Annotated in this window: 48 protein-coding genes (2 of these 48 running past the window's edge); 23 read left to right on the plus strand and 25 right to left on the minus strand. The window is 61.0% G+C overall.

Annotation, left to right across the window (positions count from 1 at the left end):
- Positions 1–1,027, plus strand: the 3' portion of a protein-coding gene (locus tag ACIQUB_RS24800; RefSeq protein ID WP_402933205.1) for a hydantoinase B/oxoprolinase family protein. 746 nt of this gene lie to the left of the window's left edge; 1,027 of the gene's 1,773 nt are visible here — the last part of the coding sequence; the start codon falls outside the window, past its left edge; it ends in the stop codon at positions 1,025–1,027.
- Positions 1,028–1,093: 66 nt separating this feature from the next.
- Here the strand turns inward: ACIQUB_RS24800 and ACIQUB_RS24805 are convergent, their stop codons facing one another.
- The gene (locus ACIQUB_RS24805; protein ID WP_402933208.1) at positions 1,094–2,128 is read right to left on the minus strand and encodes a LacI family DNA-binding transcriptional regulator; all 1,035 of its coding nucleotides are present in this window, start codon (positions 2,126–2,128) and stop codon (positions 1,094–1,096) included.
- Between the two features lie 208 nt (positions 2,129–2,336).
- On the opposite strand from ACIQUB_RS24805, the gene hisD reads away from it, so the two are divergent.
- Positions 2,337–3,647, plus strand: coding sequence for a histidinol dehydrogenase (gene hisD / locus ACIQUB_RS24810; protein ID WP_402933211.1), 1,311 nt, complete (start codon positions 2,337–2,339; stop codon positions 3,645–3,647).
- 171 nt (positions 3,648–3,818) lie between these two features.
- Here hisD and ACIQUB_RS24815 read toward each other — a convergent pair whose 3' ends face one another.
- Genes ACIQUB_RS24815 through ACIQUB_RS24835 form a run of 5 tightly spaced genes read right to left on the minus strand, consistent with a single transcriptional unit; the run spans position 3,819 to position 9,188 of the window.
- Positions 3,819–4,553, minus strand: a complete 735-nt coding sequence (locus tag ACIQUB_RS24815) for an SDR family NAD(P)-dependent oxidoreductase (protein WP_402933214.1) — start codon at positions 4,551–4,553, stop codon at positions 3,819–3,821.
- Positions 4,554–4,561: 8 nt separating this feature from the next.
- Positions 4,562–5,482 (minus strand): NAD-dependent epimerase/dehydratase family protein, encoded by a 921-nt coding sequence (locus ACIQUB_RS24820; RefSeq protein ID WP_402933217.1) that lies wholly within the window; start codon positions 5,480–5,482, stop codon positions 4,562–4,564.
- 11 nt (positions 5,483–5,493) lie between these two features.
- Positions 5,494–6,501 (minus strand): ABC transporter permease, encoded by a 1,008-nt coding sequence (locus tag ACIQUB_RS24825; protein ID WP_402933220.1) that lies wholly within the window; start codon positions 6,499–6,501, stop codon positions 5,494–5,496.
- Positions 6,473–8,059 (minus strand): sugar ABC transporter ATP-binding protein, encoded by a 1,587-nt coding sequence (locus ACIQUB_RS24830; protein ID WP_402933223.1) that lies wholly within the window; start codon positions 8,057–8,059, stop codon positions 6,473–6,475. Before ACIQUB_RS24830 ends, ACIQUB_RS24825 begins: the two co-directional genes overlap by 29 nt.
- Before the next feature lie 4 nt (positions 8,060–8,063).
- Positions 8,064–9,188, minus strand: coding sequence for a sugar ABC transporter substrate-binding protein (locus ACIQUB_RS24835; RefSeq protein ID WP_402933226.1), 1,125 nt, complete (start codon positions 9,186–9,188; stop codon positions 8,064–8,066).
- A 297-nt stretch (positions 9,189–9,485) separates the two neighbouring features.
- On the opposite strand from ACIQUB_RS24835, the gene ACIQUB_RS24840 reads away from it, so the two are divergent.
- The 4 genes from ACIQUB_RS24840 to ACIQUB_RS24855 all read left to right on the plus strand — a co-directional run bounded on the left by ACIQUB_RS24840 (position 9,486) and on the right by ACIQUB_RS24855 (position 13,883).
- Positions 9,486–10,562 carry an LLM class flavin-dependent oxidoreductase gene (locus ACIQUB_RS24840; RefSeq protein ID WP_402933229.1) on the plus strand — a complete coding sequence of 359 codons (1,077 nt, stop codon included), beginning with the start codon at positions 9,486–9,488 and terminating at the stop codon, positions 10,560–10,562.
- A 10-nt stretch (positions 10,563–10,572) separates the two neighbouring features.
- On the plus strand, positions 10,573–11,337 hold the full coding sequence (locus ACIQUB_RS24845) for an SDR family NAD(P)-dependent oxidoreductase (RefSeq protein WP_402933232.1): 765 nt from the start codon (positions 10,573–10,575) through the stop codon (positions 11,335–11,337).
- A 166-nt stretch (positions 11,338–11,503) separates the two neighbouring features.
- Positions 11,504–12,268, plus strand: a complete 765-nt coding sequence (locus ACIQUB_RS24850) for an SDR family NAD(P)-dependent oxidoreductase (protein WP_402933235.1) — start codon at positions 11,504–11,506, stop codon at positions 12,266–12,268.
- A 13-nt stretch (positions 12,269–12,281) separates the two neighbouring features.
- Positions 12,282–13,883, plus strand: coding sequence for a GMC family oxidoreductase (locus ACIQUB_RS24855; protein WP_402933238.1), 1,602 nt, complete (start codon positions 12,282–12,284; stop codon positions 13,881–13,883).
- 188 nt (positions 13,884–14,071) lie between these two features.
- On the opposite strand, the gene ACIQUB_RS24860 is transcribed toward ACIQUB_RS24855, so the two are convergent.
- From ACIQUB_RS24860 to ACIQUB_RS24875, 4 genes are read right to left on the minus strand one after another with little or no spacing between them, the layout of a single operon-like run.
- Positions 14,072–15,457: an MmgE/PrpD family protein gene (locus ACIQUB_RS24860; protein ID WP_402933241.1), complete on the minus strand. Its 1,386-nt coding sequence runs from the start codon at positions 15,455–15,457 to the stop codon at positions 14,072–14,074.
- Complete coding sequence (locus ACIQUB_RS24865) at positions 15,454–15,903, minus strand: hypothetical protein (protein ID WP_402933244.1); 450 nt, start codon at positions 15,901–15,903, stop codon at positions 15,454–15,456. The genes ACIQUB_RS24860 and ACIQUB_RS24865 overlap by 4 nt, the downstream gene beginning before the upstream one ends.
- 15 nt (positions 15,904–15,918) lie before the next feature.
- Positions 15,919–17,589 carry a GMC family oxidoreductase gene (locus ACIQUB_RS24870; RefSeq protein WP_402933246.1) on the minus strand — a complete coding sequence of 557 codons (1,671 nt, stop codon included), beginning with the start codon at positions 17,587–17,589 and terminating at the stop codon, positions 15,919–15,921.
- A 24-nt stretch (positions 17,590–17,613) separates the two neighbouring features.
- Entirely contained in the window at positions 17,614–19,410 is a 1,797-nt protein-coding gene (locus ACIQUB_RS24875; protein ID WP_402933248.1) for an oligopeptide/dipeptide ABC transporter ATP-binding protein, read from the minus strand.
- Between the two features lie 267 nt (positions 19,411–19,677).
- On the opposite strand from ACIQUB_RS24875, the gene ACIQUB_RS24880 reads away from it, so the two are divergent.
- The 8 genes from ACIQUB_RS24880 (at position 19,678) to ACIQUB_RS24915 (ending at position 28,838) form a co-directional block, all read left to right on the plus strand.
- On the plus strand, positions 19,678–21,417 hold the full coding sequence (locus ACIQUB_RS24880) for an ABC transporter substrate-binding protein (RefSeq protein WP_402933249.1): 1,740 nt from the start codon (positions 19,678–19,680) through the stop codon (positions 21,415–21,417).
- 53 nt (positions 21,418–21,470) lie between these two features.
- The gene (locus ACIQUB_RS24885) at positions 21,471–22,496 is read left to right on the plus strand and encodes an ABC transporter permease (RefSeq protein ID WP_402933251.1); all 1,026 of its coding nucleotides are present in this window, start codon (positions 21,471–21,473) and stop codon (positions 22,494–22,496) included.
- On the plus strand, positions 22,493–23,404 hold the full coding sequence (locus tag ACIQUB_RS24890) for an ABC transporter permease (RefSeq protein ID WP_402933254.1): 912 nt from the start codon (positions 22,493–22,495) through the stop codon (positions 23,402–23,404). Before ACIQUB_RS24885 ends, ACIQUB_RS24890 begins: the two co-directional genes overlap by 4 nt.
- Positions 23,405–23,476: 72 nt before the next feature.
- Positions 23,477–23,788: a hypothetical protein gene (locus ACIQUB_RS24895; RefSeq protein ID WP_402933257.1), complete on the plus strand. Its 312-nt coding sequence runs from the start codon at positions 23,477–23,479 to the stop codon at positions 23,786–23,788.
- Between the two features lie 3 nt (positions 23,789–23,791).
- Positions 23,792–24,631, plus strand: a complete 840-nt coding sequence (locus ACIQUB_RS24900; protein WP_402933260.1) for an SDR family NAD(P)-dependent oxidoreductase — start codon at positions 23,792–23,794, stop codon at positions 24,629–24,631.
- 98 nt (positions 24,632–24,729) lie between these two features.
- A complete protein-coding gene (locus tag ACIQUB_RS24905; protein WP_402933263.1) occupies positions 24,730–26,139 on the plus strand; it encodes an FAD-dependent oxidoreductase in 1,410 nt (469 codons plus the stop codon).
- A gap of 64 nt (positions 26,140–26,203) precedes the next feature.
- Positions 26,204–27,388, plus strand: a complete 1,185-nt coding sequence (locus ACIQUB_RS24910) for an iron-containing alcohol dehydrogenase (RefSeq protein ID WP_402933266.1) — start codon at positions 26,204–26,206, stop codon at positions 27,386–27,388.
- Positions 27,389–28,214: 826 nt separating this feature from the next.
- On the plus strand, positions 28,215–28,838 hold the full coding sequence (locus tag ACIQUB_RS24915) for a plasmid pRiA4b ORF-3 family protein (RefSeq protein ID WP_402933470.1): 624 nt from the start codon (positions 28,215–28,217) through the stop codon (positions 28,836–28,838).
- Between the two features lie 447 nt (positions 28,839–29,285).
- Here the strand turns inward: ACIQUB_RS24915 and ACIQUB_RS24920 are convergent, their stop codons facing one another.
- The 7 genes from ACIQUB_RS24920 to ACIQUB_RS24950 all read right to left on the minus strand — a co-directional run bounded on the left by ACIQUB_RS24920 (position 29,286) and on the right by ACIQUB_RS24950 (position 37,750).
- Entirely contained in the window at positions 29,286–31,352 is a 2,067-nt protein-coding gene (locus ACIQUB_RS24920) for an SUMF1/EgtB/PvdO family nonheme iron enzyme (protein ID WP_402933269.1), read from the minus strand.
- Complete coding sequence (locus ACIQUB_RS24925; protein WP_402933272.1) at positions 31,349–31,732, minus strand: VOC family protein; 384 nt, start codon at positions 31,730–31,732, stop codon at positions 31,349–31,351. The genes ACIQUB_RS24920 and ACIQUB_RS24925 overlap by 4 nt, the downstream gene beginning before the upstream one ends.
- 17 nt (positions 31,733–31,749) lie before the next feature.
- On the minus strand, positions 31,750–33,135 hold the full coding sequence (locus tag ACIQUB_RS24930; RefSeq protein WP_402933275.1) for an ABC transporter substrate-binding protein: 1,386 nt from the start codon (positions 33,133–33,135) through the stop codon (positions 31,750–31,752).
- A gap of 8 nt (positions 33,136–33,143) precedes the next feature.
- Positions 33,144–33,983, minus strand: coding sequence for an ABC transporter permease (locus ACIQUB_RS24935; protein WP_113238840.1), 840 nt, complete (start codon positions 33,981–33,983; stop codon positions 33,144–33,146).
- 5 nt (positions 33,984–33,988) lie between these two features.
- Positions 33,989–34,999, minus strand: coding sequence for an ABC transporter permease (locus ACIQUB_RS24940; RefSeq protein ID WP_402933279.1), 1,011 nt, complete (start codon positions 34,997–34,999; stop codon positions 33,989–33,991).
- Between the two features lie 86 nt (positions 35,000–35,085).
- A complete protein-coding gene (locus tag ACIQUB_RS24945; RefSeq protein ID WP_402933282.1) occupies positions 35,086–36,651 on the minus strand; it encodes an ABC transporter substrate-binding protein in 1,566 nt (521 codons plus the stop codon).
- A gap of 241 nt (positions 36,652–36,892) precedes the next feature.
- Positions 36,893–37,750: a sulfurtransferase gene (locus ACIQUB_RS24950; protein WP_162737579.1), complete on the minus strand. Its 858-nt coding sequence runs from the start codon at positions 37,748–37,750 to the stop codon at positions 36,893–36,895.
- Between the two features lie 190 nt (positions 37,751–37,940).
- Here ACIQUB_RS24950 and ACIQUB_RS24955 point away from each other — a divergent pair, with 190 nt between their 5' ends.
- Positions 37,941–39,743 carry an ABC transporter ATP-binding protein gene (locus ACIQUB_RS24955; protein WP_402933285.1) on the plus strand — a complete coding sequence of 601 codons (1,803 nt, stop codon included), beginning with the start codon at positions 37,941–37,943 and terminating at the stop codon, positions 39,741–39,743.
- A gap of 14 nt (positions 39,744–39,757) precedes the next feature.
- Here ACIQUB_RS24955 and ACIQUB_RS24960 read toward each other — a convergent pair whose 3' ends face one another.
- Positions 39,758–40,450, minus strand: coding sequence for a GntR family transcriptional regulator (locus ACIQUB_RS24960; RefSeq protein ID WP_402933287.1), 693 nt, complete (start codon positions 40,448–40,450; stop codon positions 39,758–39,760).
- A 193-nt stretch (positions 40,451–40,643) separates the two neighbouring features.
- Here ACIQUB_RS24960 and ACIQUB_RS24965 point away from each other — a divergent pair, with 193 nt between their 5' ends.
- The 5 genes from ACIQUB_RS24965 to ACIQUB_RS24985 are packed head-to-tail and all read left to right on the plus strand — an operon-like array spanning position 40,644 to position 45,516.
- Positions 40,644–41,306 (plus strand): aspartate/glutamate racemase family protein, encoded by a 663-nt coding sequence (locus ACIQUB_RS24965; RefSeq protein WP_113238835.1) that lies wholly within the window; start codon positions 40,644–40,646, stop codon positions 41,304–41,306.
- Positions 41,303–42,664: a dihydroorotase family protein gene (locus ACIQUB_RS24970; RefSeq protein WP_402933291.1), complete on the plus strand. Its 1,362-nt coding sequence runs from the start codon at positions 41,303–41,305 to the stop codon at positions 42,662–42,664. The genes ACIQUB_RS24965 and ACIQUB_RS24970 overlap by 4 nt, the downstream gene beginning before the upstream one ends.
- A gap of 18 nt (positions 42,665–42,682) precedes the next feature.
- Entirely contained in the window at positions 42,683–43,609 is a 927-nt protein-coding gene (locus ACIQUB_RS24975) for a dihydrodipicolinate synthase family protein (protein WP_402933294.1), read from the plus strand.
- A complete protein-coding gene (locus ACIQUB_RS24980) occupies positions 43,609–44,367 on the plus strand; it encodes an SDR family oxidoreductase (protein WP_402933297.1) in 759 nt (252 codons plus the stop codon). The genes ACIQUB_RS24975 and ACIQUB_RS24980 overlap by 1 nt, the downstream gene beginning before the upstream one ends.
- Positions 44,368–44,370: 3 nt before the next feature.
- A complete protein-coding gene (locus tag ACIQUB_RS24985) occupies positions 44,371–45,516 on the plus strand; it encodes a MalY/PatB family protein (protein ID WP_402933300.1) in 1,146 nt (381 codons plus the stop codon).
- A gap of 274 nt (positions 45,517–45,790) precedes the next feature.
- Here ACIQUB_RS24985 and ACIQUB_RS24990 read toward each other — a convergent pair whose 3' ends face one another.
- The 5 genes from ACIQUB_RS24990 to ACIQUB_RS25010 are packed head-to-tail and all read right to left on the minus strand — an operon-like array spanning position 45,791 to position 50,769.
- On the minus strand, positions 45,791–46,864 hold the full coding sequence (locus ACIQUB_RS24990; protein WP_402933473.1) for a DUF2218 domain-containing protein: 1,074 nt from the start codon (positions 46,862–46,864) through the stop codon (positions 45,791–45,793).
- On the minus strand, positions 46,861–47,685 hold the full coding sequence (locus tag ACIQUB_RS24995; RefSeq protein WP_113238830.1) for an ABC transporter ATP-binding protein: 825 nt from the start codon (positions 47,683–47,685) through the stop codon (positions 46,861–46,863). The genes ACIQUB_RS24990 and ACIQUB_RS24995 overlap by 4 nt, the downstream gene beginning before the upstream one ends.
- Positions 47,682–48,713, minus strand: coding sequence for a FecCD family ABC transporter permease (locus ACIQUB_RS25000; protein ID WP_402933304.1), 1,032 nt, complete (start codon positions 48,711–48,713; stop codon positions 47,682–47,684). Before ACIQUB_RS25000 ends, ACIQUB_RS24995 begins: the two co-directional genes overlap by 4 nt.
- Before the next feature lie 5 nt (positions 48,714–48,718).
- A complete protein-coding gene (locus ACIQUB_RS25005) occupies positions 48,719–49,765 on the minus strand; it encodes a FecCD family ABC transporter permease (protein ID WP_402933307.1) in 1,047 nt (348 codons plus the stop codon).
- On the minus strand, positions 49,762–50,769 hold the full coding sequence (locus ACIQUB_RS25010) for an iron-siderophore ABC transporter substrate-binding protein (protein WP_402933310.1): 1,008 nt from the start codon (positions 50,767–50,769) through the stop codon (positions 49,762–49,764). Before ACIQUB_RS25010 ends, ACIQUB_RS25005 begins: the two co-directional genes overlap by 4 nt.
- Before the next feature lie 284 nt (positions 50,770–51,053).
- On the opposite strand from ACIQUB_RS25010, the gene ACIQUB_RS25015 reads away from it, so the two are divergent.
- A complete protein-coding gene (locus tag ACIQUB_RS25015) occupies positions 51,054–53,204 on the plus strand; it encodes a TonB-dependent siderophore receptor (RefSeq protein ID WP_402933312.1) in 2,151 nt (716 codons plus the stop codon).
- A gap of 132 nt (positions 53,205–53,336) precedes the next feature.
- On the opposite strand, the gene ACIQUB_RS25020 is transcribed toward ACIQUB_RS25015, so the two are convergent.
- Positions 53,337–54,230 carry a helix-turn-helix domain-containing protein gene (locus ACIQUB_RS25020; protein ID WP_402933315.1) on the minus strand — a complete coding sequence of 298 codons (894 nt, stop codon included), beginning with the start codon at positions 54,228–54,230 and terminating at the stop codon, positions 53,337–53,339.
- A gap of 362 nt (positions 54,231–54,592) precedes the next feature.
- Between ACIQUB_RS25020 and ACIQUB_RS25025 the strand changes: the two genes are divergently transcribed.
- Positions 54,593–55,666 (plus strand): GSU2403 family nucleotidyltransferase fold protein, encoded by a 1,074-nt coding sequence (locus ACIQUB_RS25025; protein WP_402933318.1) that lies wholly within the window; start codon positions 54,593–54,595, stop codon positions 55,664–55,666.
- A gap of 383 nt (positions 55,667–56,049) precedes the next feature.
- A complete protein-coding gene (locus ACIQUB_RS25030; RefSeq protein WP_402933321.1) occupies positions 56,050–57,153 on the plus strand; it encodes a hypothetical protein in 1,104 nt (367 codons plus the stop codon).
- 3 nt (positions 57,154–57,156) lie between these two features.
- On the opposite strand, the gene ACIQUB_RS25035 is transcribed toward ACIQUB_RS25030, so the two are convergent.
- Positions 57,157–57,671, minus strand: the 3' portion of a protein-coding gene (locus ACIQUB_RS25035) for a hypothetical protein (protein WP_402933323.1). 58 nt of this gene lie beyond the right edge of the window; the window shows 515 of its 573 coding nt (coding positions 59–573); the start codon falls outside the window, past its right edge; it ends in the stop codon at positions 57,157–57,159.

Here is a 57,671-nt window from a genome sequence, read left to right on the forward strand (position 1 = left end):
GACCCTGTCGATCTACAAGCGCGGCGACAAGGCGGTATTCGACTGGACAGGAACAGACGATCAGGCCGAAGGGCCGATCAATTTTCACATCCATGAAGGGCTCTGCAAACTGTTCTTCGGCGTCTACATGATCATGGCCTTCGATCCGTCGATCCTGTTCAACGAGGGCTTTTACGATCTCTTCGAGGTCGTGCTTCCGGAGGGCAGCCTCCTCAACCCGCGCTTCCCCGCGGCGCTCTCGAACCGCCTGAACACCCATACGCGCTTCTTCGACTGCCAGGCCGGCGCACTCGGCCAGCGCGCGCCGCATCTGTCGATGGCGGCCGGCTACGGCACCAGCCCGCACTTCATCTTCACGGGCCACGACAAGGACAACAAGTATTTCCAGCTGATGGAACTTCTGTTCGGCGGCGTACCGGGTCGCCCGCGCGGCGACGGTCTGGACGGCCACGCCTGGTGGCCGCTCTTCTCAGCTACCCCAATCGAATATATAGAGAACTATTATCCCGTCCTGGTCGAAAGCTATCGTCCGATCCGTGATTCCGGCGGAGCCGGCCTCAATCGCGGCGGTGCGGGCATCGAGAAGGTCTATCGCCTGCTCGAGCCCGGCAAGGTCTCGATCCACGACGACCGAGAAGTGGTGCCCCCCTGGGGCATCAATGGCGGTGAGTTCGGTGGCACCTCGAGCAAGTGGCTGGTTCGCAACGGATCCGGGAACCGTGAGCGCATTCCCTCGAAGATCGACAACCTAACGGTCAACGCAGGTGATGTCGTGGTCTTCAACACTGCCGGCTCCGGCGGTTGGGGCGACCCGCTGGACCGGCCGGCGGAATCCGTGGCCCGTGATGTCCAGTATGACCTGGTCTCGCGTGAGAAGGCCAAGACTGCCTACGGCGTGGTGCTGACTGGCGACGATAAGGTCGACGAAGCGGCCACGGTCGCGTTGCGGTTGGAAATGAAGACGGTTCGCGGTGCGCCCGAACCCTTCAACTTCGGCTATTTCCCACCGGCCGAGGCCGCGGAATAAATGCAACACGAAGACCCTGCCGGATGACGGCAGGGTCGATCGTACCAATGCGAAATACAAGAAGATTCAATTGTCGTCGGGAACCGGGATCGTCGATCGCCAGATCATCGTACCAGCGATCGGTCGGTCGCGGGTCAGATCGAATTCCTTGATGGGGTCATCGAGATGCAACAGTTCCAGCGTCTCGCTGACCATGGCATCGATCGGCTGGCAGACGGTTGTCAGCTGGTAAGGCGCCCTGGCGCCTTCGGGAATGCCGTCAAAACCGGCAATCATTACGTCGTCGGGAATGCGCTTGCGATAGCGCGAACGCAGCGTATCGATCGCGCCCATCGCCATGATGTCGGCAATGCCGAAAATGGCGTCGGGCAGCGGCAGCCCTTTTGATACATGCATATCCACGGCCGCGCCGCCGCCCTCATAAGACGAGCGACCGGGATATTCGATGATGGCGTCGCGCGATATTCCCGCTTGCAGCAGCCGATCGACGAAACCGCGAACGCGATCCTGGCTAGTGGTACCGTTCGGATCGCCTGTTATCATCATGAAGGACTTGGCCTTGGCCGCCAGGAAAGCATCGGCAATCATCTGGCCGCCGCGGACGTTGTCGCAACGTACGCCATAGGCCCCGCTGTGCGGGATATAGCGATTGAACAGGACCACGGGTATGCCGCGATCGTGGCACATGTTGATCATCCGTGTCGACAACTGCGCTGATGTCAGGATGACCGCCTCGATCTGGTACTGCAGAACCTTCAGAATTGCTTCGTCGGTCCCCATGGCCTCTGACAGAGTGAAGGTCAGAATCTGCCGACCCCGCGCCTGCAACTCCTGACTGAAAGCTTTAAGCGTATGGACATAGAAAGGATTGTCCAGCGTGCCGACGATCAGCGCCACGATGTTGGAGCGATTTTTGGTCAGGCTGCTGGCAATGGAATTCGGGACATAGTTCAGCTTGCGCGCCGCATCGACGATTTTCTGACGCGTCGTCTCCTTGATGCTTGATCCAGGCGTAAAGGCGCGCGATACGGCCGATTGCGAAACACCCGCCAGCGCAGCCACGTCAAACGATGTTGCCCTGACGTGTCTTCCCTCAGCCATTCAATTCCCTCGCATTCGCATGCAAAAAACCAACCACACTATGTCACGTTTCTCTCTATCAGGCCTCGAGCCTGTGGAAAAGCCTTCCAAGTGCCGTGTCCATGCAATTTGTTCAACTCTCTGTCAAAATTCGCCGTCCCATCCACAGATGATTGACAGGTGGCATGAACGAGCATTAATGAATACGCATGCAAAACGGGAGATGCCTATGCCTGAGATCATAAAAACTGCTGCCAAACAGGATAGCATGGAAGAAGCCGACGCCAACGTGCGCCATACTGTCGAGACCATTCTCGCCGATATCGCCAAGCGCGGCGATACAGCTGTGCGCGAGCTCTCCCAAAAGTTCGACAGTTGGTCGCCCGAGAGCTTCGCTCTGACGCCGACGCAGATCGCTTCAGCCATGGATCAGGTCTCGCCCGACGATATCGACGACATCAAGTTTGCACAGCAGCAGGTCCGCAATTTCGCCCAGCATCAAAAGGCCGCCCTTCGCGACATCGAGGTAGAAACGTTGCCAGGCGTGATTCTCGGCCATAAGAACATCCCCGTCAACTCGGTCGGTTGCTATGTTCCTGGCGGAAAGTACCCCATGGTTGCGTCGGCGCATATGAGCGTTCTCACCGCCAAGGTGGCCGGCGTCAAGCGGGTCGTCGCAGCCGCCCCGCCCTTCCGCGGCGGCGCGCATCCGGCAATTGTCGCCGCCATGCACATGGCGGGCGCAGATGAGATCCTCGTGCTTGGCGGCGTCCAGGCGATCGGCGCCATGGCGCTTGGAACCGAGAGTATCGGCGCAGTCGACATGCTGGTCGGCCCGGGCAACGCCTTCGTGGCCGAGGCCAAGCGACAGCTTTACGGCCGCGTCGGCATCGACCTTTTCGCCGGCCCGACGGAAACCTTGGTCATTGCCGACGAAAGTGTCGATGCCGAAATGTGCGCCACCGATCTACTCGGCCAGGGCGAGCACGGGCCGACCTCACCATCGATCCTGCTTACGACATCGCGCAAGCTGGCGACCGAGACGATTACTGAGATTGAGCGACTGCTTGCCATCCTGCCGACGGCGGATATCGCCCGCCGGTCCTGGGACGATTTCGGCCAGGTGATCCTTTGCCAGGACGATGCCGAGATGCTCGCCGTTGCCGACGAGATCGCCTCCGAGCATGTGCAGGTGATGACCCGCGACCCCGATTATTTTCTGGCCAACATGACGAACTATGGCGCCCTGTTTCTCGGGCCGCGCACCAATGTCGCCTATGGCGACAAGGTCATCGGCACCAACCATACGCTGCCCACGAAGAAGGCAGGCCGCTACACCGGTGGTCTCTGGGTAGGCAAGTTCATGAAGACCTGCAGCTATCAGAAGGTGCTGACCGACCAGGCGAGCGCTCTGGTCGGCGCCCGTTGCTCGCGCCTGTCGATGCTTGAAGGCTTCGTCGGCCATGCCGAGCAGGCCAATGTCCGCGTCCGCCGCTACGGCGGCCAGAACGTGCCATACGGCACCGCCGCCTCGCGCTGAGATCGATGCCACGGCCCGCCCAAGGCGGGCCGCTTGCCTTGGCTAAGGAAGCGTCTTCTGTTTGTAAAACTGCCCGACCTATTGGAAAAGCCATTTGGAGGCGCGCTGTTTCCTAAGTCAGGCGACCACAGACCTTGCTCATCCTGATCACACCGGCTTCGATGCCTTGGGTCAGGCGGCCGTCCAGCCGCCGTCGACCGGCAGCACCACGCCGGTGATGAAGCTCGAACGCGGACTCAGCAGGAAGGCGGCGGCCTGTGCCGTTTCGCTGGCCTTGCCGAAGCGACCGAGTGCGTGGCGCATCCGCGCGGCATTCTGCGCCTCCAGCGACACGCCAGTGAAAGCCCGATCCATCATCGGCGTTTGCGTCGCCCCCGGTGCCACGGCGTTGACGCGCAAGCCGCTTGCGGCGTGATCGACGGCAAGGCTTCGTGTCATGGCATTGATCGCGCCCTTTGAGGCGGCATAGGAGACGCAGTCGCGGCCGCCGGAAAGGGAGAGCTGCGATGAGCACAGCACGACCGAAGCACATTTTCCGGCATTCGAAAGGTCCGGCAGGAGCGCTGCCACTGCATTGGCGGAGCCGATGACGTTGATGTCAAACACGCGCCGCCACTGGTCGATGGAAATCTCGTCAAGCCGCCCCGGCATCTCGATGCCGGCGAAGGCGGCAAGCCCCTCGATCGGGCCGAAGCGTGCCGCAGCACCCGCGGCGATCTCCGCCAGAGCCGCGCGGTCGCAGACATCGGCGGTATGGGTGCAGACGCTATCGGATAGCTCGTCGGAAAAGTGCAAGTCAACGCCAATGACGACAGCGCCCTCGTTCGAAAGTAAATTGGCTGTTGCCAATCCGAGGCCGCTGCCAGCGCCCGTGACCATGATCCTGCGTCCGGAAAACTCGCCCATGGAGAACCTCAATAGGGGTTTGACTGCAACCATTCGACATAGGCATGCAGCCCATCTGAGAATGAGATCTGCGGTGCCCAGCCGAGCTCCGCTGCGGCGGCGTCGAGCAGCATGCGGCCCTGTATGTCAGCTCCGGGCAAGGAACCGCCGCCGATCCGGGCGCGCACCGTCGGCATCTGTGCGGCGATCGTCGCCAGCATCTCTTCAACGCGGACCGTTTCCGCGCCGTTGATGTTAAAGGCAACCCGTCGCGGTACCGCAGCCTCTAGGGAGCAGATAATCGCGGCAACCACATCATCGACATGGACGAACTGCAGCCGATGATCGGCGCCCGCATCGAGCCGATAGGGACCTTCCGCCGCCGAGCGTACGATCGGCTGGATCAGCGCGTCGGTCATGCGGCCCGGGCCGTAGACCCAGCCGATCCTGAGCGCAACGGCGCTCAACCCGCACTTCTCGGCATAGGTCTGCAGGATAAGGTCGGCCGCCGCTTTGCTCGAGCCATAGAAGGTCGAAGCGGTCAGCGGCGCCGTCTCGTCGACAAGATCGAGGCCCGGCGTGTGTCCATAGGCGGAGACCGACGAAAGCCCGACGAAGCGGGCGATGCTGGACGCCGCTGCAACTGATAGAAGCTGGCTGGTGCCGCGGATGTTGATGTCGAGCACTTCTCCAGGGTTGTCGCCCAACAGCATCGGCCCCGAAATGCCGCCGCAATGGACGATGGCCTTGCAGCGGGTCGCGATAACCGGCGCATGTCGGGTGATGTCGCGGACATCCGCGACGTAGAACTCCGTCTCAGGCGCCTGGCGCGGTGGCGCGACATCAGTCGCGATCACCTTGTCGCCTCTCTCCAAGAGGGCTTTGGTAAGCTTCGAGCCAATGAAGCCGGCGGCGCCGGTCACCAGGATTGCCTCTCTCTCGTCTGACACGATGCCGTATCCTAGCCGATGTCGGTTTCTTCGCGACCGCGGGCAAACTGCGACACGGTGACGGCCAGGATCAGCGCTGCACCGTTGAAGGCGCTGGTGACCCAAAGCGGAATGCCAAGCATCGTCAGCCCGGTGATCCCGGTTGCCAGGAAGTAGACGGCAATGACGGCCCCCCACGGATTGAAGCGGCCAGGCATGATCGCCGTGGCGCCCAAATAGGCGGCGGCAAAGGCAGGCAGCAGGTAGTTCAGGCCCGAAAATGGGTCGGCGGCTCCGAGCAGGCCGGCATAGACGATGCCGCCGATTGATGCGAGCACGGCGGAGGTGATCAGGCAGCCGATCCTTACGCGATCGACGTCGATCCCGGACAGGCGGGCTACCTCGCGACTGCGGCCGACGAACAGGATGCGCCGGCCGAGCGGTGTATATTCGAACACCAGCCAGATGATGATGGCGATGAGGATGACGTAATAGAAGGCATAGGAAATGCCGAAGAGGCGCCAGCGTGAGATCATGTTGATCAGCACCGGCGAAATCCCGCCTATCGTCGAGGAATTGGTCATCCACTGGACGACACCGGTTATGACCGAGGTCGTGCCGAGTGTGACAACCAGCGACGGAATGCGCACATAGACGATAAAGAAGGAATTAACGATGCCGGTGACGAGCCCGGCAAGAATGGCGATAGGCAATACGGCGCCGATCGGTAGCCCATAGACGGCGTTGAGCACGCCGACCGTCACCGCCGAAAGCGTCAGCGTCGCGCCGACGGATAGGTCGTAGTCGCCGGCCGTCAGCGGAATGATCAACGCCAGCGCCAGCACCGCGCCGGGCGCCTGTGTGGCGAAGAGGATCGAGAAATTGGTCCAGGTCAGGAAAATGCCAGGAAGCGCGATGCTGAAAGCCGCAATGATGATTGCCCAGACGGCCACCAGCGCAAAGCGCTCGATCTGGCGTCCGATCTTATAGCGCGATGCGCCCTTTGGAGCGTCAAGCGACGTCGAGACTTGAGTGACCATAGCAGGCCTCCGCGATATTGTCTTTGGTGATCCGGCTGCCAGTTAGTTCGTCGACCACACGCCCGCGGGCGAAGACGAGAACACGGGTGCACAGATCGGCGAGTTGTTCGAAATCGGAACTGGCGCAGATGACGGCCGCGCCGTTGTCGGCAGCCTTGCGGATGACGTCGAAGACCTGCTGCCGGGTCCCGACATCGACGCCCTGCGTCGGCTCATCGAGCATCAGAAGCTTGGGGTCGCGGATCAGCCACTTGGCGAGGAGCACCTTCTGCGCATTCCCGCCGCTAAGCTGCCCCAGGCGGAGGCTCGGATTGTTAGGCCGAACCTCATATTCAGTTGATATCGCGCTCGCCCTTCTGGCGATCACGCCCCGCTTCAGCCCGAATTTGCCCATGTAGCGTTTGAGGTCGAGGATCAGCATGTTCTCCGCGATGCTGAGGCTGGCAATACCGCTCGCCTTCGGCCGGTCTGCCGGTAGTAGCGCCATCCCGCGTGCCACGGCGTTCTTGGGGGCCATCGACGTCAGCGACAACTCCTTGCCGTCGAGGACAAGCGTGCCGCCGGATGCTCTGTCGGCGCCGAAGACGAGATAGGGTATGCGCTCGTAGCCGGAGCCAATCAGGCCGGAAAGCCCGAGAATTTCGCCTTCCGCAACCTCGATCTTCGATATATCCAGGCCCGGTTCGCGGACGTCGCGGATGACCGCCCTGACCGGTCGGCTCGCCCGCTCGTCCACCTTTGTGACGCTGCGCACGATGCGGCGGCCGATAATGCCCTCGACGAAATCGTCATGGTTGGCCTGCTTGGTGATCAGCGTGCCGCTGACGGCGCCGTCGCGCAGGATGGTGGCGCGGTCGGTGATCTCGCGCACCTCGTCGATGTCGTGCGAGATGAAGATGACGCTGTCACCATGCAAGGCGACCTGTCGGACCAGCGCGAAGAGCCGGTCGACACCTTCGCGCGGCAGGAACGGCGTCGGCTCATCGAGGATCAGGATGCCGCGCCGGCCGCTGGCGGCCTGCGCCGCACGCAGGTCGTCCGAGGCGCGCACGATGGCAAGCAGCGCCCTGTCGATCTGCGAGATCGAGCCGGTGCGTGCGTCGAGGTCGAGAGCGATGCCGAAGCGATCGAGCGCTGCCTGGGCTGCTGCGCGCTCGATCCGCCAGTCGATCAGCCCCTTTGGAGCCGTGATCGACGCAACGCGCATGTTTTCGAGGACAGAAAGCGACGGCACCAATCCGAGATTCTGATGGACAAAGGCCATCTGATAGTCGCGGAAGGCGCCGGCCCGCATGGGCAGGTCAAGCGGCCGGCCGAATATCGAGATGGAGCCGCCCGCATCGGGCGCGTGAAAACCCGAGAGGATTTTCACGAATGTCGATTTTCCCGAACCGTTCTGCCCGAGAAGACCGTGGACCTCGCCGGGCTCGACGAAGAAATCGATTCCCTTGAGGGCCCTCGAGCCCCCAAAGGTCTTGGCGATCTTGGAAACGAGCAGGGCCGGCGTCTTAGCCGCTTCGCCCTCAACACTCGCCCTGGTCTCCTCTTTGACGGTCATAAGCCTACTGGATCTTCCAGGTTTCGTTGAAGCCCTTCACATAGTCGTCGCCGTAGCCCTTGTTCGGGACGGCAGGCACGCCGGCTGACTGAACGTTCGAGGCATCGAAGATGTAGTAAGGAACCCCGATGTCCCTCGGCATCGGCAGGCCAGCCAGCTTGCGCATGTAACCGTCGATTGTGGCGCGAGCGATCCAATCCAGGCTTTCGCCGATATCCATTTCTACTTTGCCGTCACGGATGAAATCCAGCACGAAGGGCGTGCCATTCGAGGTGGCAACCTTGACGGTGTCGCTCTTGCCGGTCAGGTCGAGCGCCGGAACGACGAACTGGCTCATGCTGTCATAGATCGGGATGACGTAGTTGGCGGTCGGGTTGGAGATCAGCGCCGACTGGACCGAAGGCTGGATCTTTGTTCCCCATTCGGTGATGCCAACATTGATTTCCTGCAAGATCGTGCACTTCGGGCAGTTTTTGGCGAAGGCGTCGTGGATGCCCTGGACCAGCGGCGCCGTCGGCGGCACTTCGTCGGATTTGACGACGATTGCATGTGCGTCGCCCTTGGTCTTGTAGATCATCCAATTTCCGAGCAACCAACCTTGGCCGTAGAAGCTGACCGGCAGGTCGCCTGCCAGAAGCGGGCTTGCTGGCTGGGAAGGATCATAGAAATGCGATGTAAAGACGCTGACACCGGCATCCTTGGCCGACTGCAGTTGCGGCTGAACTACCGCTGGATTGACGCCCGAGATCAGGTCGACAATGTCGATCTTGTTCTGGATGGCATATTCTATCCCCTGGACCCATTGGCTTGGCTGCCCCTGGTTCTCCCATTCACGGACGTCAAGGCCGATTTCCTTGCCGACGGCTATCTCGCGGGTGATGATGCCCTTCAGGAACTGGTTCGAACTGGTGTTGGGAATAGAGATCATCTTCTTGCCCTTCGCAACCGCTCGGATGTCGAAAGCTTCGCCGGCCGGCTTATAGACCGGGGGCTGGCGATGATCCTCGATGATCTTCGTTGCGCGAGCGACGCCATCGGAGGCATCGTCTGCTTTGGCTGAGCCGCCCACGACTGCTGTTGAAAGACCAATCAATCCAAACGCGATCTGGCAAGCCTTGTTCAAATGCATGTGTGTTCCCCTTTTTTGAGCGATTTGCGAGCCATACCCTGGCCCAAAATCGCATGCGTATTCATTTAATCTTCTTTTTACTGCGGAAATTGTCAACCGCATTTTTCCTCCACGGCACAGCTGCACGGTTTTTGCCTAAAATTTGGGAGATATGACAAATAATGGGCAGTAATCTGCCTTCAACACGGTAGGTGGATTTCTGACTTATTCGGGCGAGACCCTCACTACGATCTTGACATATGAGCCCCGCATAGAAATTCTGCATGCGTATGCGAAAAGGGATCAAAGGATGTTTCCATGAATGGATACCTCGAACTCGGGCTGTTTTTGCCAAGCACCAAGGGAGGACTGGTGATGGCCAGGAACCTGCCCTCCGAACGGGAAGCGACCTGGGGGCTTAACAAGGAGGTGGTATTAGCGGCCGAGGCCTCCGGCATGGAGTTCGCACTTTCGCAGGTAAAATGGCGTGGCTATGGCGGTGAATCTGGCCATTGGGACGGTGCGCAGGAATCCTTCACACTGATGGCGGGTCTTGCGGCGGTCACCTCGAAGATCAAGCTCATTGCTTCAGTGGCGGTGCGCACCATCAACCCGGCAGTTGCCGCAAAGATGGCGGCCACGATCGACGATATCGCGGATGGCCGCTTCGCGCTCAACATCGTCGCCGGCTGGAACAAGTTCGAATACGCCCAGATGGGACTGTGGAGCGACGACGACTATTATCTCAACCGCTACGACTACGCGGACGAATACCTGACGATCCTTAGACGGCTGTGGACCGAGGACGGTGTCACGTTTGACGGCAAATATTTCAAGCTCGAGGATTGCAGGTCAAACCCGAAACCGAAGGCACCGCTGAAGATCGTCAGCGCCGGCCAGTCGGAAGGCGCCCTCGCCTTCGTCGCCCGCCATTCCGATTATTCCTTCATCGGCCGGATGAACGACAGCGCCAAGCAACTAGGCGAGCTCGCCCGGAAGATCGCTGGTCTTGCTGCGGACCAAGGCCGAAGCGTCACCTCCTACACGCTGCTTAACGTCGTCGCCGGCCGGACGCACGAAGAGGCCGAGGCGCGCAAGGCAAAATACATGGCCGATCGCGACGAAGTGGCGATCGAGGAGTGGCTGCGCGTTTCCGGTTTCGACAAGAACCGCGCCGATTACCAGACGCTGCCGCCGGAAACGACGACATTCATGTCTGTCCCCTATATCGTCGGCTCGCACGAGAAGATCGCGGCTCATCTGGATTCGCTAGCACAATACGGCGTCGGCGGTGTCGCGCTCTGCTTTCCCGATTTCGAGAAGGACGTACCGGATTTCATCGCCAACGTCTTGCCGCGGATGGCGTCCCGACAGAACGCCATGATCAGGACCTGAGGAGATAGCTGTGCTTGAGTTGAAAGCCCCTTCGTTCCGGCTGGACGGACGCCGCGCTTTGGTCACCGGAGCCGGCCGCGGCATCGGCCTTGCCGCCGCATCGGCGCTGGCCGAGGCCGGCGCGCATGTGACCCTTGCTGCCCGCACGGCCGGCGAGATCGAGGCAGCGGCGCGCGAGATCCAGGCCGCCGGACGATCGGCCGAGGCGATGGTGCTTGACGTCACCGATTGCGAAGGCGCGGCGACGCGAATCGGTGCCAGCAAGCCCTTCGACATCCTCGTCAACAATGCCGGCACCAATCGCCCCACTCCCTTCGTCGATGTTCGCCCCGACGATTTCGATGCCGTTATCGACCTCAACGTCCGCGCCGCCTTCTTCACCGCACAGAGCGTCGCCCGTCGTCTGATCGACGCCGGAAAGGCCGGCTCGATCATTAATGTCTCCTCGCAGATGGGGCATGTCGGAGGGGCCAACCGCAGCGTCTACTGCGCGTCGAAATGGGCGATGGAAGGGTTTACCCGCGCCATGGCTGTGGAACTCGGTCCGCATGCGATCCGCTGCAACACGATCTGCCCGACCTTCATCGAGACACCGATGACCAGACCCTTCCTGGACGACCCCGCCTTCCGATCGAGCGTGCTGTCGAAGATCAAGCTCGGACGCCTCGGGACACCGCAAGACCTGATGGGCGCCATTGTCTTCCTGGCAAGCGATGCTGCCGCTTTGATGACCGGCGCCTCGCTGCTCCTCGACGGCGGCTGGACCGCCGACTGACGCTGTCGCTGCTGACCGGGATCGCCCTGATAGAGGCGTCCATCGATTTACGATTGTCTATTGCATACGTATGCGTATATTGAATTCGAGCCTTGTTCGACATCCTCACAGTGACGGACAGCTATGATGACTACAGGCAGCAGCTGATGACGAGGAAATGGTAGAGATGGTTGAAAAACACGGCGGAAAATCCGTTCTTATTACCGGCGGCGCCAGCGGCATTGGTCTCGGCATTGTCAAGCGGCTGCTTGCGGATGGCGCATCAGTTGCGTCTTTCGACTTGCACCCGACGGAAATGAATACGAATTCATCGAAGTTTCTATCACTGACCGGCGATGCCGTCGATGAGGCGGCGGTCGACAAGGCGGTGCAAGATACGGTAGCGGCCTTCGGCGGTCTCGACATCATGGTCTGCAATGCCGGCGTTATCGCGATCAGCCCGGTGATCGACATGGATTTTGCCGAATGGCGCCGCGTCACCGAAATCAATCTCCACAGCGTGTTTTTGGGCTCGCGCGCATCGGCCCGGCAGATGATCGCGCAGGGGCGCGGCGGTGTTATCATCAATGCTTCATCCGGCGGCGGCCGCAAAGGCGCGCCCAATCTCTCGCATTACTGCGCATCGAAGGCAGCGATCATCTCGCTAACGCAGTCGCTGGCAATCGAACTCGCCCCTCACAAGATCCGCGTCAACTCCTACACGCCCGGCCATATCGAAACGCCGTTTTGGAAGGGCATCGCCGAAGGGTTCGCTGCCATATCGGGCAAGTCGCCGGACGAGGTGGTCGAGGACTTCCGCAAGACGGTGCCCTGGGGCCGCTTCGGCACCCCGGCCGATGTCGCCGCTACCGTTTCGTGGCTCGCCAGTCCAGACGCCGAATATATCAGCGGCCAGGCGATCGCCATGAACGGCGCCGAATTCCCCTACTGAGGCGCGCGACCAGATGGAGGAGTTCGATTTTATCGTCGTCGGGGCCGGCTCCGCCGGCTGCGTATTGGCAAATCGCCTTTCGGAGGATGGACGAAATACGGTGCTACTGATCGAGGCCGGCGGCTCCGATCGCAATCCGGTCTTCTCCATTCCACTGCTGGCGGGTGCTGCCTATTTCTGGCGTCCTAGCAACTGGCATTATTCGACCGAGCCGCAGGTCAATCTCGACGGCCGCCGGATCAAATGGCCACGCGGAAAGGTGCTCGGCGGCTCATCCACCATCAACGGAATGATGTATATGCGCGGCACACGTGCCGACTACCAGACCTGGCGGCAAATGGGCCTGCATGGCTGGGGCTATGACGAGGTGCTGCCCTATTTTCGGCGAGCCGAAAACAATCCCGAGCGGCCGGACGATCCGTTCCATGGCCAGACCGGCCCGCTGCACGTCGAAAGGGCCAAGGCCGACAATCCGCTCTACCGCGCTTTCCTCGCCGCCGGTCTCGACGAGGGGTTCGCGGCCAACGACGACTTCAACGGTGAGCACCAGGAGGGGCTCGGACGTTACGACTTCAACGTGCTGAACGGCCGGCGAGTGAGCAGCTCGACCGCCTATCTGCGCCCGATCTTGAGCCGCACCAATCTTGCCGTCTGGACCAAGACGCTGGTGACGAAGATCGTCGTGGCCGATGGGCGGGCAACGGCGCTCGACGTGATGCGCTCCGGCGCAACCCAGCGGGTCAGGGCAAGACGCGAGATCATCCTCAGCGCCGGCGCGATCAACTCGCCGCAGTTGCTGCAGCTGTCGGGGGTCGGCGATCCGAAGCATCTGGCGCCGCTCGGCATCACCCCCACGGTCGTCGCGCCGGAGGTGGGCCGGAACCTCCAGGACCATCTTGGCGTCTACTTGAAATACACCGCAAGGGAGAACGTGACGCTCTATTCGCTTTTCCGTCCCGACAAGGCGGTGGCGGCGCTGACGCGGGCCTACTTCTTCGGGACCGGACCGGCGGCGGCGGTGCCGCTCGAGGCGGGCGGCTTTCTAAAGACGCGTGCGGAACTCGAGCAGCCCGACATCCACATGACCTTCGTTCCCGGGCTGAACCTCGAGACGACCCGGGCCGGCCAGGGCGGTCACGGCTATCTCATCAGCTTCTACCAGCTGCGGCCCGAAAGCCGTGGTTCAGTCATGATCACCAGCCCGGATCCGCGCGCCGCACCGGCGATGGACCCCGCCTATCTGGCCTCGCCCCTTGATCGCCAGGTGATGCGCGACGGCAGCCGGCTCGCCCGGCGGATCGGCGAGAACCGGTTGATGGCAGCCCACAGTGCCTCGCAGATTTCACCGGTCGATGCGGATTTCGCCGATGACGCATCCATCGACGCCTGGGTGCGCAGCTGCGCCAGTACGACCTTCCATCCGACGGGAAGCTGCCGCATGGGCGCTGACGACAGAGCCGTCGTCGATGCCGAGCTAAAGGTGCGCGGGGTCAAGGGGCTTCGCGTCGTCGACGCGTCGATCATGCCTGCCATCGTCAGTGGTAACACCTCGGCGCCGACGATGATGATCGCGGAGAAGGCCTCCGACATGATCCTCGGAAAGCCTGCCCTGTAGTGCCATCCCGTTTTCTCAGTCAAGAAGGATGTTTCGGCTTTGGCTTCGTCCTGATGGACGATGGCCGCTGCGACAATCACGCGATTGCCTTGACATGAAAAATTCCGGGCGCGTCTTGGACCTATGGCCCTTGAGGCGCCCGGCGAGTGCGGGTGGCGAGTGGCGGCTGTCAGCAAGGGAAAGTGCGCTTAGGCCGTTAGATACTTTGCAATCTCGGCGACATCCTGGATGTCCTCGAAGTCATCGACCACCTTGATGAGCGTTTCACCGGCGGCAAGGTCGAGCTTCCTAGTGCGCTTCCAGCAGCGGCGGAACTTGTCGAGATGTTCCTCGCGGCTGAGCGGGTTGGTGTGGTGGCCATAGGCCGCCTCAACGAAGACCTCGTGCCTGGTACCGTTCTTCAGCGTCACGGCGACTGTCTGCGGCGTCATGGCGCTTTCATTCGGATTGTTGTCCTGGATGATCTTCACCAGTGACGCAAAGGAATGCGTCCGCTTGTTCTGCAGCACCTCGGCGCCGATGAAGTGTTCGACATCGACCTTGCCGTGGTTGAGATACGTGCCGGCGACGAAGGCGAGGCACAGCTTTGCATAGTTCGGCGCCGGATCAGGAAGGTCGGCGCGCCCGACCAGCCGGTTGACCAGCGGCGGCACGGTGCAAACGATCTCGGCAATATCGTCGGGCGAGAAGCCGTGCTTGGTGATGAGCCGGTTTAGCCCGTCGACGGCGCCATGCGTCAGGCGGCCGGTCGGAAACGGCTTGTGCGACATCAGCTCGATCTGGAAATGCTCTTCCAGTTCCTTCCTGCCGTATTCGACGTCGAAGGGTCCTTCCTCCAGAAGACGGAAGTAGCCGTAGCGGCCGGTCAGCACGTCGGCCGGGCCGAGGATGCCTTCCCGGGCGAAGTCGCAAGAGGCGATCGCAGCACGCGAATTGAAGCCGACCTGCATGCCGAGCAGCGGCGAACCCTCGACATGCGATTGCAGCGTGCCGCTCGATTGGCCGTATTGGTTGCCGAGCGAGCGCGTCAGCGTCTCAACGTCAAAGCCTTCGAGCTTGCCGATCGCCGAGGCGGCGCCGAAACCGCCGGCCGTCGCCGGGCGGAAGAAGCTGATCGGGCCCTTGGCCGACTTGCCAAGAAAAACCGACATGTCGACGCCGAGGACGGCGGCGGTCAGGAAATCGCGGCCGTTGATCGGCCGACCCTGCGCCGAGCGCCGTTCAGCGTAGGCGAGCAGGGCGGAGATGATCGTCGCCATAGGGTGCAGCACGGCATCCTCGTTGACGCAGTCATATTCGAGGCTGTGGATTTGATAGGCATTGACGAAGGCGGCGGCAGGGGCCGGTAGGCGTTCGCCGCTGACCCAGACGGTCGCCTCGTCGCCGGAACCCCAGCTTTTGGCGACCCGGATGATGTTTTCGAGACCGAAGCCATAGCAGCCGGCAACCCCGACGCCAAACGTGTCGAGCAGGAAGGTTTTCGCCTTGTCCACCGCCACCGCTGGCAGCTGCTGATAGGTCGTATCGACGATGCGGGCGGTCAGCCAGGGGAGTACGTTGGTCTGTTCGGTCACTGTTTGCTTCCTTCGATGTTGGGCGACGGCGCGTCCCGCCAGCTCGGCGGATTGCGTTTCACCTTTTCCAGAATGGTCTCGTCGAATGCCGGCAAGGCATAGCCGACAGGCTGCGGCGGATGGTGGTATCCGGTCGTGGCGGAAATCACCGCCAGAACGGCGGGCGCCGTGTAATAGGCGCGATAGGCGGCGGCGAGGAAGACTTGAAACAGGTCGGCCCGTTGCGTCTCCAAAGCGACGATCGCGGAAGTCCGCTCAGAGATCGGCCAGTCGGCGAACGCTGTGGCGATTTCGCCCAGCACCTCGCAAATCAACTCAGCATCGACGCCCGCGCTGCTCAATCTGGGCCCGACGCCTGCCGCGCTGCCGGATGGAAAACCGTCGGTACCGGGAAGAAGGACGTCAAGAAGTGCTGAGAGCTTGCGCTGGTCATCGTCACCGATCATCGTTTATCCCCACGCTTATGCACGCCCATCGGCAGCGACAGTTGCTTCGCCGCCCATCCAGCCGAGTTTCGTCGCCTGCGTCGCGGCCTTTCGATCGCGCCGCAGCTCGATGATCCGGTCCGCCGCCCTGAGCGCGATGGCCTGGATGGTCGGCGTCGGGTTCAGTGCGGCGGCGGTCACGAAGACGCTGCCGTCGATGATGTAGAGATTGTCGCAATCATGGGCCCTACAGTCGATATCGACGACCGAGCGCTCGCGATCGGTTCCCATGCAGGCGGTGCCGAGCAGGTGGAAACCGGTATAGGCGACCAGCGGCGTCGTATGGATCGTCGTGGCGCCGGCCTCCTTCAGGATCGCTGTGGCGCTGACGACGCCATGATCGATCATTCGCTTCGTGTTGTCGGAAAGCCGATAGTGGAATCGCGGCGCCGGAATGCCGAAGCCATCCTTGAGGTTGGGGTCGAGCGTGATGCAGTTGCTCTCCTCCGGCAGATCCTCGGTGGTAACCGTCAGGCCGGCGGTGCGCCCGAAGCCGTTGGCAAAGGCCTGATGATGGCCTACACCCCATGGCAGGCGCGGATGGTGACCGCCGAGCGCAAAGCCGAGCGGCGCTTCAGAGCGCACGAGCTGCATCTGGTAGCCGCGGACGAAATCGTGCGCCTCGCGGGTTTCGTAGAAATGCTGGCACAGCAGGGTGCAGGCGAAGGCGCCGGCGAAATTGTCCATCGGCTCTGGGAAGATGCCCGAAACGAAACCGGTCGGGTGATGCATCAGGCGTTTGCCGACCAAGCCGGAATTGTTGGCCAGCCCGTTCGGATGCCGGCCGGATTGAGATAACAGCATCAGGCGCGGGCTGCCGGCACCGTTGGCGGCAAGGATGACTGTACCCGCCGCGATATGGCAGGTCTTGCCGCTATCGTCGTAATAGGCGGCGCCTTTGGCGCGGCCGTGCTCGTCCAAGGTAATCTCGAAGACGCGGGCGCCGGTGACAAGCTCGACGCCGGCCGCCAGTGCCGGCGGCCAGTAGGTGCTATCGGCGCTGGCCCGCGACAGCCGCGGACAGCCCATGTCGCAGGGTCCGCAATGATTGCAGGCGCCGCGGCCGCGATAGGTCTGGCTGGTGATCGCGACATCGGAGACCCACCAGTGCCAGCCGAGCCGGTCAAGCGCCTTGGCCACCTTCTCGCCGCCGGCGCCCAGCGGCAGCGGCGGCATCGGGCGCGGGCTGCGCGGCGGATTGCCGGGATCGCCCGCTAGGCCTGAAGTGCCCATCATCCAGTCGTTGATGTCGTAGTATCGTTCGAGCTCGAAATAGTCGAGCGGCCAGTCCTCGGCGACGCCGTCGAGGCTGCGGACCTTGAAATCCGAGGGGCGGAAGCGCGGAAACTGGGCGCCCCATTTCATCGTGCTGCCTCCGACGCCGTTGAACATGACGGGCTTGATCGGCGTGTCGCTGTCCTCGACCGGGTAATCTTCCGGCCGACGGCGGATGTTGGGCGACCAGTGATCCGAGCTGCCCCGGATGATTTCCCAGTCGTAGGTCGTTGTCGGCGTATCCGTCTGGTCGCGCCAGTAGCCCTGCTCGAGGCAGGTCACCTGGAAGCCGGCCGAAGCCAGCCGCCAAGCACAGGCCGCGCCACTCGCGCCGGCGCCGATAATCAGGATTCTCTCGGATGCATCGCTCATATCTGCGCTTCCTTGATGCAGCGGCTAGAGATCGGCGCTTTCCTGGGCCCGCCAGCAGCGCACCTGCCGGCCAGTCGGATCGGGGCGGAGCACCTGCGGCTGGTTACTGCATTGCTCCAGGCGGTAGGAACAGCGGCTGTAAAGATAACAGCCTTTCGGCAGGTTGATCGGGCTCGGAATCTCGCCGGCAAGCGTATCCTCGTTGACTCGGTCCACGCGCCGGTTTTGCGGATCTGGCGACAGATGCGAGGCGATCAGCGCGCGGGTGTAGGGATGGCGCGGCCGCAAGAACAGGTCTTCGGTAGCGCCCACCTCGACGATCTGGCCGAGATACATCACAGCGACGCGGTCGCAGACCTCGCTGACCGTCGTTAGGTCGTGCGAGATGAACAGGAAGGCGAGCTTCAGCTCGCTCTGCAGCCGCCGCAGCAGGCTGATGAGGCTGGCGCGGGCAGACGGCGTCAGAACCGAGGTCGGCTCGTCAAGCACGACAAATTCCGGATTGCAGGCAAGCGAGCGGGCAATGTTGACGCGCTGCAGCGCGCCGGCGCCGAGATCCCGCGGCCGCATGGACAGCATGGATTCGTCGAGCTCGACCAGCTTCATTAGCTCGCGCACCCGCGCCAGCTTTTCGGCTCGGCTGCCAATGCCGTGGACGTCGAGCGGCTCCATCAGAAGCTGCTGCACCGTCCAGCGCAGGTCAACGCTGTCATAGGGATCCTGCAGGACGATCTGCATGCGCGATCGCATCGTCTTCAGCTCGCTCTTACCGAGTTCGCGCATGTCGCGGCCGTTGAAGACCACCTTACCCTTGTCCGCTTCCAGCAGGCGGATGAGCAGGCGCCCGACCGTTGACTTGCCGGAACCGCTTTCGCCCACAAGGCCGATCGCCTCTCCCGGTTTAACCACAAGATCGACGCTACTGACGGCATGTACTTTGCTGGTCGAATTGGCGATCGGGAACGTCTTGGTAAGGTCGTTGACCTCGACAAGCGCCGTCACGGACGCGTCCGCCACGGCAACGCTCGGAATATCGGCGCGGGAAACGACATGGTGGCTCTTGCGGGTGCGTGCGAAATATTCGCGCGTCTCGCCCCCATCGACAACCCTGCCCTTTTCCAGAACAACGACGCGGTCGCAATAATTGGCGATGATGCCATCTTCCTGCGTGACCAGCAGCACCGATGACTGCGTCGTGCGCACTGTTTGCCACATCTGGTCGAGGAACTGCGCCTGGATCGTCACGTCGAGGCCGCTGGTAGGCTCGTCGGCAACAAGCAGGCGCGGCATTGAGGAGAGCGCCATGGCAATCAGCACGCGCTGCGCCATGCCGCCCGAGAGTTCGTGGGCGAAAGCATCTAGGCGGCGTTCGGGATCGTTGATGCCGACGAGCTTCAGCATTTCGATCGCCCGGCCCCGCGCCATGGCGGATCCGCCCTCATTGTGGGCCCGCCACGCCTGGCTGATCTGGCCGCCGACGCGCAGCATCGGATGGAGCGAGGCGCGCGGGTTCTGGACGATAAGCCCAATGTCAGCGCCGCGGACGTCGCGCAGCTCGTTCGGTGGCATTTTCAGGAGATCGCGACCCTCAAGCGAAACCGAACCGGCAACGATCTTACCCGGCGGCTTGGCAAGGCCGAGCATGGCATAGGCCGCCGTCGACTTACCGCTGCCGCTCTCGCCTAGCAGGCCCACAATCTCGCCGCGCCTTACATCGATATCGAACCCGTCGAGTGCCCGAGTGCGGCCGAACTCGACCGTTAGTCCGCGCACTTCCAGCAGCATCTCGCCCTCCACGGGCGAGCTTGGCCGATCCAGCATTTCATTCCCCTTTTGAACTTTCACCGACACGCCAAGGGTAGTCGATGCATTCATTTTGAATTCGTATTCAAAATCCCAACCGGAAAGATGTCAATTGTAAAAATTCTTATCGAACGGAGAAAAACGATTGTTATCGCGTCATTTCGGGGCTTTTTTTGATCAAATGGAAAAAATCCCGATGAAATTTTTCTTAATGACCTGCTTGACTATTCTCGAGGCGCTGCAATTATGAATTCGCATGCAACAATCCAAACAGGGGAACAAGCCGTGCAAATCAACTCCAAGTCCATCCGTGGCCGCGCATTGCGCGGAGCCGTCGCGGCGCTTGCCGCGGGCAGCATCCTTTCATCGCCCTTCGCTTCAAAGACTGCGCAGGCAGCAGACAAGGATACAGTGCTCTTTCTAGCGGAAGACGTTCCGTCGGGCCTCGACATCGATGGCCCGTCGATCGCAATTCCGACCTCGCAGCTCGGCATGGCGCAGCTTCTCGAGCCGCTCGTCGCCTATAAGAACAAACCGGCTGACAAGGACGGCATGGTACTGCCGGACGTGACCCAGTTCGAGGGTAGGCTCTTGACCAGCTGGGACTATGATCCGGCGTCATTCACCTGGACGCTTCACCTGCGCAAGGGCGTGAAGAGCTGCGCTGGCAACGAATTCACCGCCGACGATTTGATCTACACTTATGGTCGCGCGCTGAACGCCGGCGGAGCGGTGCCGAACGCCTGGTTCCTCCTCAACATGTCCGACGTCAAAGGCTTCACCAAGGATGTCTTCAGCAAGGATCCGGCCGTGGCCACCAAGGCCAAGACGATGAGCGACGCTGTCGGCATCAAGAAGATCGACGACTACACGGTCCAGGTCACGCAGACCCAGGAAAACCCGCTCTTCCTCGTCAACATGGCCGTGACGAACTCGCAGGGTGTCTTCGATTCCAAGGAGATGAAGAAGCACGCGACGGACAAGGATCCGTGGAGCTACGACTACACGAACAACGTCAACCTGCCATCATTCGGTCCGTACTGCCTCGATTCTTGGACGAAAAATGCCGAAATCCGCTTCAAGGCCAACCCGGACTACTATCGCGGCAAGGCGCCGATCGAGAAGGCCATCATCAAGAAGGTGCCCCAGGCCGGCAACCGCATCAGCATCCTGCGCAGCGGCCAGGCACAGATTGCCCAGGGCCTGACGCCAAACCAGTATGAAAGCGTGATGAAAATGCCGGGCTTGAAGGTCAACGGCGTGAACGGCAACGAAGGCCTGTTCATCGTCATGAACTTCAAGACCCCCCCTTTCGACAACATCAAGCTTCGCCAGGCGATTGCCTACGCGATGCCTTACCAGCGCATCATCGACGTCGGCTACAGCGGCCAAGCCAAGCAGTGGCGGAGCATCGTGCCGTCGAGCTACCCAAGCTTCAGGCCGCACCAGCCCCCATACTCCTATGATGTCGACAAGGCTAAGCAGCTGCTCGCCGATGCCGGCTTCCCAGGCGGGAAAGGTCTGGAAAAATACGCGGCTCAGTTCAAGCTGACCTATGTGGCAGAGAAGGAAACGACGCTCGGTCCGATCGTCAACCAGGTCCGCACGGCATTGAGCGCCATCGGCATCCCGGTCACGCTCGACCCGATCCCGGAAACCCAGTACGGCGACCGCCAGATCGTCAAGAAAGACCTCGCCTTCGCCATCAACGACCAGGAAAAACCCATCGGCGTCGATAGCGGTTACGCCATGCAACTGTTCTTCGTCTCTACGGAAGCCGGCGCAATCAACAACATGATGAACTACGCCAATCCTGAAATCGACTCGATGTGGCAGAAGGCCAAGGTCGAGCCGGACAAGGCAAAGCGCGACCAGCAACTCGGTGACATGCAGGACATCTTGATGCGTGACCTCGCTTGGCTGCCTGTCGTCGAGTTCAAGACAGAATGGGCCCATTCCGACAAGCTGAAGGGTATTACCTGGCAGCCGTCCAATGCCCTGCCGCTCTACGAACTCCATTATTAAGGCCTCAGCCGGCATCCCGTATTGGGGTGCCGGCCTCCATTTGGAGTGACGTCATGCTCAAGCGATTTGTCTTTCGCAGACTGTTGACGGGTGCTGTGCAGATGTTGGGGTTGACGCTTGCCGTCTTCTTTCTCGTGCGCATGCTGCCTGCCGATCCCGTTGCCCGCCTCGTCGGGCTCAACGCCTCGCCCGAGGCCTATTCTCAAGCCCAGCACAGCCTTGGCCTCGACAAACCTGTTTTCGTCCAGCTGATGGATTATCTCGGATTCGGAAGCGGCCCGGGTATCCTGCAGGGTAATCTTGGCACCTCCTGGGTGACCAATTCGCCGGTGACGCAGGAAATCGCCATGGCGCTGCCAATCACGCTGGAACTCCTGACCTACAGCTTTCTCGTTACGCTGCTGATCGCTGTACCGGTCGGTGTCGCCAGCGCCAACAGCCCCGGCAAGTTCGTCGACAAGGTGGTATTCGCCTATGGCTTGTTCGGCGGCTCGCAGCCGGAATTCTGGTGGGGCCTGCTGTTCGTGATGATCTTCTTCTCGACGCTCGGCATTGCTCCGGCGCCGCTCGGCATGATCGATCCGCTCCTGAGCGCTCCTCCCAGGGTCACGGGCTTCTTCGTCATCGACGCGCTGATTTCCGGCGATTTCACCGCCCTCGTCGATATCATGCACCACCTGATGTTGCCGGTGCTGACCATGGTGTTCATTCTATCCGGTCCGGTCATCAAAATGGTGCGCCAAAGTATGATCCGCGCCCAGTCTTCCGACTTCGTCATGTATGCGAATGCCGTCGGCCTGCGCCAGAAGACTGTGACGCGCTATGCGATGCGCGCTGCCATGGCACCGACGATCACGCTAGTTGGCATTTTGTACGGCGTCATGCTCGGCGGTGCCGTGCTGGTTGAACAGGTCTTCTCGCTCGGCGGCATCGGCCAGTATGCCGTGCGTTCTGTGCTCGCCTTCGATTACCCGTCAATCCAGGGCATCGTCCTGGTCATTACCTCCATCTCGCTGGTCATCTACCTGATCCTCGATATCCTCTTTGCCTTCATCGATCCAAGGGTGGTCTATTCATGATGGAAATTGCGACGACATCCCCGATCCTGCGCAACGGCCGCAAAACCAGGCGCCCGGCCATGCCGGCGCTTTTGACCTTCGCCGTCGTCTTCGCTTCGCTCGCGGTCGTGATGGCGCTGTTCGGCGAGCATCTCGTTCCCTACAATCCGATCGACAGCTCCTTCGAGCCGAACCTGCCGCCACCGCCGATCAGCGACGTGCCGGTCCTGTTCCTGTCCTGGATCAAGGGTTCGGCTGTCGATCCGATCCATTGGTTCGGCACGGACTCGTCCGGGTTCGACGTTTTCTCTCGCGTGCTCTGCGCCCCGCGCATCGATCTATCGATCGCGCTCGCCGCGAACTGCCTGGCAATGCTGATGGGCATTCCGTTCGGCCTGGTAGCGGGCTATTTCCGCAATCCGCTGACTGAATTCATGATGCGCGCCTCCGACGTGCTGCAGTCCTTCCCGGTATTTATTTCGGCGATGATCCTGGTGGCGCTCGGCGGACAGTCGATCATCAACGTGGTGCTCGCCCTGTCGCTGCTCTATGCGCCGATCTACGTTCGGCTCACCCGCACAGAGGTGCTGACACAGAAGAGCCGCGGCATGGTCGAGGCCTCGCGCGCCATCGGCCAGAGCGAGATGATGATCGCGCTGAAGCATGTGCTGCCGAATTCGCTTGGGCCCGCGCTTGTCCAGAGCTCGGTCACGATCGGCTTCGCAATTCTTCTGACCGCCGGCCTTTCATTCGTCGGTGCCGGCGTGCGTCCGCCGAGCCCGGAATGGGGGTTGATGATCTCGACCGGCGCCAACGACATCGTGCTCGGCCAGTGGTGGACATCGGTCTTCCCCGGCATTGCAATCTCGCTGACCGTCTTCAGCTTCGCAGTCATCGGCGATGCAATGGAGCGCCGCTATAACCGCTGACACCTTATCGATCCCGCCGCGGCCGCCGTTCCGGCCACGGCACACCGGCTCTGCATTACGTGAGGAATTTCCATGCGCATCATCGTTCTCTTCAACCTCCGTCCCGATGTTACCGTCGACGATTACGAGGACTGGGCCCGCAAGACGGACATCCCTATCGTCAATGGCCTAACGTCGATCAAGAGCTTCACGGTTCACAAGTCGGTCGAAGTGCTCGGCTCGGACATGGCGCCGCCCTATCAGTATATCGAGGTGCTCGATGTCGCCAACGAGGTTCAATTCAGCGCAGATGTCTCGACCGACACGATGAAGGCCATCGCCGCAGAGTTCCAGAAACTCGCCGACAACCCGATCTTCATCAAGACAAGCAGCCTGGAGGCCTGATCGATGAGCAGCAAGGAACTGGCGGGCAAGGTCGCGCTGATCACCGGCGCCGGCCGTGAGGGCGGCCTCGGACAGGCGATTGCGCAGACGCTGGCTTCGGCCGGTGCGTCGATCATGCTCCATGATCGCGGCGCCACAGCGGGCGAGATTGCTCCGGCGCATGGTGTCGGCACCAAGAGCCAGCTGAATACCATCGCCGACCGTATCCGTGCGACCGGCGCAAAGGTCGAAACCGTGACCGGCGACCTGCTCGACGAAACAGCGATCGCGGCGATGGTCGCCAAGACGGTCGAAAAACTCGGCCGGCTCGACATCCTCGTCAACAATGCCGGTATCGGCTACCTCTTCGGCCCAGCCGTCGACATCACCGCCGAGCAGCTCGATGCCGTTCTCGGCGTCAACCTGCGCGCGCCGATGCTGGCGATCAAGCATGCCGCCCGGCAGATGATCAAACAGGGCCAGGGTGGGCGCATCATCAACATTGCCTCGCAGGCCGGCAAGTCCGGCTTCGCGCTGGCGGCAGCCTATACCGCCTCGAAACACGGTCTGATCGGGCTGACACGATCGATCGCGCTGGAGCTCGGCGATCAGGGGATCACCGTCAACGCCGTCTGCCCCAATCACGTCACGACCGGCCTCGGCAGCTGGCAGAACGACTTCATGTCGAAGGCCCGCGGCCAGACCATGGAACAGTATATGGGCGAGATGCGCGCCCGCATCCCGCTCGGTCGCACCTGCACGCCAGAGGACATCGCCGCCGCTGCGCTTTTTCTCTGCACTCCCGCTGCTGCCTACATTACCGCCGAGGCGATGAACGTTTCCGGCGGCGAGGAATATCACTGAAACAGAAGAGTCACGTCGTGGGCCTGCCAACCGGCGCGACCTCTTCGAGATGCCAAATGGCCGCCAAGCGGTGCGGATTAATTGAAAGGATTACTGTCATGCCTGGTGTAGAGAGATCGGCACAGGAATTCGAAGTGGAATTCCCCGTCATCGTCGTGGGCGCAGGTGCTGCCGGGTTCACGGCGGCGCTTGCTGCACGCGATGCCGGCGCCGATGTACTGCTGCTTGAACGCGACCTCGTGCCGCGCGGCAGCACCTCCATGTCGCAGGGCTATGTCTGCGCCGCCGCCAGCAAGGTGCAGCGGGCCGCCGGTATCGAGGACGATGCCGACGCCTTTTACCGCGACATCATGGCCCGGACCAAGGGAACCGCAGACCCGCTGATTTCCCGCACCGTAGCCGATGAGTCCGGCCCGACAATCGATTGGTTGATGGAAAAATTCGACATTCCCTTCAGTATGAACCTGCCCTGGGCCGGTGCTTTCGGGCATTCCGTCAACCGAATGCATGGCGTGCCGGAACGTCGCGGTGAACAATTGCATGGCGCACTGGCCAGCGCGGCCGACTCGATCGGTGTAGACACCGTGACAGGCGCGCACGTCGATCTCGTTTATGCCGACGAGAGCGGCAAGGTTACAGGCGTGCGGATCAAGCGCTCCGATGGCAGCGAGGAGAAGGTCGGCTGCAAGGCGTTGGTGCTTGCCACCTGCGGCTTCGGCGCCAATCATGAGATGGTCAAGACCTTCATACCATCCTTCGGTACCTCGTCCTATTACCGCTATTTTGGTCACGAGGGTAACGACGGTGAAGGAATAGAGTGGGGCATGGAGCTGGGTGCGGCAACAGGCAGCATGGATGCGTATCAAGGCTACGGCGCGCTGGCCGAGCCTTATGGCATCATCGTCAACTACGACATTGTCATGCGCGGCGGCTGGACAGTCAATATCGACGGCGAGCGCTTCTCGAACGAGAATGCCGACATCTCCGCCCAGGCTCTGCACGTGCTGCAGCAGCCAAACGGCACCGGCTGGATCATTTTCGACGATGCCCGTCGCGACATCTGCGCCGATCTGCCGGAATTTCGTGATCTGGCTGCCCTTGGCGCGGTGCGCACGGCACCTTCAGCGAAAGAACTTGCCGCGATCATCAAGGTTCCGGCTGAAGCGCTCGAAGCGACGATGGCCTCTGTCGAGCGCATGGCGAAAGGCGAGATCGAATGCCCCTTCGGTCGCGATTTCACCAAGTATCCGCCCCTCAGCGGCCAGCTCCATGCCATCCGCACGACCGGCGCCCTCTTCCACACCCAGGGCGGCCTGCAGGTCGATAGCGAAGCACAGGTGGTGCGTGCCGATGGCAGCAAGCTGCCGAACCTGTTTGCCAGTGGCGGCGCGGCACGCAGCATCTCTGGCAACGGCGTAGATGGCTACCTGCCTGCCGCAGGTCTCTGCACCGCCGTAACGCTCGGCCGACTGGCCGGCCAGGCAGCGGCAAAGCTCGCAGCTCGATAAACGACACAACAGCCCGACCGCAACTCTTGCGACCGGGACAATGAGGGAAGGCGGGAGGATCACCATGGATGCATTCAGCTTCGACACGACCCGATCGATCGTCTATGGTATCGACAGTATCGACCAGCTCGCCGAACGGTGCAAACACAGTCTCGGCAAGCGAATTTTCGTTGTCACCGACCCCGGCATCGTCAAGGCAGGCTTGATTGCCAATCCTCTCGCCCGTCTAGACGAGGCAGGCATCTCGACTTTCATCTTTGATCGGGTCACTGCCGATCCGCCTGAAGTCATCATCGAGCATGCCGTGGAAGAGGCATGCCGCTTTGGCACGACGGGCATAGTCGGTATCGGCGGAGGCTCTTCGCTGGATGTCGCCAAGCTCGTAGCTCTGATTGCGGGGAGCGGCGAAAGGCTGCAGGAAATCTACGGGATCGGTAAGGCTCAGGGGCCGCGGCTGCCGCTTGCTCTCGTGCCGACCACGGCCGGCACGGGATCGGAAGTGACGCCAATCGCAATTGTCACGACCGGCGCGCACGAAAAGCAGGGTGTCGTCTCGAACCTGCTTATTCCGGATTTCGCCATTCTCGATCCGCGACTGACGATCGGCCTACCTCCCGCAGTCACGGCTGCGACGGGGATCGACGCGATGGTTCATGCCATTGAGGCATTTACGACACGCAGCCGGAACGCCAATCCAATCTCGAAGGCTCTCGCCAAGGAGGCGTTGCGCCTTCTCGGCGGCAATATTAAGCAAGCGGTTCTCAACGGCGCCGACGTCGAGGCACGTGGGGCCATGCTGCTCGGCTCCCTTCTCGCGGGCCAGGCGTTCGCCAATTCCCCAGTCGCCGCGGTCCATGCCCTTGCGTATCCGCTCGGTGGCCATTACGGCATTCCGCACGGTCTTTCAAACGCCTTGGTCCTCACGGAGGTCATGCGCTTCAACCTCCCCTATTGCGGCAAGGAATATGCGGAATTGGCACACTGCCTCTTCGCAGACATGGCGGTGTCGTCTTCCACGGATCGCGCCGAAGAAATGATCAATCGGCTTGCAGCACTGTGTCAACAGCTTGGCCTTCCCACCAAGCTGTCAGAGGTTGGCGTTGCGGAAGATAAACTCGGCACTTTGGCCACAGACGCAATGAAGCAGCAGCGCTTGCTGGTGAACAATCCCCGAGAGGTGAGATTCGAAGATGCTTTCGCGATCTACCAAGCCGCGCATAGCATCTCTGCTGCATCCCGAAACCGCTAGGAGCGCCGGCTCGACGAGGCAATCACCTTTGACGCCTGGTCTGAGAATGTGCAAGAAACGAAAAAGCCTGCCGCGGGAGGAGGTGCGGCAGGCTTTCGAAAGAATTGAACAACGGCTGGGAGGAGGAGTGCCGCTGTTCGGTCAGGCAACCCTGGGAGGAGGAGTGGGTCGCCTGAAACACGAAGCTCTGCGGGAGGAGGTGCATTGCTTCCATGAATTAAACATACCAGAGGCTGCCCCGATCGCCAGCGTGTAGATCGCAATGCAGCCATGCAAATGTTGCAACGCAATATGGTCTTTCCACTTATATCTGGTCCGTTATGATGCAGCGCAGCTGTACACGCATTCGGCTCGAAGGAGACAATGAGCTCGATCACCTATGCGTATGAGATTTCGCATCGCTCAGTATCGAGCGCCGTCCAGCTTATCGATGGCAGTTGAACTGGCGACGTCTGTTCCGCCAAACGCCTTGCCATACAACAGATGTGCTTCTCGGCTGGAGGTCAGGCCGCTAGGCATTCGTCACAGATCGCACGGTCATCGCCATCGGTGCTCGATGCCGGGCACAATTTTTTTAACAGCAGGGCCGGGTCGTCGCGTCCGAACTTCGAATATCTTATCATTCCGGCGCAAGAATTTCGATGCAAACCTTCGACACCATATCGGCCGTGCTTTCATCCGTGCCGGTGCTCCCTTCGGGCTCATATCAGAGACAGTGAGCATGAACGGCTGCACAAGTCGACAGGCTGCTGTCTCGAGCTTGCCGATGCAAAAAACGACGAGCGGCCTTCTTGACGATCCCCTTCCGACCATGTTCATTCCTGCCATGTTCACGCCCGCAAACGCCGTGCAGATCAGAGTTTCTATCGACGGCATCCAGCCGCAAGTCTGGCGTCGGCTAATTTTGCCGATACATTGGAACCTGGAACATCTACATCTCGGAATTCAGGCTGCCTTCAATTGGTGGAACTATCATCTCTACGAGTTTCTAATTGGCGGTCTGCGCTATGGTGATGTCGAGGTCCTGACAGAGGATGCGGCCGACGACGATCCTCGCGTCTTCGATCAGACAGAGGTTCGCTTGCAGGACTTCGAACAAGGATCTGTCTTCAGCTATCACTATGATTTCGGGGATGGCTGGCGGCACACCGTCGCGGTCGAGGATTTCTTGACGCTCGCGTCTTCGCCGAAACAAGGAAGCTGCATCGCCGGCGAAAGGGCGCGACCGCCGGAAGATGTCGGTGGCGTGTCAGGTTATGACCGGTTCCTGACGCTCATCACCGATCAGGAAGACCCCGAATATGCAGAAACGATGCGCTGGTGCGGTGGGTATTTTGATCCCGAATGGTTCGACTTGTCGCTGGTGGACAGGGATCTGCGCAATGCTTTGCGCTCGAACGTCAGACGGCGTCTTTATCAACCAAAACCAAAAGCCGCGCCGAAGAGGTAAGGCGTGCGCTGCACTTTTTTGGTTTGTATGGCAATTTCCTAAGTCGATTCATTCGCACCATTTCCAGATGCACGGCAGCCTTCAACTGGGTATGAGACCTGCGGCGCGAAAACTGGCGGTCATTGCGTTGGAGAGCGACATATCAAAGCGGCTGCGGGCGAGAAGCTAGGCTCCCGCAACGGCAGCAAAGATTGCCCTCCCCTGCTTCGCTCGCGTTGTCGCCCGCCGGACCACCATCGGCAAGCCGTCGGCGATCCAGGCCAGGCTGGCGTCAGCAAAGCTGTGCACCTACTTGCGTACCGGCTCCTGCCACGGCGCGGACTTGAGCTCACCGTGGCACTTTGAGTGCTAGCGCCTTGTGGCTGCGCCCTCGAGCTCGTCCAGCGCATAAGCTGCAGCCGCACGGAGCTCGTGAGGAAGTGTTATGGGCATTCTGGCCCCTTAACCTCAGGCTCGTGCGACCACGATCCTGAAGCCATTACCCCGCCAGAAACCGTCCGGCTCCAGGCTCCCACGGTAGGTGCAGCAGGCCTTGAGCTTGCCGCTGGAGAAACAACCGCCGCGCAGCACACGGCGAATGGATGGCCCTGCATCCGGTTCCTCGCGGCCGTCGTTGGCGTAGGGATACTTGTAATGCGGCGTTGCCATGTCCTCGCCCCAGAGCGTTGTAGCCCACTCCCATACTTGGCCGGCCATGTCATAGCAGCCATATGGCGACTTGCCCTTGGGAAAAAGGCCGACGGCACAGGTGGTGTTGAACCCCGCTTCCTCGGAATTGGACGCGTCGTCCCGCCATTCGGTAGCCCAGGGATAGATGACCATGTCGGCGCCCTTATCAGGCTGGTCGCCGCGCGCCGCGCGCTCCCATTCCGGCTCCGTTGGCAGACGCACGATTTCATCTGCCGAGATGCGGCCCTGCGCACGCCAACGTCCAGTTAGCCAGTCACAATAGGCGCGCGCATCGCGCCAAGTCAGATCCGTCGCAGGTGTAGTGCGGCGATCTTCCGCGAGACCATCGGGACTGCGCCAAAGGCGGTTGGTTTCCTCCACGAAAGCTCGATAGTCGCGGTTCGTGACGGGGTAGATACCGATCTTGAACGCGCCGACTGTCACCGCATGCGGCGGCGCCGAATTCGGATGCGTATCTGATCCGAACATGAAGGTACCAGCGGGAACATCGACAAGTGCCTGCAGGTCGCGTGGGTCTCCCCAGCGCGACAGCGTGCGGGCTGCTTGCTCGCGTTGCGCGGCCGAAAGAGCGCCGCTGCTGATAATGGCGAGCAGATGCGCGGCGATGCGTTCGCGAAGCGGGCTGGTTTCGGTCACGAGGTCGGCGGCAAGCAGCGCCCCGCGCAGCATGTTGTCGCCTTCACCGCCAAGCAGCGCTTCGATAAGCCGGTCGGCTGCCTGCGTGCCGGAAAGGCGATTGGAAAGCCCTCGCAGGACCGGCGCCCAGAGAGCCGGAAACGCCCGGAACGGCAGCACCGCCTTATCGGCTGGTTCTGACGACAGATGGCGCGCCGCCAATAACTGGCGCACGCGGGTGACGGGAAACAGCGCGGGATCGTCACTCTTTCCACTGAGCGCATCGAAGGCAAGGCCGCAGAGGACACCCATCGTCTTGTCGTCGCCGGCGATCCGTGCCACCCAGCGGTCGGTGATGGCTTCGGCGGTCTCGCCGGCATCGCCTGCAGACATCGCCATGGCGAACTGCGCGGGATTGCCGGCAGCCGAACCAAGCGCCACGTTCGAGCGGGCGAGATCGAGACCCGCCAGCCGCGCAGCGGCTTCGACGCGTTGCGCCTTCAGAAGCGGCAACAGGTCATATCGGACGCAATCGGCCGGCAGTGGCCAGCTCTTGACGGTGGAGATCTCGCCGAGCGCCAACAGCCGCACCCGCGCATGCGCTTTTTGAAACGCCAGCGCCTCGGCAAGCAGATGCGGGCCTCGATCGACGGCGGCCTCGATCGCATCGAGAATGATTAGAATGGTGATATCAGCATCGGCCAGCGTCAAATCGTCGAACACCGCTCGCGCGCCGGTCTGCTCAAGTAGATCCTCGAATGTCTGTGGACCGGTGACAGTCATGTAGACAGGAGCGATATTCTCAAGGTCCCAGTGCTCCTCGTGCACCGCGCCCAGATCGTTGCGCGCCACCGCCTGCGGCAGCATGGCCGAGGCGCCCGTGGCCAACCGGGAAGCGAGGTGGCGGGCGAAACTCGTCTTGCCGCTTCCGGTCTCGCCGACCAGTATGATCGCCGGATTGTCGCGAACCATCTCCAGCGCCGTGAAATAGACAGCCGGCTCGGGTTCGGCCTGATCCTTGAGCTTGCGCAGCCCCTTGGCGGCTTTGTCTTCGAAAGTGAAATTGACCAACAGTGGGATATAGCCCGATGCGAGGTCGGCCACCGAGCCATCAGGCAAGCCGAGTAGCGGCGCTTGGGCAAACGCTTTCGCCTCCGCGAAGATAGCGTCAAACACGGGGCCGAACGGCGTTTCTTTCGAGGTGGTCATTGAAACAGCTTCGCGACTTCGAGATTATGGAAACGCTGGATTTCGATCGCATAGCCGGCGGGATCCTCGAAGAAAAAATGTTCGCAGAAGCGGCCACGCAGCATCTCGGATTGCCCGGTAACTCCTATTTTCTTGAGACGCGCATGCCATCCCTCGACATCCTGCGAGACGATCGTCAGCAGCACTGCGCTCTTTTCCTGGTGCTTCAGGTGGCCGCGATTGCCGTCGACAATACCGAAATAGCAGTTCTCGGCGATGCGATAAATGCGTGCCAGGCCCTGATCGAGGACAAGTTCGAAGCCGAGGGTCTGTTCGTAGAACGGGACAACGGCATGAATGTCGTCATAATAGAAGAAGGTGATCGAATAATCGTTTTTCATGGTCTGTCCTTACTGGCTCAGGCGATCCTCAAGGTGCCCTTGTGATCGATGAATAACCCGGCAATTTCCTTGCGCGCGGCGAAGACGTCGACCGGATGCACCAGGTAGAGCCAGGGCGGATTGGCGTTGAGATAAGTCAGGCACGCAGCATAGGCAGCTTCGCGCATCGCGGGCTCGACGGCGGCATTGGCGACCGCAATCAGGCGCTGCGCCTCGGCGTCGTCATAGCCCTGCCACCACACCGCTTTGGTGACGCTGGAGATCTTGTCGTTGAGGATGCGATAGGTGCTGTGCGGCGAGGAATCGAAGATTGCCAGATCGCCCATCTCCTTGCGGCCGATCTGGCGCGCATATTCCGGCCGGTCGATCTCGATCTCTATTTCCACCTCAAAACCGACGGCCTCAAGCGACGTCGCCACCAACCGGCTGACCTCGGGCGCGCGCTCGGGCATGAAGGTCGGCGTGCGTAGCGTGATGCGTTTGCTTTCCTCGACCTGATTGAGCAGCACCCGCGCGCGCTCAGGATCGTAGGGGATCGGCGACAGGCCGGCGCTCGCCATGCCGAGATGATAGGGACTGACGATGCTCGACGACGGCACGGCGAGGCCGTGGAAAATCTCGTCTGCGATGCGGGCGGTGTCGACCGCGAGATTGGCCGCGAGCCTTGCCTCGGGCGAGCGGAAGACGCCCTCTTGGCAATTGAGATAGAACATCACCGACAGCGTATTAACCGCCTTGCCCCACTGAAAACGATCGTCCATTACGAGATGCCCCTCGACACGCTCAAGGTTGAGCGCCGCATCGACCGCACCCGATGTCAGCAGGGCGAAGCGTTTGTCGGCGGAGGGCTCGGCGATGGCGACGATCTCCCGCGGCTCGGCATGTGCGGCGACGCGCTCAAGCACGGCTCTTGCCCTGGGCTCGAACGAGCGCACGCGGAAAGGCCCTGTCCCGAGGATCGGCTGACCATCGGTCGCCAAGCGACAGATGTAGAATTCGGAGAATATGTCGAGAATATCGGCAAAAGCGTCAGGATTGCGAACGACGACCGTAGCGTCGTTTTCGGCGGTGATCTTCGCATCGGCCAGATAGCGCGCATAGGACCACTTCATCCCAAACGTATCGACGGCCTCGAGAATGCCGTCGATGAATGCGATGACGTCCCCGGCCACGCAGAGCTTTCCATCGTGAAACGTCGCGCCCTCGCGGATTACAAACCGCCATTCGCGACCGTCTGCACTATGCGTCCAATTGGAAAACAGCGCCGGCAGCACCTGTCCATCCTGCCATTTCAATAACGGCTCGAACACCAGGTTCTTCAGTGTCAGCACGCTGGTGTCGTCGGTGACCCGCGTCGGTGGCAGGAAATCGACCTTCTCGAGGCTGATCGTCAGTGTAGACATTATAGGCCTTAGTCGAGTTCGCTGCGTCGGCGCGGATTGAACCAGTCCGCAAGGGAATCGCCGATCAGATTGAAAGATAGCACGGCAAGCAGGATCGCCATGCCCGGTGCCAACGCCACCCAGGCGGCACCACGTACGAATTGCAGGTTGGCCGAGACATCCGCGCCCCACTCCGCCATCGGCGGCTGGGCGCCGAGGCCGAGAAAGCCGAGGCTTGCGGTCTGCAGGATGGCGCTGCCAAGCGCCAGCGTCGACTGCACCAAGAGCGGTCCCAGACCGTTCACAAACACGTAGCGGAAAAGCACGCGCGGCGTCGGCAGGCCGAGCGAGATCGCGGCCTCGACATAGGGCTTCACAGAAATGCTGAGCGCCTGGCTACGGGCGACGCGGGCAAACTGCGGCGCCAGTGTAATCGCCACGGCAAGCATCGCGTTCTCAAGGCTTGGGCCGAAGGCGGCTGCGAGCGCGATTGCCAGTACCAGCGCCGGAAACGCCAGGATCGCATCGACGATGCGCATGATGACACTGTCCGTCCACCCGCCGGCGAAACCGGCGAGCATGCCGAACGAGACGCCGACGACAAAGGCGATCGCAACGACACCGACCCCGATCGCAAGCGTTGCTCGGCCGCCATGCATGATGCGGGTAAAGACGTCGCGGCCGAAGGCATCGGTGCCGAGCCAGTGGCTGAAGCTAGGAGCCGCAAGTTTGTGCAGCACGTCGAGCTTGGTCGGCGAATAGGGCGTGATCATTGGCCCGAAGACAATCACCAGCACGAGGGCGATCAGGATGAGACTGCCGGCCATCGCCAGCGTGTTCTTGCGCAGGAAGCTGGAAAACTCTGACATCGCGCTCACTTCATCTTCTTGCGGACGCGCGGATCAAGAACGCCGTAGAGGACGTCGACCACGATCGAGGTGAAAACGAAGAGCAGCGCAAAGACCAGCGTCGTGCCCTGTATGACAGGATAGTCGCGGTTCTTGATCGCCTCGAACATGTAGCGTCCGATCCCCGGCCAAGCGAAGATGGTCTCCGTCAGGATGGCGCCGCCGAGCATCTCGGCGAATTTCAGGCCGATGACGATGATTGCCGGCAAAAGCGAGTTGCGCAGCCCGTGATGGATGATCACGTCGCCGCGTCGCAGCCCCTTGGCCTTGGCCGTGCGGATGAAATCCTCGCCCATGACTTCGAGCATGGTATTGCGCACAAAACGGCCGAGCGTGGCGGCAAGGAAGGCGGCGAGAACGGCAGTGGGCAGGATCAGGTGCTGCAACGCGCTGAGCGCCGCCGCCCAGTTGCCAGTGATCACGCCATCCAAGATCGCGAAGCCGGTGATCGGTTCCGCGACGATGAAGGAGCTCATGCGACCGGAGACCGGCAGCCAGCCGAGATAGGTGCCGAAGACCAGCTGCAGGATCAGCGCCAGCAGGAAGGCGGGCATAGAAACGCCAACCAGCGAGACAACGCGCGTCACGTGGTCGAAGACGGAATTGGGGCGGGTGGCAGACAGGACGCCGATGGGGATGCCGATGATGACGGCGACGATGACGGCGAGCACCGACAGCTCGATAGTGGCCGGCAGCCGTAGCAGGATTTCATGCGCGACCGGCTGGCCCGTCTTCAGCGATATGCCGAAATCGCCCTGCAGCAACCCGCCAACGTAATTTAGGAACTGGATCGGAAACGGCTGGTCGAGATTGAGCTGCGCTCGCAGAGCATCGATCTGCGCCTGCGTGGCTCCCGGCCCAAGGAGGGTCACGGCGGGATCGCCGGGAATGAAGCGCACCAGCGAAAAGACGATAACCAGCACGATACACATGACAGGTATCAACGCGATCAAACGGCGCAAGATGAAGGTCGCCATGCCCAGTTTTACTCACATCCTCAGGAAGGTATCCGCAGCAGTGAACCGCTGCGGGTCGTTTTTTCGTTAGAGAAACGCGGTGCGCCTCACTTCTTGGACACGCCCCAATATTCGTTGAGCGGAGGCGCGCTGTTGACCACCAAGCCCTCGACATTGGCGCGGGTGAAAACGATGAGCTTCGGGCTGAACAAGTAGGCGCCCGGCACGCGCTTGACGATCTCTTCCTGCACCTGCTGATAGAGCGCCTTGCGGGCATCCATGTCGACCGTCTGCTGCGCCTTCAAGATCAGATCGTCAAGCGCCTTGTCCTCAGGCATGCGGAAGGTCATCGCGGTGTTGGCGAGCGACGACAGGTAACCGATCGTGATGTGTGCGTCCGGATCATTGTACCAGGGCTGACGGCCATCCAGCGCAGCATCGAACTGGCCGGCGGTCTGCAGCGCGCGATAGGCCGGGAATTCGGTCTGTTCGATCGTTGCCGTGATGCCGATATCGGCAAGGTTGGCCTGAACGAAGGTGGCGACGGCACCCCACAACGGACCCTGGAAGCTATAGAGCTTCAGATTGATGGTGGAGGGATCGACGCCGGCTTCGGACAGAAGCTTCTTCGCAAGCTCCGGATCGTAGGCCGGCGCCATGTCCTTGATCTTAGGATCGAAAGCCCAGCTGTTTGAGGTCAGCGGGCCATAGACGCGTTCAGCCGTGCCGCCGAACACGCCGGTCAGAAGACCGTCATAGTCGATTGCATGCGCAACCGCTTCGCGGACCTTGATATTGGCGAAGGGACCGTCCTTCTTGCTGTTGTTGAATTCCAGCTGGCGAATGATCTGGCTCGACACCTCAATGATCTTGACGTCCTTGTTCGACTTCAGTGCTTCGATGTCCTCAGCCGCGATCGCCGACAGTTGGCCCTGCTGCTGTACGACATCGACCCCGCCGCTTTCGAGCTCCAAACGCCGCGTGGAGGCGTCAGGAATGACGCGGTAGATGATGCGCGAGAGCTTCGGCGCGCCGCGGAAGTAGTCGGGATTGGCTTCAAGCACGACATTGGTGTCGGCCTGCGCGCTCTTGAAGGAGAAAGGTCCGGTGCCGACAGGATTGGCCGCGAACTTGTCGCCGTACTTTGCGACGGCAGCCGGGCTGACGATCGCCGACTGCGGCTGCGCCAAGATCGACAGGAACGCAGGATAAGGCTCGGAGAGTGTGATCTTGACTTCGGTGGGCGACACGACAGCAATGTCCTTGATCAGGTCGAAGGTCGCCTTGACGTATGAGTTGGTGGCCTTGGTGCGCTCCAGCGAGAACTTGACGGAGGCCGCATCGAATGGAGTGCCATCCTGGAACTTCACGCCATCGCGCAGCTTGAAATCGAATTCCTTGCCATCGGCCGAAACGGTCCAGCTGTTGGCGAGACGGCCTTCGAGCTGCTTGAAATCGGGCGCGGTCCAGGCGACCAGCGTGTCGAAGACGTTGAGAATGATTTCGCTGCCGATCGGCTCGGCCTTGTTGGTGCCGGGCTCGAGACTGACGGGATCGGAAGGAACGGCAACGACCAGCGTCTTCAATTGCTCGTCGCTTTGGGCATGCGCCGATCCGGAAAAGATCGGCAAGGCGACCAAGGCCACGGCGGCAAGTCCTTTGAGCAGTCTCATTCGCACAACCCTTTCACGGTCTGGCGTCGGCGCGGCTAACGTCGCCCGAGCCTATCATTGTCAGCCCATCAAGGGCTTTCCTCTTCTGATATTCCACGAAATATATCATCGCTTTTCCGGCTGTAAAGCCTTGCCTGCCAGCGTTTTGAACAAGTAGCCAATATGGCCTAATTATTGTGCATTTGCGAAAAGATTATTCTGCACAGCAGCATTCATGTGAAAAATTCGGGCGATCGACGGTTCATGCTGGGTCAGCGCCCCAGACGACCGGCCGCGTCGGATCGCTCACCCAGGCCGACCACGACCCGGGATACATCGCCGCATCGATACCGATCGACGCCAGCGCCAGCACTGTGTGCGCGGCCGACATGCCGGCACCGCAATAGACACCCACCGGTTTCAGGCCATCGGCGCCGAGCGCGCGATACATCTCCTTGAGCGTCGCCGTATCGGTGAAGTTGCCGTAATCGGTGACATTGTCGGGCGCCGGCGCGCTTAGCGCATAAGGGATATGCCCGCGCAGCGGCTGGCCGGGAAGGGACGCGCCGCCGATATAGTTCGGGCGGATGCGGGCATCGAGGAGCACGCCCTCGACGGCGAGACGCAGCGCCTCATCCGGCCCGATCTCGGCCATGTGGCCTGAGGTCAGCGTGATATCGCTCGGCGTTGGATGAGAGACCGCTTCGGTGACGGGAAGGCCGGCGGTCAGCCAGGCCGGAAAGCCGCCATCAAGCACCCGCACGTCGGGAAGACCGGCCCAGCGTAGCACCCACCAGGCCCGCGCTGCCGTCATGCTGCGATCGGCGTCATAGATGACGATCGTGCTCTCGCGACGCAGGCCCCAGGTGCGGGCCTTGGCCTGCAGCACCGCGATATCGGGCAAAGGCCGCTGCCCGCCCTCGACTGTCGCCGGCGATTGGAAATCCTCATAGGCCTGCGTATCGATCGCCCCTTCGATGCGCTGCCCCTTGAACGAGGCCTGCCCCGTATAGGGGTTGATCGAGTGGACAGCGATGACGGTCACATCGGCACCAGAGGCGCGCATCGCCTGCAGCTGAGCGGGGGTGAGCAAAACCGTCTGGCGCTGCGCGTCTGTCATGTGGGTCTCCGATCGATCCAGTGAGGCACCTGTTTGCATCTAACTCAGAGGCAGAGTTGTCGATCGAGAAAAGGATCGCAAGCTCAAAATATCTTACGTGATATTCTACTAGGTATTTTTATTGACATTTGTTCACTGACGCGTTGCAATAACCGCCTGCCAGCTTTGCCGCGATCCGGAGTATCCGCGCTTGACAGTCCTTTCAGTCGAAAACCTCACCACGTCCTTCCGCAGAAATGGCGCGTGGACGCCTGTCGTCAACGACGTGAGCTTCACCATCGCGGCGGGCGAGACGGTCGCGATCGTGGGCGAATCCGGCTCCGGAAAAAGCGTCACCGCCATGTCGATCATGCGCCTGCTGCCGGAGCGCACCTCGCGAGTATCAGGCAAGATCACGCTTGGCGGCACCGATCTCCTGTCGCTGCCGGAGCGACAGATGCAGGATGTGCGCGGCAACGACATCGCCATGATCTTCCAGGAGCCCATGACCTCGCTCAACCCGGTCCTGACGGTCGGGCGCCAGATCGCCGAGGCTATTATCCGCCATCGCGGATGCTCGAAGAAAGAGGCGCGCGCCGAGGCCGTGCGCCTGCTCGAACGCGTGAGAATTCCGGCCGCCGCCAGCCGATACGACGAATATCCGCACCAGCTCTCCGGCGGCATGCTCCAGCGCGTGATGATCGCCATGGCGCTCGCCTGCCGTCCGAAACTCCTGATCGCCGACGAGCCGACCACCGCGCTCGACGTCACCGTCCAGGCGGAGATCCTGCAGCTGATCAAGTCGCTGCAGGACGAGGAGAATATGGCGGTTCTGTTCATCACCCACGACATGGGCGTCGTCGCCGAAATCGCCGACCGGACGGTGGTGATGTTCCGCTCGCGCGCGCTGGAGATTGGTCGGACCGAACAGATCTTCAAGGCGCCCCTCAATGTCTATACCAAGGCGCTGCTCTCCGCCGTCCCGAGGCTGGGCTCGATGGAAGGCCGCGCCTTCCCGGCCACGCTGCCGCTGACGGACACGGACACCGGCATCGCCTCGCCGGAGCGCGAGATCACCGGCACCGTCGAAATCGGCAAGCGCCCCATCCTCGAGGTCCGCAACCTCGTCACCCGTTTCGATATCAAGTCGGGTCTTTTCGGACGCGTCAGCGGCCGCGTGCATGCGGTCGAGAACGTCTCCTTCGATCTCCACAAGGGAGAAACGCTCTCGCTGGTGGGCGAATCCGGCTGCGGAAAATCGACCACCGGACGCTCCGTGCTGCGCCTCATCGAGCCGGTCAGCGGCTCCATCCATATCGATGGCCAGGATATCAGGGCGCTCGACCACACGAAGCTTACGAAGCAGCGCCAGCACATGCAGATGATCTTCCAGGACCCGTTCTCCAGCCTAAATCCCCGCATGCGCGTCGGCGATGCAATCATGGAGCCGATGATCACGCACGGGTTGGCGACGGCGAAAGAGGCGCGCGAGAAGATGGCGGATCTGATGGTGCGCGTCGGCCTGCAGGCAGACATGGCGCGGCGCTTCCCGCATGAATTCTCGGGCGGCCAACGGCAGCGTATCAGCATCGCCCGCGCGCTCACCCTCAATCCCGGTCTGATCGTCGCCGACGAGGCGGTCTCAGCACTAGACGTATCGATCAAGGCGCAAGTCGTGAACCTGATGATGGAACTGCAGGAGCAGTTGAAGATCGCCTATCTCTTCATCAGCCACGACATGGCGGTCGTCGAGCGCGTCAGCCACCGTGTCGCGGTGATGTATCTCGGTGAAATCGTCGAAATCGGCACGCGCGAGCAGATCTTCAGCAATCCGCAACACGCCTATACGCGCAAGCTGTTGAGCGCGGTCCCGATCGCCGACCCGGCGCGCCGCCATATCCGCCGCGCGACACCAGGCGGCGAAATCGGCAGTGCGGTGAGGCCCGCCGACTACCAGCCCCCTGTCGCCCGCTATGACGAGCCGGCGCCCGGCCACCTCGTCAAGGTCGCCTGAGGCGGGGCCAACGATCAGAGCGTCAGCCCCACCTGCCCCCTTGCGACGAGAGCGCCTAATATTCCCTGGCGCGTATTCTCGTTGTGCTCCATCACGGCGTCACGCGCCTTGTCGGCGTCGCGCTGTCGCAGTGCGGCGACGATGCGGTGGTGATCGTCATTCGTCTCCGGATTGATGTCGCGAACACGCGCGCCCATGTAAAACAGCCGCGCGCATTCTTCCAGATGGCTCATGACCAGCGCATAAAGGCGCGGATTGCGCGAGCCGTGCGCGATCGCGGAATGAAATTCCTGATTGGAATCGACAAAGGTCTTGGTGCTGACCTCCTCGCCGATCACGTAGCTGACACCGGCAAGCTGATCGAGAAGATCGAGATCGGCGTCTGAGAGGTTCTTGGCGGCAAGTGCCGCTGCCGTCCCTTCCAGCATCCCACGGATTGCGAAGAGGTCGTTCATATCCTTCACCGTCACCGGCGTCACGCGGTAGCCGCGTCTGGGATAGGCTTCCATGAAGCCTTCGACGCAGAGCCGCGCCAATGCTTCGCGCACCGGGGTCTTGCTGACAGACAGTTGCTCGGCCAGTTCCGGTTCCGAGACCTCCACGCCGGGCGCAAGGTCGCCGGTGATGATGCGCTCGCGAAGAATGGCATAGGCCGTCTCCGTCAGCGACTTCGCGCGCTTGCCACTTGACGTGTCCGCTTTGATCAAAATCAATCTCCAGTTTCCGATTTCGGCGGTCATCCGTCGAGCCGAGCACCAACATAAGCGAGCAATCCGCCAATTTCCACGAACACTTCGCATCATCAGGTCCTGCGCCAACAGAACTTTGACAAGCGGCTTTTTCTGATATACTACGTAATATATTTAATGGACGCAATGCTGTCCCCCAGCAGGTATCGCCTTGTCAAAAATTCTCGTCATCAATCCAAATAGCTCCGTTTCGGTCACCCGATCGATGGAGACCTGCCTGGGCATCCTTCGTGACGCCACGCGCCATGACATCCGCTGCACGGAGTTGCAAAAATCCCCACCCGGCATCGAGACCGATGCTCATGTGGCCGAGGTTATACCCAACATTCTCGAAGCGGTCGCTATGTCCGACGCCGATGCCTTCGTGCTCTCTTGCTTTTCCGATCCCGGCATCGCCGCGGTCAGAAAGGCGACAACGCGTCCCGTTGTCGGCATCGCCGAGGCTGCCTATCTTGCAGCGCTGGGCCTTGGACAGAAGTTTGGCATCGTCTCGCTTGGCCAATCCTCGATCGACCGCCACCTTCGCTATCTCAAGGTGCTCGGCTTTGACGGTCGTCTTGCCGGTGATCGATCCATCGACATGACGGTCGCCCAACTCATGGCGGGAGACGTGGTCGAAACCGTCGCCCGCACGGCGCGCCTGCTGCGCGACGAGGACGCGGCCGACGTCATTATCCTCGGCTGCGCTGGCCTCGGCGGTTATCGCCAGGCGATGCAGGATGCACTTGGGATCCCCGTGATCGATCCGGTGCAGGCGGGTGCGGCACTCGCCTCCACCACACTCGACCTGCAATATGGAAGGCATGGATTATGACTTACGACATCGTCATTTGCGGCACAGCCGTCTTGCCCGAGGGACCGCTCGAGAACGCCTGGATCGCCATCCGTGACAGCAAAATCGCGGCGATTGGTGTCGGCTGCCCCCCCGATGCGACCGATCGTTTCGATGCCGGCGCCGACCTGATCATCCCAGGCGTCATTGACGGTCAAACCCATGCCTGCAGCTATGGCGGCCTGCCCGGCATCCGCTCGACCACGCGTTCGGCGGTCGCCGGCGGCATCACCACCATTGTCGACATGCCCTACGACAATCCCGCCCCCCTCAATTCGGTTGCAAGGCTCGATCACAAGGTCGCGGCGATCCGCGAGCACGCCCACACCAACGTCGCCCTATACGGGACTGTCATGCCCGGCCAGTCCACCGACGAGGTCGACGGCCTGATCGCGGGTGGCGTTGTCGCCTTCAAGATCTCGACCTTCGAAAGCAGCCCGACCCGCTTCCCGCGCATATCCTCCAACCAGACGCTGGAGATCTTCACCGCACTGGCCGAGACTGCGATCCCGCTCGGCGTGCACAATGAGGACCAGGAAATCGTTCGCGCCAACATCGCCGCCGCCAAGGCCGCTGGCCGCGATGGCATCGAGGCCCATTCCGAAAGCCGGCCGCCGGCCGCTGAAATGGCCGCAACCGCGCAGTTCCTTGAACTGGGAGCCGCCGCCGGCGCGCACGCTCATATCGTGCATCTGACAACGACGCGTGGTTTTGACCTGGTCGAGAATTATCTGATGGACGGCTATCGCGCCACCGGCGAACTCTGCATCCACTACCTCTGGCTCGACCCCGAAATCGATGGCCCGGCGCTCGGCGCCAAGATGAAGGTCAACCCGCCGATCCGCCCCGGCCAGATCGAGCTGCTCTGGGACGATGTCGTATCCGGCCGTGTCGCCTTCGTCAGCTCCGACCATTCCAGTTGGCCGATCGACAACAAGTTCACGACATCGATCTTCGACGCCGGCGCCGGCGTTCCCGGCCTTGAGACCCTGCTGCCCGCCTTTTACACGGGTGCCAAGATACGAGGCTTCGACGCCTTGACCCTGACCGTCGAGCAGTTGTGCGAACGCCCCGCCAAGTTCTTTGGCTTGTGGCCGCGAAAGGGCGCGCTCGTCGTCGGCGCGGATGCCGACATCGCTATTCTCAAGATGGAATCACAGGTCTGGGATTCGTCCAAGGCACATGACGAGCTCCGCTGGAGCCCGTTCGACGGCCGCGAATTCGGCGTCCGCGTCGCCCGCACCTATGTCGGCGGCAAGCTCGCCTATGATGGGACGGAGATCGTCAACGCCCCCGGCGACGGCCAGTATGTCGGCCGCGGCAATTCAGCCTGGTTCTGAGTTACAGGAGGATAAGACATGTCACACATCACAGCCGATACTTTGGGCGTCTTCGTCATTGCCTGCACCCCCTTCGACGAAAGCGGCGCGATCGACACACCCAGCATCGATAGCATGGTCGATTTCTACTATGAAAAGGGCGCCGACGGCCTGACGATCCTCGGCATGATGGGCGAAGCGCCAAAGCTAACCCAGGCAGAATCGATCGAAGTTACGCGCCGGACGCTCGCGCGCTCGGCCGGCAAGCCCGTTGTCGTCGGTGTCTCTGCGCCAGGGCTTGCCGCGATCGGCGAGCTGACGAAGGCGGTGATGGATATCGGCGCCGCCGGCGTCATGGTCGCGCCGCCGTCCAGCCTGCGCACCGACGACCAGATTATCACCTACTACCGCAACGTCGTCGAAACCATCGGCACCGACGTCCCCATCGTCCTCCAGGACTTTCCGCTGGCAACCGGCGTCCAGATCAGCTCGCAAACGCTCGGCGTGATTTTCGAGGCGCATCCGAGCATCGTCATGCTGAAGCACGAGGATTGGCCCGGCCTCCAGAAGATCACCGACCTGCGCTCCGCCGAGGCCAAGGGTCGCAGACGCGTCTCGATTCTTTGCGGCAATGCCGGCGTCTTCCTGCCGGAGGAAATGCAGCGCGGCGCCGATGGAGCCATGACCGGCTTTGCCTATCCAGAAATGATGGTGAATGTTTGCCGGCTCAGCAATGAAGGCCGGCATGAGGAGGCGCACGACCTCTTCGATGCCTTCCTTCCCCTCATGCGCTACGAGCAGCAGCCAGGCCTCGGCCTCGCCGTTCGCAAATATCTATTGGCCAAGCGCGGCGCGATCGCCAGCGCCGCCCAGCGCCGCCCCGGTGCCGTATTGAACGCGGCGGCAGTGGCCGAAGTCGAGCGGCTGATTGCCCGCCAGGAAAAGAAACTAGGAGATTTGAACTAATGGACCTGCACATCTCTGGTAAGAAGGCACTCGTTCTCGGCGCCAGCCGCGGCCTAGGCGCCGCGATCGCGGCCGGGCTCGCGGCCGAAGGCGTCAAGGTCTTCGCCGCTGCCCGCAGCGCCGACAAGATCCAGGCGACCGACAACATCGTTCCCGTGTCCGTCGATCTCTCCAATGCCGCTTCGGTCGCAGCGCTCATCGAGAAGCTCAACGCTGAAGGCGGCGTCGATATCGTCGTCAACAATTCAGGCGGTCCAAAGGCCGGTCCGGCGCTCGGTCAGTCCTCGGAAAGCTGGGTTTCAGCCTTCCAGTCAATGGCGACCTCGATCTTCTCGATTACCGACGCCATGCTAACAGGCATGATCGCTCGCAATTGGGGCCGCGTCATCACCATCGGCTCTTCCGGCGTCGTCCAGCCGATCGCCAATCTCGCTTTGTCGAACGGTGTGCGCGCCGCTGTCGCCGGCTGGTCGAAGACGCTCGCCTCCGAGGTCGCCCGCCACGGCATCACCGTCAACATGATCCTCCCCGGCCGCATCGCCACCGACCGCGTCCGCGAGCTGGATGGCATCAAGGCCGACAGGACCGGTGCATCGCTCGAAGCCGTACAGGAAGCATCGCGCAACGAAATCCCGGTCGGCCGTTACGGCAAGCCCGAGGAATTCGCGGCCGTCGCAGTATTCCTGGCGAGTTCTCAGGCCAGCTATGTCACGGGGTCGTCCATCCGCGTCGATGGCGGCATGATCAGGGGACTGTAAGCCATGACCGATTTCGATGCTGTGCATGAGCGCCGCGGCACTGGCAGCTCGAAATGGAGCAGATACCCGGCCGATATCCTTCCCATGTGGGTCGCCGATATGGACTTTCCCGCGGCCCCCGAGATCGTCGACGCGATCCGCAGCCGGCTCGAACATCCGATGCTCGGCTATGGCGTCGCCCGCGACGAGCTGCGCGCCCGGATCGTCGAGGATATGGCCTCTAAATACGATTGGTTGATCACAGCAGACGACATCGTGTTCCTGCCGGGCGTGGAGCCCGGCTTCAACATGGCATTGAAGGCGATGCTGGAGCCCGGCGACGGGCTGGTGGTGCAAACGCCAGTCTACCGCCCCATCCTCAATGCGGCCGGTCATTGGGGTCTTGTTCGCAACGAAGTGCCGCTCAGGGCGACCGGGCAGGGCTACGTGATGGATGTCGGCCCGCTGGCTTCTGCGCTTGCCAAATCACGCGCGCTGCTGCTCTGCAATCCGCAGAACCCGACCGGCAAAGTGTTCACAAAAGACGAGCTCGCGGAGATCACCGCGCTTTGCGAAAACAATGATGCACTGATCATCTCCGACGAGATCCATTGCGACCTGCTCTTCGACGGCCGCCGCCACATCCCGATCGCAACGCTTTCCGACGAGACCGCGAACCGCACCGTCACCCTGATGGCCGCCAGCAAGACCTACAATATCGCCGGTCTAAAGACGGCGTTCGCGATCGTTCAGAACAAGGATATCCGCGAACGCTTCGCGCAGTCGAAACTCGGAATGGTCGACAGTGTCAACATCCTTGGTCTCGAGGCGACGCTTGCGGCCTACGCGCACGCTATGTCGTGGAAAGAGAAGATGCTCGGCTATATCCAAGCCAACCGCGACTACCTTTCCCAAGAGATCGCGTCCCGTTTCCCCGCCATCAGGTTGGTGAAGGCGCAAGCCACCTTTCTTGCCTGGCTCGACTGCCGTGACATGGACCTGACGCCGGATCCGCAGGCATTCTTCCTCGAACACGGCAAGGTGGGTTTCAGCGCAGGATCTGAATTTGGGGCGGCCTATGGAGGCTATATCCGTGTCAACTTTGGTTGCCCGCGATCGCTTCTGAGCGAGGGTCTCAACCGTATGGAACATGCGCTGGCCAAGCGCTAGATTTTTGCGCGGCGCTGAGCCTCGTCGAGGACGTGGCGAGCGTCGCTCGGAACAGACCGCAGCAAGCAACGATTGCTACCCCGTTTGAAATCAAGTCGCGGTTTTTGATGAGATCTGGACCTACGAGCCAGCAAATCCGCTGGCCTGATATCCTGCCGCCGGGGCGCGCAACTGCGCAGAAGAGTGTGGGCCTTGTCACAAAAACTAAGTCTTAGGTGAATGGCGGAATATTGAGTTCAGCGATATGGTACAACGGCACCGCGACCCCTGCCAGTTAGACTGACTGCCCCGCATCCCGTTCCCAGTACCAGGCAACATACATCGACTTTTGGTCATGCTTGCGGCTCTTGAGCAAGCTACGCAATGACCGGGCCTCTTCCTTTTCACAGGCGACCCAAACGAAGGTATGGGGGCTTGAGGCGATGATTGCGGCCTTGGCCTGTTGCGCCAGAACATGCTGCGCACCCGGAGCATAAGCCTTCCGATGTAACCAGCGCACTTTCAGTGTCCCTTCGGTCGACAGCGACTGTTGCTCGCGGCTATCTTCGACTTCGATGATCGCCTCGATCTGCGTCCCAGGCGCAACTTCGGCAATGATGCGGGCAATCGCTGGCAATGCACTTTCGTCACCAACGAGCAGTATGCGAGACGATACCGGCAGGCAGCCGCTGCCCGGACCAAGCAAGCCAAGCCGATCGCCAATCTGGCAATTGGACGCGAAGTCAGCGCCTGGTGTCGTTACACCAGGCATTGGATGCTGAAAGAAGTCGATCCATAGTTCTTCACGTTCGACGTCGACAGCGCGGATCGTGTAGGCGCGCACGAGAAGCTCATCCTCGCCGTCGGGCCACGCAATACGGCCATTTTCGCGATAGCGGGGCCAGACCGGCTGCCGTCCTTTTGGCGGCACGAGGATGCGCACATGCATGTCGCCGCCGATAAAAGGGCCAACGTCAGCACAGCGGACCTTTACCCGCCGCTTATGGGGTGTGACATCTTCCACCCCGGTCACCGTGACCTCATGAAGGTTCGGCAGCAACGCTGCCGAAACGGGCTGCGACCATTCGAGGTCGAAGTCTGTCTCACCTGCGAAATAAAACAGGTGCTCAGCAAGGCTCGTGCGGAACATCTGCAGGCCGTGTTCCGACCGACAGTTCAGGTCGATAAGCAGCTTTCGGTCCTGAAGACGGATGCTGGCCGTACCAAATGAGCTTTTCAACATGGCATGGTTGGCGTTTCTTAGCAACTCGGCATGCTCCACGAAATGCTCGCATATCTCCTCGAGCATATTCGCCGGATCCTGCGGATAGGCTATCCCCGAAAGCTTGAATTCGTAAACCGCGCTCAGGTACGTAGCGCCTGACTTTTGCATCCGGCGAGCCGATGCCGTCCAATCGGTAGCATCATCGGTCGGTTGGAGACGGGATCGATGATGATCTCGCTTTCGATCCCGAAAACGTGCCGGACGGTCGCCTGCGTCAAAACCTCTTGCGGCGCACCCGTGACCACCACACGCCCGTCGCGCAAGGCGACCAGGTAATCCGCATAGCGCGCGGCGAGATTGAGATCATGGAGCACCATGATGACAGTCGTGCCGCGTTCCCAATTGAGGTCGGTCAAAAGGTCGAGAACTTCGACCTGATGGCTGATGTCGAGGAAGGTCGTCGGCTCGTCCAGAAGCAGGATATCCGTTTGCTGAGCAAGCGCCATGGCGATCCACACACGTTGACGCTGTCCGCCCGAAAGTTCGTCTACCGACCGCTCCGCGAGGTCAGCAGTTCGCGTCGAGGTAAGCGCGCTTTCCACGGCTTCGTCGTCGCTCTTCGTCCAGCGCGAGAACATGCTGTGATGCGGATGCCGACCGCGTCCGACGAGATCGGACACGGTGATCCCCTCGGGCGCGATCGGCTGCTGGGGCAACAGCCCCAGCGTGCGCGCAAGTTGACGTGGCGCGATCCGATGGATCGATTTTCCATCGAGCAGTACATGGCCCTCTCGGGGAAACAGCAGCCTGGACATGGCGCGCAGCAACGTCGACTTTCCGCAGGCATTGGCGCCGACGATTGCCGTGATCCGTCCCGGTGGCACGGCCAGGTCGAGGCCGTGAAGAACTTCGGTATCGCCGTAACCGGCTGTGATGCCGGTGGCATTGAGGGTATGGGCAGTCATAGCGAGCCTCCACTGCGGTTGACGCGTATGATCAGATAAATCAGGTAGGGGGCGCCGAGAGCGCCGGTCACGACGCCGACGGGATAGCGGCCCGGTAGCAGGAACTGGCCGACGTAGTCTCCGCCAAGCACAAGGATCGCGCCGACCAGCGCGGACGGGATTAGCAGCGACCCACTGGCACCGATGATGCGCGTTGCAATCGGACCGGACAGGAACGCGACAAAGGCTATTGGGCCGGTGACCGCGGTCGCCGATGCGATCATGCCCACAGCGCCTATGACGACAAGCATTCGGGTTGTCGAGATCCTGACGCCGAGGGCTGCGGCCATATCGTCACCCATCCGCAATGCGTCGAGATCACGCGCCCGGCTCATCAGAATGCCGCCGAAGACCACAAGCGCAAGCAACAATGGCAACGCCTGGCCGAACTGGGCTCCGTTCAGACTGCCGGTCAACCAGCGCATTGCATCCTGCAACGTCCACGATGGCGCGGCTGAAAGAATATAGGCGATGACGCTTTCCAGCATGGCCGAAATGCCGATACCGACAAGGATTAGCCGCGTTCCAGAGACGCCGTTTCGAAACGACAACGCGTAGACCAAAACGGCGACGCCGAGACCGGCGGCGACCGCCAGTACGCAGACGGCCGGCCCCTTCATCGCCAGCACGACGATGGCGAAGACCGCGGCCGCGCTCGCTCCTGATGTGATGCCGATAATATCGGGGCTCGCCAGCGGATTGCGCAGCATCGTCTGGAAGGCGACACCGCCAAGTCCAAAGCTCAGTCCCGCCAATACAGCGATTACCGCTCTCGGCAGCCGCAACTGACCCACCGTGAAGCTGGCGCCGGCAACATTTTCGCCCATCAGGACCCTGCATACATCGGAAATCGGCGTGTAAGATTGCCCGAGCACCAATGTCAGGACGAAAAGCGCAACGATGATCACAACAAGTGCCATGACCATAATGGCACGGCAACGCGAGCGGTGCCGCCGCACCGATACGATCAAATCGAGAGTTGGCAGCATGATGGTCACAATTCGCGCACCCGCTGTCGTCTGACGATCCAGATGAAGAACGGCGCCCCGATGAGCGCGGTGACGATCCCAACATCGATTTCGGACGGCCTCGCGACGATACGACCCGCGACATCGGCGAGTGTTAGCAGGCAGGCGCCGCCAACTGCCGAGAACGGTAGAAGCCAACGATGATCCGTGCCGATCAGCAGCCGGCACAGATGCGGCACAACCAGTCCGAGGAAGCCGATAGGGCCACAGACCGCAGTAACGCCACCACATAGCAGGATGGCACCCAGCGAGGCGATTGCTCGCGCCACGGCAACCCTTTCTCCAAGCCCGGCGGCCAGCTCATCGCCGAGCGCCAGTGAATTCAGCTTGCGTGCGGACAGCAGGCTGATCGCAAAACCAGCCGCGAGAAAAGGCAGCACGGGAAGGACGCGTTCGAAGGTTGCGCCGCCGACGCCGCCGATCTGCCAGGAGCGGATGCCGCCGGCAATGTCGCCACGCGGCAATACGACCGCAATCACCATGGCGGAAAATGCCACGGAGGTCGCAGCGCCGGCGAGCGCGAGCTTCAAAGGTGTTGCCCCGCCGCGACCGAGCGACCCGATCGTGTAGACAAAGGAAGCTGCACAGCCCGCGCCCAGAATTGCGGTCCATATATAAGCGTCGGCTGAATCCATGCCGAACCAAGCGACACCGATGACCACGGCAAGCGACGCGCCCATATTGACGCCGAGGATGCCGGGATCGGCAAGCGGATTGCGCGTGACGCCCTGCATGATCGCTCCGGAAAGGCCTAGGGCTGCGCCGGCCAGCACCGCGAGCAGCGTCCGTGGAATACGCAGAGCCACCGCCGATTGACCGATCGTCTGCGTTTCTCCGCGCAGGGCCATGACGATATCCGGCCAGCCCACATTGCGCGCTCCTGTCGTGACGGAAAAAAAGCACAGCACAGCAAGCAGCGAAGCCAGGCAAAGCAGCCAGAGGCCGCGTCCTGCGTTCGAACGCGCGATCACGCCCGCGCCACGATGGTCTGACTTGAAGGCTATAACGCTCATTTCGACTTGCTGGCCGGCTTCCTGGCTGCCTCGGACAGCAGTTCGACATAATCCTTCAGCACCCAGGATACCGAAAGCGGCGTCGGGTTCGCGGCGTTTCCAACAGGATTGTTTCCAAGCAAGACGAGCGAGCCGTTGGCCACAGCCGGCATGTTGGACAAGAGCGGGCTGGCATCCAGCGCATCGAGCAGCTTCTGCCCGCCATAGGTGACGAGGATATCGACATCGTCAAAACTGTCGACATGTTCGGCACTGACTGAGCCGGAGAACTTGCCGGGTTGCGAGACCTCGACGACGCTCTTGGGCGACGTAAGACCGAGATCGGCGAAATACTTCACCCGCGTATCGTTGGCCGTATAGAAGTTGACGACGCTCAGATCTGTTGCGTTGAGATGGGTGATGAACATCGCTGATTTTCCCTTGAGCTCGGGATGGCCGGCCACTGCCTGCGCGATCTCATTGTCGATCTTGGCGATCAAAGCCTCGCCTTCCGCGGTCATACCCATGCCGGCGCTATCCATCCGGATCGTTTCCCGCCAATCGGTGGAGTACGGTGCCTCCGGATAGGCCACGACAGGTGCGATCTGGCTCAACGTCTCGTAGTCGGCCTGGCTCATTCCGGAATAAGCTGCGAGAATAACATCCGGCTTTGTAGCCGCGACCGCCTCGAAATCGATGCCGTCGCCTTCGTCGAACAGGACGGGCGTCTCGGCATGCAATTCCTTCAGCCTCGCGGTGTTCCAGGGCAAAACGCCATCCTCGTCGTCGTCACCGAAATTGGCGCGCGCCATGCCGACGGGAACGATGCCGAGCGCGAGCGGAACTTCGTGGTTTGCCCATTCCACCGTTGCGATACGCTCGGGCTTCTCGTTGATAACTGTTGTGCCGAACGCATGCCTGATGGTGATCGGATAAGTCGTGGTCTCCGCCGCCCATGCCAACGCGGGCACGAGGTTCGATAGGGCAGTAAACGCCGCGGCCACGGCAAACAGGAAAAATCGCATTATCGCACTCACCCGAACAGTCAATAAGTTGACTTTAAGTTTCAGGTTATGTCACTGCCGTCAACAGGGAGAGCGGCGTTGTGGCCACACAAGAGTGATATTTCCGTAGGTTCGTACAATGCAAGGGAAAGCTACAATACTGGATAGACATACTCAAGTTAAGAGCACTACCGGACACAATGAACCAAGCCAATGCCAGGCAATCCACCAGCGACCTCGCTCAAGCGATGTCGCCAAGCTTGGGGCTGGGCCATTGTCTTGACGTCAACTTTGGAAATATGATCATGGATATCGATACTGCAGGCCGCCACGCAAGCCGAGGTTCCCTCCGCTACCAGACTGCAATCCTTCTCGGCTGCACGGCTATCACCGCTTTGGCGCCGACCTTGCTCTTAGGTCAAGACGCAAATGGCACTGGTTCCGACACTTCGTTAGCGCCGATCGTTCTCCAAGGTGGCGGTGGTCCCCAGGGTACTCTGAATACTGAAAACGATTCAAAGTCGGTTGTTGCGACGGAGACGACAGGCGTCGGCAAAATGCCGACCGACATTCTAACGGCGCCCGCCTCCGTCTCGGTCATCACGTCCAAGGAAATCCAGGAGCGCGCCGCCGAGACGGTCGAAGAGGTCGTGCAGTATAGCGCAGGCGTATCGAGCGATTTTTATGGTTCGGACGATCGTTACGACTATTTCGATATTCGAGGCTTCGTACCTTACACATATCGCGACGGCCTAGCGATCGGCCGCACATTTGCCGGCGTTCGCGAAGAGCCCTATGCGTTCGAACGCATAGAGGTGCTCAAGGGCTCCAGCTCCGCAGGCTTTGGCGTGGCCGAGCCGGGAGGCTCCGTGAACTACGTCACGAAGCTGCCAAAAAGCGAGCGGTTTGGCGAGGTCTATGGCACCGCCGGCTCTTACGCGCACAAGGAAGCCGGTTTCGATTTCGGCGACAACATTACCGAAGATGATACGCTGTCTTATCGCCTGACCGGCAAGTTCCAGAACGCGGATGCGGAATACGACTACTCCAAGGATAACGAGAAATTCCTCATGGGCGGCGTCACGTGGCGCCCGACTGACGCGACCAGCCTTTCCTTCGTTTTCGATCATCTGGACAAGGCGGGCGTTCCAGGCAGCGGCGGCCAGCCATATGGGACCAACTTTGACAGAAGCACGTTCTTTGGCGAGCCGGGCTATTATTTCAGCAATACGAACCGCAACAGCTACAGCCTGCTATTCGATCACGATTTCGGCGACGGCCTAAGCTTCAGCTCGAACGCCCGCTACAGCAAGTCTAGACTCGACTTCGGCAGCGCCTATCTCTCCAACACACGAACCGACGGCTCGTTTCTTGCAGACCGATACTACTTCGGCAGCGACACGGATAACGAGCAGTTCGTTGTCGATACACATTTGATGTACGAGGGCAATTTCGACAGCCTCGAAAGCCGCACGCTGCTTGGCCTCGATTACAACAATTTCAAGTCGAAGAACTACGGGCTCTACCTGCCCGGTGCGCCACCAATCAACTGGCTGGATCCGGTCTACTCCGGTGGCCCCAGCTCGACCGATCCCACTTACGGCACGAGCAACGATCAGAAGACGACCGGGCTTTATCTCCAGCAGGACCTGACCTTCTTCGACAGGCTGACAGTCAGCCTTGGCCTGCGCAACGACTGGCTGGATCTTGGTGAAACCGACCTGTTCACCGATGCACGAACAGCCGATACCCATAGCGAATTTTCCAAGCGTATCGGCGTGAGCTACAAGATCACCGATGAATTCGCGGCCTTCGCGAGCTACGGTGAATCGGTCGCGCCTCCTGCAATCGGCGCTGACCCGACCACCGGCAAGCAGTATGAGGTCGGCGTCAAATACCGGCCCGACGCCTTCCCCGCTCTATTCACGGCGTCGATCTTCGATCTGACCAAGGGCAACATTACGACCTATGATACCGTCACCTACATCCCGCAGACTGTCGACAAGGTCAGGCATCGCGGCCTTGAAGTGGAGGCCAAAGCCGAAGTGACCGACAATATCGATCTTATTGCGGCTTACACCTATATCTATTCCCGCATCGACGAGCCCGGCGGCGCGAATGACGGTAATCGTCTCATGCACGTTCCCAAAAACATGGCATCGGTCTGGGGAACCTTAACGCTGGAAAGCAATGGAGCGCGCGGCGACATGACGTTCGGCCTCGGCGCGCGGTATGTCGGCTCGTATTTCACGGATCTTGCCAATACCCAGTCGGCAAAGTCCGAAAGCGCGGTGCTGGTGGACGCCTCCTTCACCTATAAGATCCAGGAGAACACGACCTTCCAGCTCAACGCCAGCAACCTCTTCGACGAGAAACACCGTGTCCACCAGGACAGTGGCGGCATCTTCTACAATCCTGGCCGAACGGTCATGGCCACTCTGCGTCAGAGCTGGTGATAGCTGCGGCCCGCCGGCAGCTTTTGTTGGCGGGCTTATTTCTTTCGATGCGACAACGTCGCGAAAGCTTGCCAAGCGCGTTCAGCCAGCCATCAGTCCAGGAGTGAGGAGCACTCGTTCCTCGGCGGAAAGCTAAAGCGCAACGTGAAACCGGCGCCAGGCGGCCGGCGTATTACCTGCGATTTGCCTGAAAACGCGCGTAAAATGCGCCTGGTCGGAAAAGCCGATCTGCGCGGCAACTGCGGCGATCGTCATGTCGGTCTCGACAAGCAGGCTCTTCGCGCGATCGATCCGCTTGGCGAGTTGCCACTGCAGCGGCGTTTTTCCCGTGGTCTGCTTGAAGACGTTCGAGAACCAGCTCTCCGACAATCCCACCGCCTGCGCCATTTCGGCGACCGTCAGCCTGTCGTCGCGGAGGTCGTCGACGCGCGACGAGAGCTTGTTCAGCTGGGCTTGCGTGAGCCGGCCTGCTGCCTGCCCTTCCTTCTCCTGGTGAATATCGAGCAAGCTAGCCACAATGCTGCTTACGAGGCTTTCGGCATAAAGCGCGTGCTTCGACCAATCAGAAAGTTCGTTCACCATCAGGCCGGCCAGGACCTGAATGGCCTCTACGTCGTAAATCTCGACCGGGCGACGAATGGCGGCGAGCGCGGCAGACGAGCCAATTGAGGGCGAGAGAAATCGCAAAAGGCGATCTTTATGAAGGTGCAGGTTCAGATGCGAAAAACGGTGCGTGCCGGTGCTACCAGTCCAAACAGGAACGCCAGGCGGAACATAGATGGCGCGGGGCATTGGCCGGTACTGCCGGTCAAACTGACCGTCATGGTTCGAAATCCGGAACTGATCCGACATGTCGTTGAAGAAGACCATGATATGCGGGTGGCCGGCCAGATAATGGCCTCGAGCGCCCGATTGGCTCTCTGCCTCCCAGAACGCACTCAGTATACCATCAAACTGCCGCCACCGTACCGGGGCAATCGGCCGAATGCCTTCGGTGCGCCAAATCATCGTTTCCAAGAAATCCAATCGTCCGACCCACTTTCGTCGCCGTTATTCCAGGTACAGAACCTCGTGGCAAACGACCTCGCCAGCTGAGCTGCGGTTCATTGCCGCCACGATAAAGATGAGGACATTTATCATGTTTTCTTGGATAATCAACCGCTGGCGGGCCTTCGGCTGCCATGACGCACCTATGACCGAAATGATCGCTCAGGACGAGCACCAGCTGACACGCCGTTATAATTTATTCCCTAAAACATTATAAACAGCAACGATTGACATCTTTTACGAACGTTATAATTTTCTGGAGGGGACATTATAACGTTGGCGGTATCGTTCGAAAACGTCCGCCTGGAAACGTGACGTAACCCGCTTGGAACGATCTGCACATGAAAACAATCGACTTAATTTATCGAACAGTGTTCGCGGAACTGGCCCAGCGCTCACTCCATGGACAATTCCAAGCAGATTTCCCCCTTGAGGGCCGGTTTGTCACGGTGCCGGTCAAAGGGAAGGACTACTGGTACTTTGATCTCCCTACGCCTGATGGCGATAAAAGGCGTTACGTTGGCCCGCACAGCGATGACGCTATTACCGCGCGGGTAATGGCACACAAAGCGCTCAAAGATGATATCCGGGGGCGTCGGCGAATGGTCGGAACCCTTCGTCGAAGCGCCGGCCTTGCCGGACCGGACGCCTTCGCCGGCGACATTACCAAGGCTCTCGCCGATGCCGGCTTGTTCCGCTTGCGCGCCGTCCTCATCGGCTCCGACGCCTTCGGTGCTTACGCTGGCCACCTCGGCGTGCGTCTCCCCTCGTCGGCGATGCAAACCTGGGATGCGGACTTCGCGCAGGACTTTGCGATTTCTGCTGGAGTAGCCGACAGCCTGCCGCCTGTCCTAAACCTGCTGCAGACGATCGATCCCGGTTTCCGACCGATCCCGCACCAGGCCGATCAAGCCAAAGTCATCTCATTCCAAAACGGCAAGGGGTACCGTGTCGAATTCCTGACGAGCAACCGCGGATCCGACGACTATACGGGCAAACCATCGCCAATGCCCGCTCTCGGCGGCGCCTCAGCGGAAAACCTGAGGTTCCTCGACTACCTGATTTACGAGCCTGTACGGACCGTTTTGCTGCACAGGGAAGGCGTTAACGTGCTTGTTCCGGCGCCTGAGCGCTACGCGATCCATAAGCTCATCGTCGCTTCAAGGCGATCCACGGATGCGCTGGGTCGGGCCAAGCGAGACAAAGATCTGCAGCAAGCGGCGCTGCTTTCGGAAGCGCTCGCTTTGACACGCCAGAGCGATCTGCTGGCCGAAGCCTATCAGGAGGCCTGGGACCGCGGCGCATCATGGCGCGAAGCTATCAATGCCGGCATCGCAATGATGCCCGGAAACGGCAGGACGGCACTTGCCGCAGCACTTGGGATCGAAGCCGGCGACCTCGGCGCCTCACTTTAGACAGGCGGTGGGCCGGTCCTCTCGTCAGGCATCGCGTTGATTGTCCGCCAAAATACGGCATAGCTGAACCATGCGGACGAACGCCCGGAGATTTCAAGCCTCCACCTATGCGCACAATCCGTGCCGGGCTTGGCCGGAGATCGTCTGAATGGTATCAGCAACAGATGTCCTATTCCGCTCAGCCGACTACTTCCGACGGCGGCTTCCAGACCGCGTTGCATCACCTGCGATTGACCGTCTCCCTCATCTGGCGTTTCTGGCCCCAACTGGCGGCGCTGTGGCTGCTCGGTTTCATCGGAAATCTGCTCCTCAATGAAATCGCTGCCATGATTGGACGCTGGAACTCGCTTGCAGGTCTTTCGGTCCTCGCCGTGGTTGTCCTGTTGAAGCTTGTCGTCATCGTGGCGTTATTCGAAACCGTTCGGCGCGGTCTTCCCGCAATGAATGCCGCCTCGCATCGAACGATGGATCAGTCGGATACTTCGACCGAGGCGGAGCCTCACTCGCCCCACGGTGATTTTCTCGGCGTCTTGGCACTGAGCCTTGTCCCCTTCTTCGCCTTCTATACCGCTTGGGGGTTCCTGGGTGATACGGTAAGGGACTATTCCCGCCTGTCGCTCAGTCTCTTCATGGCAGGCGAGGCCGCGGGACTGCTCGATGTCTCCGGCGGCATGTCGCTGGTCATGCCCGTCGTCGTCGCCTGGGCCGTGAGGCGGTTCGCAAAGGCGATGCATAAGCATTCGCGCGCGCCGATCTGGCCGATCCTCATTGTGGTCTGCGAAGCCAACTGGGCGTTCATCGGTCTGTTCGTACTGTCGGAATGGCAGGATGAGATCAGAGCCTGGTTTAGCCATCTCCCGGAAACCATCGGCACGCTGATCAGCCTTCTTGCACCAATAACGCAGGCCATTGCACAACAGGACGTACCGCTGCCGCCCGAATTCGCGTCACCGCCGATCACAACGCGGCTCGTCAGCCTCTTCTTCTATGCGCTCTACCCGATCGTCTGGCTCACACTTGCTGCCCTCGTCTATGGCTATGACATCGATAGCACGCACACACCTGGCGAAGGGCGCCTCGCCGGCGCCGTCTCCCGCTGGCAGGCTCTGCCGAAGTCGGTGCGCGATTTCATTTCGCACTTCATCTCCGGTACGCTGAAACGATATCGCGCGCTCGCCGAAGGGATCGGCCTGGCGCTAAACTCTGGTGTTGGTCCTATCCTCGTCGCCATTGTCGGCTATCGGGTGTTGGATTGGGCCTCCGCCTGGGGCTGGTATTGGCTCGCGCAGTTCATCGGGCCACATGACCTGCCGCTTTGGCAGGTCATCGCGCAGACGATTTCACCCTTCATCGGCACGCCGAGCGATCCTGGCGACGGCCTGCTGGTAACGCCGATCAAGATTTGCCTGCTTGCGGCGACATTGGAAATCGGATTCGTTCAAGGTCGGGTATGGAAAGGGAGGGAATTGCGCCCCGGCAAGACGTGACTATCAGTTAAGCGCAAGCGGAAAGCCTATCGCGTGTGGCCGCAGCGGCCCGACGCTTAACCTGACAGACAGGCTGGAGACCGCCGCCGAGGGAACCACGAACTTTTCTTCGATCAAGGTGGCATGATCTTGATGAGGCGGATCGAGCGACGTGATCCCGCAGCCTTTCAAGGGTTCGTTGGCAGGCTCCAGATCGCGGCTGATGTCGCTTGATAAAATAACATCGAGCGGCAACCAGCGGCGCCCCGCCCCGTCCACAAGGCTGACCTCACATTGGCCCCACCCGTCACCGATCTCGCGAGCGGCGGTTGCGGCAATTCGAACGATAATTAGCCGCATCTCGCCGGGTAGACGCAGTTGCATGTCGCGTCCATCGCCAATCAGTCTCATCTTTTCGAGGCGCCACATCGCGCCGGCATAGTCGAGCTCCCCCGCCCCTTGCACGACATCGGTATCTATCCGACGCCTGTAATCCTCGATGTTTCGCCACGCATTGATCGCGACCGCTACCGCGAGCA

Origin of the sequence: Rhizobium sp. NPDC090275, assembly GCF_044772225.1 — a bacterium.
Lineage (GTDB): Bacteria > Pseudomonadota > Alphaproteobacteria > Rhizobiales > Rhizobiaceae > Rhizobium.

Bases quoted from the DNA above. Each gene is read 5' to 3' on its own strand.
- ACIQUB_RS24805 (WP_402933208.1), bottom strand. From the start codon at position 2,128: ATGGCTGAGGGAAGACACGTCAGGGCAACATCGTTTGACGTGGCTGCG.
- hisD (WP_402933211.1), top strand. From the start codon at position 2,337: ATGCCTGAGATCATAAAAACTGCTGCCAAACAGGATAGCATGGAAGAA.
- ACIQUB_RS24815 (WP_402933214.1), bottom strand. From the start codon at position 4,553: ATGGGCGAGTTTTCCGGACGCAGGATCATGGTCACGGGCGCTGGCAGC.
- ACIQUB_RS24825 (WP_402933220.1), bottom strand. From the start codon at position 6,501: ATGGTCACTCAAGTCTCGACGTCGCTTGACGCTCCAAAGGGCGCATCG.
- ACIQUB_RS24830 (WP_402933223.1), bottom strand. From the start codon at position 8,059: ATGACCGTCAAAGAGGAGACCAGGGCGAGTGTTGAGGGCGAAGCGGCT.
- ACIQUB_RS24835 (WP_402933226.1), bottom strand. From the start codon at position 9,188: ATGCATTTGAACAAGGCTTGCCAGATCGCGTTTGGATTGATTGGTCTT.
- ACIQUB_RS24840 (WP_402933229.1), top strand. From the start codon at position 9,486: ATGAATGGATACCTCGAACTCGGGCTGTTTTTGCCAAGCACCAAGGGA.
- ACIQUB_RS24850 (WP_402933235.1), top strand. From the start codon at position 11,504: ATGGTTGAAAAACACGGCGGAAAATCCGTTCTTATTACCGGCGGCGCC.
- ACIQUB_RS24855 (WP_402933238.1), top strand. From the start codon at position 12,282: ATGGAGGAGTTCGATTTTATCGTCGTCGGGGCCGGCTCCGCCGGCTGC.
- ACIQUB_RS24865 (WP_402933244.1), bottom strand. From the start codon at position 15,903: ATGATCGGTGACGATGACCAGCGCAAGCTCTCAGCACTTCTTGACGTC.
- ACIQUB_RS24870 (WP_402933246.1), bottom strand. From the start codon at position 17,589: ATGAGCGATGCATCCGAGAGAATCCTGATTATCGGCGCCGGCGCGAGT.
- ACIQUB_RS24875 (WP_402933248.1), bottom strand. From the start codon at position 19,410: ATGCTGGATCGGCCAAGCTCGCCCGTGGAGGGCGAGATGCTGCTGGAA.
- ACIQUB_RS24885 (WP_402933251.1), top strand. From the start codon at position 21,471: ATGCTCAAGCGATTTGTCTTTCGCAGACTGTTGACGGGTGCTGTGCAG.
- ACIQUB_RS24890 (WP_402933254.1), top strand. From the start codon at position 22,493: ATGATGGAAATTGCGACGACATCCCCGATCCTGCGCAACGGCCGCAAA.
- ACIQUB_RS24895 (WP_402933257.1), top strand. From the start codon at position 23,477: ATGCGCATCATCGTTCTCTTCAACCTCCGTCCCGATGTTACCGTCGAC.
- ACIQUB_RS24900 (WP_402933260.1), top strand. From the start codon at position 23,792: ATGAGCAGCAAGGAACTGGCGGGCAAGGTCGCGCTGATCACCGGCGCC.
- ACIQUB_RS24905 (WP_402933263.1), top strand. From the start codon at position 24,730: ATGCCTGGTGTAGAGAGATCGGCACAGGAATTCGAAGTGGAATTCCCC.
- ACIQUB_RS24910 (WP_402933266.1), top strand. From the start codon at position 26,204: ATGGATGCATTCAGCTTCGACACGACCCGATCGATCGTCTATGGTATC.
- ACIQUB_RS24915 (WP_402933470.1), top strand. From the start codon at position 28,215: ATGTTCACGCCCGCAAACGCCGTGCAGATCAGAGTTTCTATCGACGGC.
- ACIQUB_RS24920 (WP_402933269.1), bottom strand. From the start codon at position 31,352: ATGACCACCTCGAAAGAAACGCCGTTCGGCCCCGTGTTTGACGCTATC.
- ACIQUB_RS24925 (WP_402933272.1), bottom strand. From the start codon at position 31,732: ATGAAAAACGATTATTCGATCACCTTCTTCTATTATGACGACATTCAT.
- ACIQUB_RS24930 (WP_402933275.1), bottom strand. From the start codon at position 33,135: ATGTCTACACTGACGATCAGCCTCGAGAAGGTCGATTTCCTGCCACCG.
- ACIQUB_RS24935 (WP_113238840.1), bottom strand. From the start codon at position 33,983: ATGTCAGAGTTTTCCAGCTTCCTGCGCAAGAACACGCTGGCGATGGCC.
- ACIQUB_RS24940 (WP_402933279.1), bottom strand. From the start codon at position 34,999: ATGGCGACCTTCATCTTGCGCCGTTTGATCGCGTTGATACCTGTCATG.
- ACIQUB_RS24945 (WP_402933282.1), bottom strand. From the start codon at position 36,651: ATGAGACTGCTCAAAGGACTTGCCGCCGTGGCCTTGGTCGCCTTGCCG.
- ACIQUB_RS24950 (WP_162737579.1), bottom strand. From the start codon at position 37,750: ATGACAGACGCGCAGCGCCAGACGGTTTTGCTCACCCCCGCTCAGCTG.
- ACIQUB_RS24970 (WP_402933291.1), top strand. From the start codon at position 41,303: ATGACTTACGACATCGTCATTTGCGGCACAGCCGTCTTGCCCGAGGGA.
- ACIQUB_RS24975 (WP_402933294.1), top strand. From the start codon at position 42,683: ATGTCACACATCACAGCCGATACTTTGGGCGTCTTCGTCATTGCCTGC.
- ACIQUB_RS24980 (WP_402933297.1), top strand. From the start codon at position 43,609: ATGGACCTGCACATCTCTGGTAAGAAGGCACTCGTTCTCGGCGCCAGC.
- ACIQUB_RS24985 (WP_402933300.1), top strand. From the start codon at position 44,371: ATGACCGATTTCGATGCTGTGCATGAGCGCCGCGGCACTGGCAGCTCG.
- ACIQUB_RS24995 (WP_113238830.1), bottom strand. From the start codon at position 47,685: ATGACTGCCCATACCCTCAATGCCACCGGCATCACAGCCGGTTACGGC.
- ACIQUB_RS25000 (WP_402933304.1), bottom strand. From the start codon at position 48,713: ATGCTGCCAACTCTCGATTTGATCGTATCGGTGCGGCGGCACCGCTCG.
- ACIQUB_RS25005 (WP_402933307.1), bottom strand. From the start codon at position 49,765: ATGAGCGTTATAGCCTTCAAGTCAGACCATCGTGGCGCGGGCGTGATC.
- ACIQUB_RS25010 (WP_402933310.1), bottom strand. From the start codon at position 50,769: ATGCGATTTTTCCTGTTTGCCGTGGCCGCGGCGTTTACTGCCCTATCG.
- ACIQUB_RS25015 (WP_402933312.1), top strand. From the start codon at position 51,054: ATGGATATCGATACTGCAGGCCGCCACGCAAGCCGAGGTTCCCTCCGC.
- ACIQUB_RS25025 (WP_402933318.1), top strand. From the start codon at position 54,593: ATGAAAACAATCGACTTAATTTATCGAACAGTGTTCGCGGAACTGGCC.